The sequence below is a fragment of the Ruegeria sp. Alg231-54 genome, from assembly GCF_900143525.1.
Lineage (GTDB): Bacteria > Pseudomonadota > Alphaproteobacteria > Rhodobacterales > Rhodobacteraceae > Ruegeria.
This window is the reverse complement of the sequence record NZ_FREZ01000003.1, coordinates 115,343-173,013: the sequence shown is the minus strand read 5'-3', so window position 1 is coordinate 173,013 and position 57,671 is coordinate 115,343. Positions and strand designations below refer to the sequence as shown.

Here is a 57,671-nt window from a genome sequence, read left to right as displayed (position 1 = left end):
AAGACAGACAATGCCGAACAGTCTTTCCCGGTTGGTTGGCTGGTCATCACTGGTGGTCCGGGCCGGGGTGCGAGCGTAACGCTGACCGAGGGCTTGATGCAGATTGGCCGCAACGACGATCAGGCCATTCAGCTCGACTTTGGAGACACTGGTATTTCCCGCAGCAACCATGCGGTGATTGCTTATGACCCCGAGGACCGCAAATGTTATCTGGGACACGGCGGCAAGGCCAACCTGGTGCGTCTGAACGGCAAGCCGGTTCTCAGCACCGTCCCACTGTCCAGCGGGGATCTGATCCGCATCAGCGAAACATCAGTCCGCTTTGCCGCCTTCTGTGACGACGGCTTTGACTGGCGGGATTCCTAATAGATGCTGGCGACACCGGCATATGATATTGCGCTGATCCTGGACAAGGGCCAGCGTGACACGCAGGAGGACGCGGTTGCTTCGCGCATGTTCGATGCGACGAATGCAAGCTATGTCGTCGTCGCTGACGGCATGGGCGGGCATGCGGCAGGTGAAGTCGCCTCGGACCTTGTGATCCAGGCCTGGCGTGACGCGTTAGATGCCGAGCTTGAAGGTTCAACGACACCCGAGTCCGCTTTGATCGACGCGTTGCCCCTTGCGGCAATGCAAGCCAATGCATCCATTGCCGGTTATTCCGAGGAACAAGGTACTGGATTCAACATGGGCTCAACCATGTTGGGCACTTTGTTGTTGGGCCAGCGGCTGTTCTGGATTTCGATCGGCGACAGCCCGCTTTACCTGTTCCGGGACGGAGAGCTGTCGCAGATCAACGAAGATCACTCGATGGCACCTATGATTGATGCGCAATTGGCCGAAGGGACTTTGACCGAGGCCGAAGCCCTGGCGCATCCTGACCGCAATCAACTGACTTCGGTCATCATGGGTGCGGCAATTCCAAAGGTCGATTGCCCGGAAACCCCGCTGGGCCTGACACCTTCGGATGTTTTGGTTCTGGGAAGCGACGGCCTCCAATATCTCAGCAACGCTGAAATTCAGTCCATTCTTCAATCCAATGCCCGCGGGCTTGCACAAGACATAGCCGGGGCGCTGCAGGCCGCGCTGAACGCTAAGGGCGACCCAGATCAGGACAACATCTCAATCGGTGTTGTCAAACTTACAAAAAACTAAACAAGGCAAAGCAACAGGACCCATGAGAAACCATCTGATCATATCAAGCCTGGCACTTGCTGCCGCTGCGGGTACCGCCTCGGCACAACAGGCATGCTCAACCTACGAAATTCAACGAGGCGACAGCCTGCGCGAGTTATCCATCGAAGTTTATTCGACCGAAGACTTTCGTATCATTTACGATGCAAACCGGGACGTGATCGGAAACAATCCGAACATCATTCGGGTAGGCGACGTTCTGACCATGCCTTGTTTGGAAGAGATCGGGCGCGCACCGACCGCGCCGCAGACTGAAGCCGAAGCCATGGCCGCCGAAATGGCAGCCGAGCTGGTCAAGGCCGCCGAGAATCGCGCGGCGAAAGCCATCGCAGAGGCGGAAGCCCGTGTTGCCGAAGCCGAAGCCGAAGCCAAAAAGGCAAGCGAAGATGCGGTGATCGCTGCAAAATCGGCTGCCAAGGATGAGATCGAATCCGCGCGGGCAGAAGCCGCAGCGCTGATCCGTAACGCAGACGCCGGCGAACGCCCCGAAATCCGCGACCGTCAGTTGTTGCTTATCACTGGCGGTAATTATGCGCCTTTCACCGACGAGGCCCTGCCCAATCGCGGGCTCTACACCTACCTTGTCGAAACAGCGATGCTGCGCGCCGCGCCCGAACAGTCCTATAAGATCCAGTTCGTCAACGACTGGCCGTCGCATCTGGATCTTCTGATGCCGACACTCGCTTTCGATGCCACCTTCCCCTGGTCGCGTCCAAACTGTGAAGAGGCCGAGACGCTTTCTGAAAAAGACCGCGCGCGGTGCGATACATACAACTTTTCTAACCCGTTCTATGAAGTTGTCGACACGTTCTTTGCCCGCGAGGGCTCGGGCTATGAGCAAACATTGACCTACGCGGACTTCGCCGGTACAACAATCTGTCGTCCCGAAGGTTGGTCGCTGTCGCACATGGACGCGGTCGGACTGTACCCACCGGCGATCTCGCTAATGCGCCCGGTTTCACCCGATGATTGCTTTCACGCGCTTATGAACGGGACAGCCGATATCGTCGCGATCGAAGCTCATCTGGCCTTCGAAGCAATCGGACGGCTGGGGTACGAACACCGTATTGTAGAAAACCCCAATCTGGCGGCGATCAAGTCGCTTAACGTCATGACCCATAAAGATAATCCGGATGGGGAAGCGATCCTTGAGACGCTCAATCAGGGTTTGAACATCATGCAGCAATCCGGAGAGTGGCGAGACATCGTTTCAACCGCTCTGCGTCATCAAATGGAAAATGGCTAAGGCCCCATGTGGCCTAACTAAAAGAAAAGTCTGGAGGAAGTGGACATGTTTGAATTGAACCTAAAGAAAGTTGTACTGTCGGCCACCGCCGTCACCGCTCTGAGCGCCGGTGCCGCCGCTGCGCAAGAAGCTTGTACCAATTATACAGTTGCGGACGGCGACACGATGGCGACGATTGCGATCGCGGCATACGGCACGTCGAACTATCAGCCGATCTTTAACGCGAACCGTAACATCATCACCAACCCAAACGCACTTGAGCCAGGCCTGGTTCTGGCCTTGCCCTGTGAGGATGGTAGCCTGCCGAACGGTCAGTCCGCGCAGGAACTGATCGCAGCGGAAGAGCAACGCGCGGCAAGCGTCAAGCGTTCGAATGTCTATGCCCCGCCGATCAAAATGGTTGCGGGTAACGGCTGGGAACCCTTTACCAGTGAAGCACTGGGCGGCGGCGGCATCATGACCCGTCTGGCTACGACCAGTCTTCAACGTGCCGGCAACAGCCGCGACTACTCGGTCAGTTTTGTCGATGACTGGAGCTCGCATCTGGACACATTGTTGCCGCTTGGCGCGTTCGATATTTCGATCGCATGGACCGTTCCGGATTGTACGAACCGCACATACGAATGGTCGTCAGAAACCGAAGCGCGTTGTACGCAATTTGTGGCTTCTGTCCCTGTATACGACATCGTAGGCGGCTTCTTCACATTGCCGGAAAGCGACTACGCCAGCGCGACCAAATTCGAGGACTTCGTAGGTTCTACCATTTGCCGCATGTCAGGCTGGAGCATGGTTGTTCTGGAAGAAGTCGGATTGAACCGCGAAAACACAACTGTGGTCCAACCCAACTCGGCCCGCGAATGTCTTGATGCTGTTTTGACCGGCACGGCGGATGTCGCCGCGTTTGAGGTCGATCTGTTCGCTTCGACCATGAACGACATGGGACTGACTTCGTCTGATCTGGTTGAAAACCCATATGTTTCGACCTTGTCCTCGATGAGCTTCCTTGCGCACCGAACCAACCCGTTTGCTCGCGAATATATCGCGATGATGAACAAGGGCCTGAACGAAATGCGTGAGTCGGGCGAATGGTACGCGATTATCTCGGACACCCTTCGCGAACAAAATGAAAAGCTGAACGCAGCATCTAACTGATCATTCGACTTTTAGCACGAATTGGGCCGGTCATTTGACCGGCCCTTTTTCGTTTAAAACAGGCGGTTTAGCTACAGGTTGCACCCAAATTCCCAAAAGTACGGGAATCCCCTAATTTCCAAAACTCGTGGATTAGTTAACGTGAATTCAACTACACCGGTGAGGCTTCGGCCTGACCACTCACTCAAAAAAGGGCCGACTTTGGGGGTCGGCCCTTTTTTCTATTGATCTCATCAATCCGAAAATACCCACGCCGCAAAACGTGGGTACTGTTTATCAGCCGATGATCGCGTTCAGTGTCGCGCTGGGGCGCATTACTGCTGCGGTCTTGGCAGGATCGGTGTGGTAATATCCACCGAGATCCGCGGCAGCACCCTGAGCGGTCGCCAGCTCAGACAGTATCTGATCTTCTTTATCCGCCAGCTCTTTTGCAATCGGCGCAAATTCTGCTGACAATTCAGCATCACCCGATTGCGCGGCCAGAGCCTCAGCCCAATAGCGTGCGAACCAATAGTGGCTGTCACGGTTATCTGGCTGCCCAACTTTACGGCTGGGCGATTTATTGTTGTCCAGGATGCCTTGCGTGGCCGCTTCGGCCGCGGCACCCAGAACACCCGCTTTGGCGTTGCCATTATTGTCGGCTAGGAAGTTCAGCGATTCACCCAAGGCACAGAACTCACCCATCGAGTCCCAGCGCAGGTGGTTTTCCTCAACCAATTGCTGCACGTGTTTTGGAGCGGACCCACCCGCACCAGTTTCGAACAGACCGCCGCCATTCATCAGCTTAACAATCGACAGCATTTTTGCCGATGTGCCCAGTTCAAGGATCGGGAACAGGTCAGTCAGGTAGTCGCGCAACACGTTGCCCGTGATAGCGATGCTGTCCTTGCCTGCCGTGATGGTTTCCAACGACTGGCGGGTCGCCTCGCGCGGAGCCATGATCAGGAACTTGTCGACCACACCAGCCGCCTCAAGCGCTGGTTTGACGTATTTGATCAGTTCCGCATCGTGGGCGCGGTTTGCGTCCAACCAGAAGATCGCTTCGGACCCGGTCAAACGCTGACGGTCCATGGCCAACTGGATCCAGTTTTCGATCGGAGCCTTCTTCACAGTGCAGGCACGCCAAATGTCGCCCTTTTCAACGTCATGCGAATGCAGCGTCTCGCCATTGGCCAAAACGATACGGATGGTGCCGTCGGCCGGCGCTTGGAACGTCGTCGGGTGCGAACCGTATTCTTCCGCTTTTTGCGCCATCAGGCCGACGTTGGCGACAGCACCGACAGTTGCAGGGTTCAGCGCGCCATTGGCTTTGAAAAAGTTGATGCTCTCATCATAAACCGATGCATAGCAGCGGTCGGGGATCACACAATTGGTGTCGCCCTTGGCACCAGCCTCGTTCCAGCCTTTTCCGCCTGCCCGGATTATGGCGGGCATCGAGGCATCGATGATCACGTCTGACGGCACGTGCAGGTTGGTAATACCTTTGTCACTGTCGACCATATACATGGACGGGCGATCACCTTTGATCGCTTCGATGGCAGCCACTATATCGGCATTGCCCTGAACACGTTCCAGTAAATCGCCCAAGCCGGAATTCGGGTTCACACCTAAAGCGTCGAGTTCAGCACCAAATTTTTCGAATACCGGGGCCAGCCAGGCTTTGACCGCAAAGCCAAAGATGATTGGGTCCGAGACCTTCATCATCGTGGCTTTCATGTGCAGCGAGAACATCGTGCCGTCTTTCTTGGTGTCCTCAATCGCATCTGTCAGGAAGGATGACAGTGCCTTGACGGACATGAAAGTGGCGTCTGCAACTGTGCCCTCAGCCAGAGGCCAGGCGTCTTTCAGGACAGTGACGCTGCCGTCTTTGCCAACAAATTCGATCTTGGCATCACCGGCCTGAGCGGCGGTAATGGTGGCGGACTTCTCGTTGGCATAGAAATCATTGCCAGACATCGACGACACTTTGGTTTTGCTGTCCGACGCCCATTCCCCCATCGAATGCGGGTTCTTCTGAGCATAATTCTTCACCGCACGCGCCGCGCGACGATCCGAGTTACCTTCGCGCAGAACCGGGTTCACGGCCGAGCCTTTGATCGTGTCATAACGCGCGCGGATTGCTTTTTCCTCATCGGTCGATGGCTCTTCGGGGTAGCTCGGGATGTCGTAGCCTTGTGACTGTAGCTCTTCAACGGCTGCCACAAGTTGCGGAACCGATGCCGAGATGTTTGGCAGTTTGATAACGTTGGCGTCCGGCGTTTTCACCAGTTCGCCCAATGCGGCCAAATCGTCGGTGATGCGCTGTGCATCAGTTAGTTTTTCTGGGAAGGTCGAGAGAATACGACCTGCCAATGAAATATCCTTGGTGCCAACACTGACACCCGCTGCCGAGGCAAACTTGCGAATGATGGGCAGGAACGAGGCGCTGGCCAGTTCGGGCGCTTCGTCTACAATGGTATACAATATGTCGAAGTTTGAGTTATCTGCCATATTCTTTTACCTTTTTAAGCCTTTCGGGGCGTGCGATCCAAGAGTGTGCCACAAACGGGTGACTAAGGATGGGCGTGTTTAACCTACCGCCCAACAGTGACTCTGCGTTGACTGGGCCTCCCATAAATCACGATTGGCTTGGGATCAATCGTCTTGTGGCCGCGCATATTGACACGGGGCACACAAAAGCCCTCGTTTCTTGAAGTAGTGCTGAAAAACTAAGCGCCCCAAGTGTCTCGGACACGGTAGCCATCCGGCCACGGGTCGTCATGATCAAGCATGTGCTGATGGGTTCCGGTGATCCAGCCGCGCCCGCTGATTTCTGGTATGATAGCGGGTTGGGCGCCAACCTGCGTTTCCTGAACAATTCGCCCGGTAAAGCGCGAGTCGATGATCGAGACGGCCTCGAAGGTTTGCCCTACGGCCATCTGCCCTTTGGCCGCCATTAGCGCCATGCGCGCAGATACCGCTGTGCCAGTGGGCGAGCGATCCACCTTTCCGGGCTGGATCGCAACGGCAGATTTACCGCGCCAACCAGTCGGGGTCTTTTCAAGCGGGCCACAAAAAGCGCAAAAGGAAATGTGGGTCCAATCCGGGTTCTCGGGATGCGAGAACCCCAATTGGGCATTGGCGGCATTCGTAATTGTAACGCCGGTACGGGCGATTTCACGCGCTTCGTCTTGGGTTATGTCAAACCCCAGCTTAGCGGCATCTACAACCACGAAACTGTCGCCTCCAAAAGCCGTATCAACAGTCAGCGTGCCAAAACCCGGAACCTCTAACGGGACAGAGAGCTTACCTGCAAAACTGGGGAGGTTCTGCACGTGGATCCGTTCTGCCTTACCGCCCCGGCATTCAGCGCGCACGCGAACCAGGCCTCCGGGCGCTTCAAGCGTCAGAATTGTCTCGGGTTCTTGCATCGAGATGATCCCGCTATCCAACAATACCGTGGCAACACAGATCGAGTTTGAACCGGACATGGGCGGAGTGTCCTCGGGTTCCATAATGATAAAGGCGGCGTCAGCATCGGGATGTTTGGGCGGAACCAGAAGATTGACATGACGAAACACGCCGCCTCGCGGTTCATTCAGCACAAAATTCCTAAGCGTCTGATCGTTGGCAATATGCGTCCGTTGCTCCCAGATCGTGTCACCGGGCGGCGGCGAGACGCCGCCAACGATGACGTCGCCGACCTCGCCTTCGGCATGGGCCGACACGACATGAATGGTCTTAATGCTGCGCATATCCCCTCCTTAAAATCGGGTGGCGGCGTAAGGCGATAATGATATTGGTGGGTCTTGCCCATCGACCAGCGCCCCGACGAGTTCCGCAGTTCCCGCAGATTGGGTCAGGCCCAAATGCCCGTGCCCGAATGCGTAAACGACATCCGCCGATTTACGAGACGGGCCGATCACCGGAATGCTGTCCGGCAACGATGGACGATACCCCATCCATTGCGTGCCACCTTCGGTTTTTAGTCCAGGCAGGAACGCCGCCGCCTTTTCCAACAAAATATCGGCGCGCTTGTAGTTTGGCGGTAAGGTTAACCCGCCCAGTTCGACCGCCCCTCCGACGCGCACGCCGCCATTTATTTTGCTGGCAACAAAGCCGTGGCGCGAGAATGTTAGGTGCATACGCAAATCAAATGCGCCTTCCGGCAAAGTCGTATTGTATCCACGCTCGGTTTCCAGTGGAATGCGATCGCCCAATGTTTGCACGATGTGATGAGACCAAGCACCTGCGGCAACCACCACCTTGCTCGATTCGATTGTTCCGTCCGCGCATGCGACCCGCACACCATTTTCCTGCGGTGACAGGGTTCGGATATCTTTCCGTTCAATCCGACCGCCGCGACCCTGAAAGACCTCAGCAAGGTGTTCGACCCATCGTTTTGGATCAACAGTGTTCAGCCAGTTCGGCGTAAATCCGGCATGGGTGAACCGAGGGCTGAGTCCCGGCTGCATCTCGGCAATTGCGGCCGGGCTTTCAAGCAGTTCAAATTCGATCCCGTGTTCGCGCCGCAATTTCCATGTCGGCAAACTGGCGCGATATTCAGCCTCGCTTTCATACAACTGCATCTGCCCATCGCGTTGCAGCAAGTGCTCGCCATCGACGGTAGATATCAGTTGATCAAGCGCAGTTTTGGAAAACGCCATCAAACTGGCTTGTGCACCAAGCAAGTTTTCATAGCGGTCCGGTCGGCTGGCGCGCCAAAACCGGTACATCCACGGCGCAATTTTCAAGGCGTAGGCCGGCGGGATAGATAGTGGGCCCAACGGATCCAACAACCACTTCGGTGCTTTGCGCATGATGCCGGGCGTGGCCAGTGGTTCGACCTCAGAAAAGGCAAACGCCCCGGCGTTACCGGCTGATGTTTCAGCCGCGATGCCCTTGCGATCCAAGACAAGCACGGAATGGCCCCGTCGTTGCAGTTCGAGCGCGGTCGTAATCCCAATTACTCCGGCGCCGATGACAACGACTTGTAAGGTCATGTTTCGATCCCGGCTCTGAAAGGATCGTTATCGTTGAACAACAACGTCGCTTCGGCCATGACGAATGCTTGTCCGGTGATCGAGGGGATAACACCCCCGTTTAGCCCGGGCTGGTAGGACAGCCGATAGGAACTGCCAATCACGCTTTGCTGGATGATCTCCTGACTCGGCGCTAAGCGCCCGTCCGCCGCCAGACAGGCCAGTCGGGCCGAGCTGCCCGTTCCGCACGGTGAGCGGTCATAATTGTCATCGGGGCACAGAACGAAATTGCGACTGTGAACTGACGGATCTGGTGAATCATCTTGAAAGATAACGTGGTCAATTGGTTCGCCTTTTTCGCCGCCAACCCCGCGCGTGATCGAAGCCTCTCGGATGGCGACCGTCATATCCGTCAGTTGGCGAATATTGGCAGGCTCGACCGGGATCGGGCTGGGGTCAACGATGAAGAACCAGTTGCCGCCATATGCAACGTCGCCTGTGACATGGCCATAGCCCGCGACATCCAGGGTAATGTCCTGATGAACCCTGCGGCTTTCAATGTTGGTCACGGTAACGGTGTTTGCATCGTGCAACTTGACCGTCACCACACCAGCGGGCGTTTCGATCCGGTGTTGGCCCACGTCGATTCGTCCCAAATGAGCCAATGTGACCGCCAGACCGATGGTTCCGTGCCCGCACATGCCCAAAACGGCATCTACATCGAAATAGATCACACCAGTCACGCATGTCGGATCAATCGGCTCGACCAGTAACGCAGCGACCATGGCTGGCTGGCCGCGCGGCTCTAACATGACAGAGCGATAGAACGCCTCATGCTCAATAGCCAGCCGCTGTGCTCGTTCCGACAACGGCCCAGAGCCCAAATCGGGCGCGCCATCCAGAATGACACGCGTCGGCTCGCCGCCTGTGTGACTGTCGATCACGTGCATTCAGCGATCACCCCACCCTGTTTCGACCAATCGGCATACCAAGTCTGGAAAAGACCATATTGCTGTTCGCAATAGTTACGTTGTGCATCCGTCAACTCATCCGTCTCATTAAAGTGCAATCGGTATTCCTGTTCCCCGTTCAGAACCAACAAGTGCTTGTAATACAGCACCAGATCCGGGCCTTCGTCAAAGCTGGAAAGCACCTGAATCGCTTCGGTCAGTTCCAGCGCGCGCCGGCGGGCCTCAGCATGGCCTTGCGCCGCTTTTTTGGACAAAGCAGCCAGCAACAGCGCTTCGCGCGGCAAGGCTGTGCCAATCCCGGTGATCGACCCGGTTGCGCCGCAGTTTACGAAACCGTGGTAAACCTCAGTATCAACACCCACCATCAGGGTTACCTGATCATCCTGACTGGTAATGTTCTCGGCCGCATATCGCAGGTCGTCTTTGCCACCAAATTCCTTGAAGCCTATCAGGTTTGAATGTTCTGCGCGCAGAGCAAAGAACAGGTCGGCGCGTGTAGCAAAGCCATAATACGGACTGTTGTAGATGATCGCCGGAACATCGGGGGCGGCTGACAAGATCGCTTTGAAGTGGTTCCTCTGCGCGGCAGGTGAACTGCCGCGGGACAGAACGCGTGGAATGACCATCAGCCCAACGGCGCCTACCTTTTGTGCATGGGCCGCATGGGCCACCGCGGATTTGGTATTGATGGCTCCGGTCCCGACCACAACGGGCAAACCCGCGTCGACCAAACGCTCGACACCTTCCATCCGCTGTGCATCGGTCAACAAGGGCCAATCCCCCATCGAACCGCAGTAGACCACCGCGGACATACCCGCCTCGATCATCTGCTTTCCTTTGTACACCAACGCATCAAAGTCAGGCGTCCGGTCGGGTTTGCATGGTGTCATCAGAGCGGGCATCGTGCCGGTGAACACATTGGTCGACATTGGTAAATTCCTCGATGGCTGGGCGGTTACACACGCTTTTGGAATCGCCATAACGGATATTGGATACAAAATCCAGAAAAATTGAAGACGCGCCGGATCAATGGTCGGGCGCGCTCAAATTACAAAATGGATTTTTCAGCGAAGCCTGTGTCCTGTTTCGGGATCAAACAGCATCGCGCGTTCCGGCCGCACTGACAGCCCGATTCGTTCACCTTGTTTGCTGCGCTGATCTTCTCGTTCCTCGACGATCAGCTTATCGCCATTGGGCGTCAGCAGATACGTATAGCTAACACCGCCAAGTGCTTCGGTCAGATCAACCGTGCAGGTATCGCCTGCGCGATCCACTGCGATGTGTTCCGGACGTATGCCAAGGGTCACTTTGTTCATCCCAGCCGGTACGTTTACAGGCACATCCAACGGTTCGCTAAGGGCTGGGTGCGAGACCTTCCCATCGACAATATCGCAGTCAAGGAAGTTCATAGCAGGCGATCCGATGAACCCCGCTACAAACCGATTGTCCGGGTTCCGATACAAGTCCATCGGCGCGCCGACCTGCTCGATCCGGCCATCGCGAAGCACCACGATCTTGTCGGCCATTGTCATCGCTTCGACCTGATCGTGGGTAACATAGATCATGGTCGCGCCAATTTCATTGTGCAGCCGCGCGATCTCGACCCGCATTTCTACGCGCAGTTCCGCATCGAGGTTGGACAGTGGTTCGTCGAACAAAAACACCTCCGGACCCCGCACAATGGCACGCCCGATGGCGACCCGCTGGCGTTGACCACCAGACAGGGCTTTGGGCTTACGCTTGAGGTATTGATCCAACTTGAGGATGTTCGAAGCGTCTTGCACTTTCTTGTTGATCTCGGACTTTTCCACGCCATTCATGCGCAAACCAAAACCCATATTCTCGGCCACGGTCATATGCGGATAAAGGGCATAGGTCTGGAATACCATGGCCACGCCGCGCTTAGCCGGGTCCATATGGGTTACGTCGCGTGCGCCGATATGGACTTGCCCTTCAGTTGTTTCCTCAAGACCCGCGATCATCCGCAGCAAAGTGGATTTGCCACAGCCCGACGGGCCAACGAAGACACAGAACTCTCCATCTTCGATTTCCAGATCAATGCCGTGAATAACCTGCGTCTCGCCATACCGCTTGATCGCCTGGTTCAGAGTCACACCTGTCATGTTGCTTGCATCCTGTCTGTGTCGGCGCTTGGGCGGGTCTCGGGGAACCGCCAGGCCTGTGCTTCGGCTCCAATTTGTTCGGCCACACGGCGAACACGGGGAACCCAGGTTTCCAATTGGTCGAAATTCATCCGCTCGGTCGATCCAGTCACGGAAATCGCCCCCAACATTCGCCCGCCTGAGGTGAGGATTGGACAGGCAATGCAGATAATGCCGGGCTCATGCTCTTCGTCATCGACGGCATAGCCACGGCTGCGGATCAGGTGGAGATCGGCGCGCAACGCCGCCTCGGATGTCAGTGTTTTGTCGGTAAAGCGGTGGTAGCTTTGCTGAGACGCGGCGCGGTCCAGCGCGGCCTCATCCAGAAACGCCATCATGGCTTTACCGACGCCGGTGCAATAGGCCGGGCCGACCTTGCCAGCCTGCGAATACATCTCAATCGGCTGGGCCGCATTGCGTTTATCCACGTACAGCACCTGATTTGAATCAAGCTGTGCCAAATGCACCGTTTCCCCGGTTTCCCGGCTCAATGCATCCAGAAACGGTCGCGCAATCGGCGCGAGCGAGCTTTGTGTCCACGCTGCATGAGCCAGCCGAACCAATCGCAAACCAGGCGTATATGTCTGTCGGTCCGGATCATACGACAGCATTCCCTGATTGGTCAGCGTTTGCAGGAACCGATACAGGGTCGCCTTGGGGAAATTGCTGCTTTCCAACAGCTCTGCGAATCGAACCGGGCGCGCGAACGCAGCCACCTGATCCAGCACATCACATGCTTTTCCTATTGTTCCGTCACCAGCCACGGATGCCTGTTCTCCTCCAATTAACCCATCGCAATCGGCACGAGGGACTTGACAAGACTAACCGAGTTGATGTGTAGTTTTCAATATATAAAACACAGTTTCATTATTTGGAACTGAAAAGTATAAAATGGAAGCTAAGGGAGGAAACCATGCATTCCATGTACAAGCGCACTGCCGCCGCTTTGGCAGCCAGTGTCGCACTTGCCGCACCTGTCGCCGCCGAACTGACCGGCGAGCTGCGAATCTTTCTCGATACCTCCAACCCGGCGCCACGCGCGACGATGGAGGCAATGATCGACCGTTTTGCGGAACAGCATCCGGGACTGGAGATCGAAACCACGGTAATCGACCGCGAGGCGTACAAGACCCAGATCCGCAACTTCCTGACTGCGGATACACCGGACGTGGCAACGTGGTATGCGGCGAACCGCATGAAGCCCTACGTCGAGGCGGGCCTGTTCGAAGATGTATCGGATTTGTGGGCCGAACCTGAGATCGCCGAAAATCTGGCATCGACCAAAGGTGCGATGACCATCGACGGCAAGCAGTGGGGTGTACCCTACACCTACTATCAGTGGGGTGTTTACTATCGCAAAGACATCTTTGACGAACTGGGCCTGACCGAGCCAACGACTTGGGAAGAAGAGCTGGCGAACTGCCAGAAGATCGTCGATTCCGGTCGCGCCTGCTATACGATCGGCACCAAGTTCCTATGGACCGCTGGCGGCTGGTTCGACTACCTGAACATGCGCACCAACGGGTTCGACTTCCACAACCAGCTTGCCAATGGCGAAATCAGTTGGGAAGACGACCGGGTCAAGCAGACCTTCGCCAACTGGAAACAGCTGATCGACATGGGCGCGTTCGTCGACAACCATCAGACGTACAGCTGGCAAGAGGCCCTGCCCTTCATGGTGAACGGCGAAGCCGCCGCGTACCTGATGGGTAACTTTGCTGTTGCTCCGCTGCGCGAAGCGGGACTGACCGACGACCAATTGGACTTCTATCAGTTCGTTTCTATCAACCCGGATGTAGAATTGGCGGAAGATGCGCCAACTGATACCTTCCACATCCCGGCCAACGCATCGAATAAAGAAGCCGCGCGTGAGTTCCTGCGCTTTGCCGTTTCCGCGGATGAGCAAACTCAGATCAACAACGGCGCAAACCTGGGCCAGCTGCCTGTGAACGCTCAGTCGTCCGTCGATGCCGACAAGTTCCTGCAGCAAGGCTTTGAGATGCTGTCCGCCAACAGCCCCGGTGGCGTCGCCCAGTTCTGGGATCGTGACGCACCTGCGGAAATGGCGAAGGTGTCGATGGAAGGGTTCCAGGAATTCATGGTCAAGCCGGACAATGCTGACCGTATCCTTTCCAAACTGGAACGCGCACGTCAGCGTATCTACGAAAACTAAACCGGTCGGGCCGGGCTTTTGACCGGCCTGTACCACTTCGTGCGTAAGGCGGGTGCATACCCGGCTTACTCCTTTGATCCAAAACCGAGTGAGCGCATGTCAGCCGTCGATGTCCCTGAACAAGAAAGCTGGTTCCACAGAAATCAACAGCGCATAGCGCCCTGGCTATTTTTGGCCCCGGGTCTGCTGTTCTTCATGGTCTATGTGATCATTCCAGTGTTCCAATCGTTCAACTTGTCCTTGTACGAATGGGATGGGCTTGGCGCTGCGGAATATGTAGGTTTTCGCAACTACGAAGACCTGTATTGGGAATTGGCCGATCGCGACGCGTTTTACATATCGCTGAAGAACAACCTGATCTGGTTGATCATGTATCTGTTGGCAATCCCCGCGGGCCTGTTCATCGCTCTGTTCCTGAATCAAACCGTCTGGGGCATTCGGCTCTATAAGTCGCTGTTCTTCTTCCCCTTTGTAATCTCTCAGGTCGTGGTTGGACTCGTTTTCACGTGGTTCTATGACCCTACTTTCGGCCTGTTGAACGAATTCCTGGGCTTTTTCGGCTTCGGCCCGCTGAATGTTCTGGGGGATGAGCGTTTCGTCACCTACGGCATCATCTTTGCCGGTCTCTGGCCGCAAACGGCCTATTGCATGATCTTGTATCTCACAGGCCTGAACGCTGTGGATCCTGAACAGATCGAGGCCGGACGTCTGGACGGTGCAAAAGGAGGGCGGATGCTGTGGCACATCATCCTGCCCCAACTACGCCCCGCCACCTTCATTGCTTTCGTTGTCACCATCATTGGCGCGCTTCGGTCTTTCGATCTGATCTCGATCATGACCCAGGGTGGCCCGTTCGGTTCGTCCCGTGTGCTTGCCTATTACATGTTCGAAGTCGCGCTGTCAGAATACGGCTTCCGCATGGGATATGGCGCCGCCATCGCGGTGATCCTGTTCCTGATCATGCTGTGCTTCATCGCCTATTTCCTGTGGTCGATGTACCGCGAAGAAAGGGGGCATTAAGATGTTTCCCAAACCCATCGAAAAACAACCCCGCGGGGCTCAGATCACCTACCAGGCGATGCTGCCCCTGGCACTGCTGCTGTGGCTCGGCCCCCTGCTGGCGGTAGCGCTGTTCTCGGTCAAGCCGGCAGCCGACTTTACCAACGCGAACTACTGGGGGATGCCGTCCAGCTTTGAGGGTGCCTACAACTATGGGCAGGTATTCTTCAACTCGGACATGCCACGCTATTTGCTGAACTCGTTCATGATCACCATTCCAACAGTGATCGGTGCCGTTGCGCTTAGTTGCATGACCGGGTTTGCACTGGGGATCTATAAATTCCGCTCAAACATCTGGATCTTTTTCATGTTTGTTGCCGGCAATTTCGTACCATTTCAGATCCTAATGGTTCCGGTGCGAGATCTGACTCTAGAACTGGGTCTCTACAACACCAAAACCGGCCTCGTCTTGTTCCACATTGCTTTCCAAACGGGCTTTTGCACGTTGTTCATGCGCAACTTTATCCGCGCCCTGCCCTTCGAACTGATCGAGGCGGCTCGCGTTGAAGGCATCAGTGAATGGCGCATTTTTTGGTACGTGGTCCTGCCGCTGATGAAACCGGCGATCGCGGCCCTCAGTGTATTGATTTTTACCTTCATCTGGAACGACTACTTCTGGGCTGTTGTCCTGACCCAGGGTGCGGAAAGCCAACCCGTGACAGCAGGAATAACCAGTTTTAACGCCCAATTTCGGGCGGCCTATCAATTAATGAGTGCCGGCTCTATCGTCGCGGCTCTGCCGCCGGTGGCCATGTTCTTCCTCATGCAGAAACACTTCATCGCGGGCCTGACCCTCGGTGCCGTAAAATAACGTCAAACCAAAGGTTTGCCTCATGACCAAGATCACCTTTATCGGGGCGGGTTCCACGATCTTCATGCAGAATACCGTGGGCGACGCCCTGCTGACCCCTGCACTGGCCGACAGCCATTTTGCGCTGATGGACATCGATCCCGTGCGCCTTGCCGAAAGCGAGGCCGTCGCCCAGGCAATGATCCGCTCTGTCGGAACGGGGGCATCCGTCTCTACCCACACTGACCGGCGCGCAGCGCTTGAGGGCGCCGATTTCGTCATCACCGCCTTCCAGGTCGGCGGCTACAAACCCTGCACGGTGACGGATTTTGAAATCCCCAAACAATACGGCCTGCGCCAGACTATCGCCGACACCCTAGGCGTCGGCGGTATTATGCGCGGCCTGCGCACGGTTCCTGTGTTGTGGGATGTTGTACAAGACATGATGCAGCTCTGCCCAAACGCAACGCTGCTGCAATACGTGAACCCAATGGCGATCAACACATGGGCGCTGGCAGAACGTTTCCCGGCCTTGAAACATGTTGGACTGTGCCATTCGGTACAAAACACCGTCGAAGAATTGGCTCACGATCTGGACCTGCCCAAAGACGAGTTTCGCTACAAGGTGGCAGGCGTGAACCACGTGGCCTTTTTCCTGAGGCTGGAACACGAAGGGCGCGACCTCTATCCGGCCTTGCGGCAGGGATACACCAGTGGGAAAATCCCCAAACCACCGCTTTTGATGCCACGTTGCGCCAACAAGGTGCGGTATGAGGTGATGGAACATCTGGGCTATTTCTGCACGGAAAGTTCAGAACACTTGGCGGAATACGTTCCATGGTTCATCAAAGAAGGCCGCCAGGACCTGATTAAGCAGTTCGGCATCCCGCTGGATGAATACCCAACCCGCTGCAAAGAACAGATCGCCAGTTGGAAAGAACAGGCCAAGACCCTGACCGACGGGCGTGATATTGAAGTGATCCGAAGCCATGAGTTCGCCGCCGACCTAATGAATGCGATCGTGACTGATACGCCCTACGTGGCGTATGGGAACCTGCCCAATACTGGACAGATCCCTCAACTCCCCCTTGGCGCGGCTGTCGAAACACCTTGCCTTGTAGACACTAACGGTGTCCAACCTTCGGTCGTAACAGATATTTCGCCCCAGCTGATCGCGCTGATGCGCAGCCAGATCAACGTGCAGGAACTGACTGTGCGGGCATTGGTTGAGCAGAACCCCGAACACATATATCACGCAGCCATGATGGACCCGCATACCGCCGCCGAACTGGACTTGCGTCAGATCCGCAGCCTTGTGACCGACCTGCTGACCGCTCATGCCGACTGGCTGCCGGACTGGTGCCGCCCGGCCCGCGCTGCCTGATCTTCATCTTTTCACAAATACTCAATTGCAACCGCAGCCAAAAAAGAAACGCCAGAAATGACAAAACGCCGCTCGCAGCATTGGTACGGAAAGCTCGACAAAGACGGCTTCATCCACCGGTCGTGGATGAAAAACCAGGGTTTTCCCGATCACGCGTTCGATGGTCGCCCGATCATCGGTATCTGCAACACCTGGTCGGAACTCACGCCGTGCAACTCGGGCCTGCGTGATCTGGCAGAAGGTGTCAAACGCGGCGTGTGGGAGGCCGGAGGGTTTCCGGTCGAGTTCCCGGTGATGTCACTGGGCGAAACCCAAATGAAGCCAACTGCCATGCTGTTCCGCAACCTGCTGGCGATGGATGTCGAGGAATCCATCCGCGCCTATGGCATCGACGGCGTGGTGCTGCTCGGCGGTTGTGACAAGACTACGCCGGGGCAGCTGATGGGTGCCGCGTCGGTCGATCTGCCCTCGATCGTAGTCAGCTCTGGCCCGATGCTGAATGGGAAGTACCAAGGCAAGGACATTGGATCCGGAACAGATGTCTGGAAGTTTTCCGAGGCCGTTCGTGCCGGCGAAATGACCCTCAAGGATTTCATGAACGCCGAATCCGGCATGTCACGCAGCGCAGGTGTTTGCATGACCATGGGTACGGCGTCCACCATGGCGTCTTTGGTCGAAGCGATGGGTATGTCCCTGCCCACCAACGCCGCCCTGCCCGCCGTTGATGCCCGCCGTATGGCGCTGGCACACCTGACGGGTAAACGGATTGTCGAGATGGTGGACGAAGATCTTAAACCGTCGGACATCCTGACCAAGGAAGCGTTCGAAAATGCCATTCTGGCCAATGCAGCCGTTGGCGGCTCGACCAATGCAGTGGTGCATTTACTCGCGCTGGCAGGCCGCGTGGGCATAGACCTGACGCTGAAAGACTTTGAAATCGGGTCGGAAATCCCGCTGCTGGTGAACTGCATGCCCTCAGGGAAATACCTGATGGAGGATTTCTGCTACGCGGGCGGTGTGCCCGTGGTTCTGAACGAGTTGAAACCCTTCCTGCGCCCCGCAAAAACCGTTCTGAACAAAGATATCTCGGCCCATTTCGAAGGGGCTGAGTGCTTTAACCCCGACGTCATCCGCCCCTTCGACGATCCGGTGAAACCCGCCGCGGGATTGCGCGTGCTGCGCGGGAACCTCGCGCCCAACGGGGCCATTGTGAAACCCTCGGCCGCGACGGATGCACTGCTGGAAACAGAAGCCGAAGCCTACGTTTTTGAAAGCATCGAGGACTTGAAAGCCAATATTGACCGGGATGATCTGCCAGTAACGTCTGAAACCATTCTGGTCCTGAAGGGCTGCGGCCCAAAGGGCTATCCCGGCATGCCCGAGGTCGGCAACATGCCGATCCCGGCCAAACTGGTGAAGGAAGGCGTCCGCGACATGATCCGCATATCCGACGCCCGCATGTCCGGCACCGCCTATGGCACCGTCATCCTGCATGTCAGCCCCGAGGCACAGGCAGGCGGCACGCTGGCACTCGTCAAAACCGGGGACCGTATCCGGGTTTCTGCCAGCAAAGGGGAATTGGAGCTGCTTGTCGCCGATGAGGAGCTGGAAACCCGCCGCGCCGCGTGGCAACCGGATGATCCGCACTACACGCGCGGTTATGCGAAACTTTATGTCGACCACGTGCTGCAAGCCGATCAGGGCGCGGACCTAGACTTCCTCGTCGGCAAAGACACCCGCCTTGTGACCAGAGAGAGCCATTGATGGACCATCCAGCCACTTTTCACGATTTAAACGGCGCCTCGGTCTATATTACCGGCGGCGGCTCTGGCGTAGGGGCCGCCCTGACGGACGGTTTTTTGGCCCAAGGCGCAAACGTTGCCTTTATCGGCCGCTCGGACGCCAGCGCATTCGTTGAGGAGATGCGCGACAAACATGGTCGCGCGCCACTGTTCATGCAGGGCGACATGACGGATACCGAACTGCTGCACGCCACTATGCAAAAGGCTGCCGAGGCACATGGTCCTTTGGATGTGTTGGTCAACAACGCCGCTAACGACAAGCGTCACTCGCTTGAGGAAACCACCGCCGAGTTCTGGGACTGGATGATTGAGGTGAACCTCAAAGCCTATTACTTCGCCTGTCAGGAAGCCGCACGCCAAATGGCTGGCAAAGGCGGTTCAATCGTCAACTTCAGCTCGATCAGCTACATGATGGGGAATGCAGGGTACCCTATTTATACGACGTCAAATGCCGGGATTACCGGGATGACGCGATCTTTGGCACGCGAATTGGGGCCGCAAAAAATTCGTATCAATGCGCTGGCTCCCGGATGGGTTTTGACGCAAAAGCAACTTGATATGTGGGCTACGCCGGATGACCTGGCAGCGCATTTGGAGCGCCAGTGCCTGAAAGAACACCTGACGCCCGAAGACATGATCGCACCGACATTGTTCCTGGCCTCGGATGCCAGCCGCGCGATGACCGGACAGTGCATGGCCGTCGATGGCGGCGTTGTAGTAACGGGGTAATGCCATGAATGCAGAGTGGATAGCCGTCGACTGGGGAACATCCCAACTACGGGCCTGGGCCATGCAGGGCGACACCGTACTGGCGCAAAGGCAGTCTGACCGCGGCATGGCTCGTCTGAACAGAGATGCGTTTGAATCTGCCTTGCTTGACCTGATCGCAGATTGGTTGGGCGCTGAACCAGTCGATGTTGTGGCTTGCGGCATGGTCGGTGCGCGGCAAGGTTGGGTCGAAGCACCCTACTCGGCCGTCCCGTCAGCGCCGCTGCCGGATGCGCCTATACGGGTACCCGGTACCGTTGCCCGGATACGCGCATTCGTGGTGCCTGGTCTCAAACAGAACGCACCGCCGGACGTTATGCGCGGTGAGGAAACTCAAATATCTGGCTTTCTGGCAACCCGCCCGAACTGGGACGGGGTTATCTGCCTGCCCGGGACGCATTCAAAATGGGTTCAGATCAGCGCGGGAGAAGTCGTGAGCTTTCGAACGTTCATGACGGGTGAGATGTTTGAACTGCTCTCCGAGCAATCAGTACTCAAGCATTCGGTCGGTGACGGCTGGGACGCCGACGCCTTCGCAGAAGCTACGGCAGACGCGTTGTCCAAACCCGAACAATTGGCTGCGCGCCTGTTCGGACTGCGAGCGGCGGATTTGTTGCACGATCAGGACAAGGGAACAGCACGAGCCAAGTTATCCGGGCTTTTGATCGGGGCTGAACTGGGCGCAACACGCCCCTACTGGTTGGGGCAGCAGCTGGCAATCATCGGTGCTGAAGGGATGTCCCAAATCTACGCACATGCGCTGCAACTACAGGGCGCTTTCGTGGACACAGCAAACGCAACTCAATGCACATTGGCTGGTCTGGCACAGGCCCGCAAACTAACGAGGCAAACCGCATGAGCCGCCCCATCATCGCCATTTTGCGTGGCTTGCAACCGGCAGAAGCCGTCAATGTGGGCAATGCCCTGATCGAAGCCGGTATCGACAAGATCGAGGTGCCGTTGAATTCGCCTGACCCGCTAAACAGCATTGAATCGTTGGCCAGCTCATTCGGCGATCAAGCATTGATCGGCGCTGGCACGGTTCTGACCCCCGAGCAGGTAAAGGCCGTTTCGGAAGTTGGCGGAAAGCTGATCGTTTCCCCGAATTATGACGCCGAGGTCATTGTGCGTTCTGTCGCGCTTAACATGCAAAGCTGGCCGGGCGTCTATACCCCGACCGAAGCGTTTGCTGCGCTTAAGGCTGGCGCGACGGGATTGAAATTGTTCCCGGGTGTCACCGCCGGACCAAGTGGTTTGGCCGCACTGCGACCTGTATTGCCATCGGGTACTTTGGTCTATGCCGTTGGTGGCGCTGGACCTGAGAACTTCGCCGAATGGATCAAGGCTGGGGCAGACGGGTTCGGCATCGGATCGGCCCTGTTCAAACCGGGGATGTCGGTAGCGGAAATTGCCGGTCAGGCCAAGCGGATCGTCGCTGCCTATGACGAGGCTGCTGGATGAGCTTTGTTTTTGATGATCGCCCTTGTGAGCTTGGCGAAGGACCCCTGTGGCATCCTGAACGCAAGCAACTGTTCTGGTTCGACATCATCAACAAACGATTGATGACGCAGACAGGGGGCGAGCAACACAGCTGGCAGTTTTCGGAACATGTCTCAGCGGCAGGTTGGGTGGACCGGGATACGATAATGATGGCCTCGGAAACCGGTCTGTGGCGGTTTAGTTTGGACAGTGGTCAAAAAGACCTGATCGTCTCGCTTGACGCGGACAACCCGGTCACCCGCTCCAATGACGGACGCGCAGACCCTTGGGGCGGGTTCTGGATCGGGACGATGGGAAAAAACGCCGAACAAGAGGCGGGCGCGATCTATCGGTACTGGCAGGGCGAACTACGCCTGCTTGTGCCCGAGGTCACAATCTCGAACGCGATCTGTTTTGCCCCAGACAAGTCCCGCGTCTATTACACCGATACAGTCACACAACAGGTTAGGCGCTGCTCGCTGGAGCCTGAGACCGGGTGGCCCGAAGGCAATAGCACGGTGTTTCTCGACTTGCGCGCTGATGACCTTTTTCCCGATGGCGCTGTGGTCGACGCAGAAGGCAATATCTGGATCGCCCAATGGGGGGCAAACCGTGTCGCTTGCTATGATCCAAATGGGCAGTTTCGGCATGCCGTCTCGTTTCAAGCTGCACATACATCTTGTCCCGCCTTTGGCGGCGACGATCTGACAACGTTGTTTTGCACCACTGCCCGTCAGGGGTTGGACGCAGACACTGTTGAAACACAAGCAACCAATGGTATGACCTTTGGTGCATTGGACGCTGGCACAGGCCAAGCAGAACACAGAGTCCTTCTATGAAACCAGAACTTGGTGTTTGCTATTACCCGGAACATTGGCCCGAGGCCATTTGGGCCGAAGACGTGGCCCGTATGGTTGAAACTGGCATAAGCTGGGTCCGGATCGGTGAGTTTGCCTGGAGCCGAATGGAGCCGGCTCCAGGCGATCTGCAGTTGGATTGGCTGGACCGTGCAATCGAAACGCTTGGGGCGGCTGGGCTCAAGGTTGTACTGGGGACGCCCACTGCGACACCTCCGCGTTGGATGCTTGAGAAACACCCAGACATGCTGGCAGTGGATGTTCTGGGGAATACACGAAAATTCGGCTCACGTAGGCATTATTGTTTTAGCCATCCGGGTTATGTCCAAGAATCCGTCCGCATTGCCCGGATCATGGGTGAACGCTATGGACGAAACCCGCATATTGCGGCCTGGCAAATCGACAATGAATATGGCTGTCACGATACGACCGTCAGTTACGGCCCCGCCGCTCTGCATGCCTTTCAGCTTTGGCTAAAGGATCAATACGGCAGCATTGAAGCGCTAAACGAGGCATGGGGCAACATATTCTGGGCGATGGAGTATCGCGATTTCGACCAGATTGATCTGCCCAATTTGACAGTGACCGAACCCAACCCGGCACATGTTCTGGCGTTCCGCCGCTTTAGCTCGGATCAGGTCGTTGCGTATAACAAGGCCCAGGTGGATGTGCTGCGCGCTTTGACCGATGCGCCTTTGTTGCACAACTATATGGGCCGAGTGCTGGATTTCGACCATTTCAAGGTTGGCGAAGATTTGGATATCGCCACATGGGACAGCTATCCAATTGGCTTCCTCTCTGACCGGCTTGAGGCGGATGAAGCCCACAAAACTGCCTTTCTTCAGCAGGGCGATCCGGACATGCAGGCTTTTCATCATGACCTGTATCGCGCGGTCGGGCGTGGGCGTTGGTGGGTGATGGAGCAGCAACCCGGTCCGGTGAATTGGGCACCATACAATCCGGCGCCACTACCCGGAATGGTTAAGCTGTGGTCGCTTGAGGCAGTGGCGCACGGGGCAGAGGTCGTCAGCTATTTCCGCTGGCGGCAGGTCCCGTTTGCGCAAGAGCAAATGCATGCGGGGCTGCTGACACCCAACAACCGACCTGCCCCAACTCTGACCGAGGCAAAGCAGACTTCGGACGCATTGTCAGAGATCGGCAACGTTGTGCAGACACAGGCCCAGGTTGCCATCCTGTTCGACTACGCCTCGGATTGGGCTTGGTCGACACAGCCTCAGGGCGCGGGATTTGACTATTTCCGTCTGGTCTTCTCGGCGTATCGCGCCTTGCGGCGGGCGGGCTTGTCTGTGGACTTCGTGTCCTCAACCAACCTTCCGCGTGTTTGCTACAAGTTCATCCTTGCTCCGGGGATTGCCACCGTGAGCGATAATTTGGAGCGTCAATTGGCGGAGACCTGTGATCTGCTCATCATGGGTCCACGCAGCGGGGCGATCACACATGACTTCCAGATTCCGCGGGCGCGACCCGGCCTGAACGGTCTGAAATGCGACGTCGATCTGGTCGAGACCCTGCCGCCCAACATCCGCCGTGGCGTCGATGGCGGCGGCGCAGCGCAACATTGGATCGACAGGGTTTCGGGGGCTGCCCCCAATTTGCTGACATTTGCAGATGGCACCCCTGCGCTTTTGGGTGAAAATCGCCTTTGGTATCTTTCAGGTTTCCCGGATGACATATTGTGGGACCGGGTCGTTGAAATGGCCGCGCGCAAAACCGAGGTTACCCTATATCCGATGCCCAAAGGGCTGCGCCGTCGCGAGACGGCCACGCATGTTTTCCTAATAAATTACAATGCGCAACCGGTCGCATGGAACGGTGACGTCGTCGACGCCTGTGACGTTGCTGTCACGCAGAAAGATGCGCCCGAAGAGGGATAACGTCTCCGGGCGCACGTTTAGGATTTAACTTCGGAACCTACTGGTCAGTCTGCAGGCTGTTGGGATCGAACACGCCCCCGAAGCCACCGTTGTTTGAAGGCGGAGTTTCAGTATCTGAACTCTCCTCCTCGGCGTCCCCACCCAGAGTATTCGGAGCGAAGACATTGCCAAAACCACTGTTGTTGGATGGTTTCGGTGTGGATTGCTGCGCACCACCTTGTTCGGCTTCTTCTGCCTCGCGCTTCTTACGCTGTTCTTCGCGCTGCTTGCGCAGCTCTTGAATGCGTTGTTCCGCTTCCAGGCGTTTCTGCTCTTTCACATTGGCGATGCATTGGCCGGGATTGTAGGCCGTTGCGGTGCCAACGACAGTGATCGTCGCAACCGCAAACACAACCAGTAGGACAGCCGCCATGTTGCCAGCAAATAAGCTGGGCAGCTTAACCTTGCCGGCCAACTCCTCAACTGTGGCGCTCTTGCGGGCTGCGGCCACCAGCTCCTGACGCTTCAGCTTGGCTTCGTTCAACAAGGCAAAGAACACTGTCAGCGCCACGATGATGAAGGCCAGAGCCGAAATGGCGGGCGTGATACCATACCGGACCTTTTGCGCCAGTTCGATCGTCAGCGTCGGGTATTCACCAAAGGTGAAAGTGGTGGTGTTGTAGTTCTCGAACGAAGCGAGGAACGCCAGAACCGCCGCCGACGCAATCGCAGGACGCATGAAGGGCAACAGGATCTTGCGGAAAGCCTGAGCATGCGTTGCACCAAGGTCCAGCGCCGCTTCGGTCAATGCCACATCGTAACGCTGCAGGCGCGCCACCAGAACCAGCATGCAATAGCTTGCAATAAAGGTGGATTGGCCGATTACCGTCAGAAAGATACCGTTGGACAGGAAGCTATCTGCACCCAGTCCCAGCATCCGGTTGATCCGATCCCAGAACACCAAAGTCGAGATGCCCAGAACAACACCTGGGATCAGGATCGGAGCGATGATGATCGTATAGTAGGTCGCCCGCAACTTAGGCCAGATCTGCGTCAGCATCAGCGCCCCGGCCAGACCCATCGCCACCGACAGAACTACCGTTCCGGCGCCAATGATCAGCGAGTTCTTGATGCCGTTCAGAATGCGTTGATCCTGAAACAGCTCGCCGAACCACTGGAAGGTCAGACACTCCCACGGTGTCATCCGTGGGAAAGCCGACGAATTGAAGGCCGTGACCGACATGATCACCAACGGACCCAGCAGGTATAGGAAGAAAATGACCAGATAGACCCAGATGCTTACACGAAGGAAGGAATTATTCATTTCCCGATATCCCCCATGTTCACCTTGAACAGGCGCATCATCGCCAGCACGAACAGAATACAGGTCACCAAAAGAACGATGGCGTAGGCGGCACCCTGCGGCCAGTCATTGTTGTCATTGAACTGCTGGTAAATCAGCTGCGTAAACCACAGGCTGGACGGTCCGCCCAGGATTTGCGGCGCGGCCAGCGCACCAGCGCTTAGCATGAACACCATGGTACAGCCCGAGCTGATGCCCGGTTTGGCGTAAGGAATGACCACACGCCAGTGAATCCGCCACCATGGCGCACCAAGATCGCGCGCGGCCTCGATCTGGTTTTTGTCCAGACTTTCGATCACGTTGTACATCGGGAAGATCATCAGCAGGATGTAGGCATAGCCCAGACCGGCATAGAGCGCGATGTCATTGCGAATAAAGTCAAACGGTGTATCCCAGATGCCCAGCCCCACGAACAGGGTATTCAAAACACCGGTCTCACCAAAGATAATCCGCAAGGCAAATGCACGCAAAATCTCGTTGATCCAGTAAGGGATGATCAGCATGATCGCGAAGATGCGAATGTGGTTGCCCTTGGACTGGCCCAGATAATAGGCAATCGGATAGCAGAGGATCAGGTTGAAGACCGTCACACAGACTGCGGCCAGCAGTGTGCGGAAAAAGACCCTCAGGTCGACTGCATTATAGGACTGACTACCACCTTCAGGGCCATAGATCAGGTACTTGTAGTTCTCCAGCGTATAGACGTCCTTGGGCCCGCCAATCTCGGGCGGTGGCAGGTTCGGACGGAAGGAAAAATCCAGCATCGACAGCTGGGGCAGAATGATCAGGCCAATAGTCCAGAATAGGACAAGACCCAATATTGCGGCGCCCATGCCGATGCCGTTTCGGTTAAAGAATTCTTTCAGGAAGCCTGGCATAGTCGGCCCCTTATTCCGCGGCCAATTCACCCGCCGGAACCAGAACCGCATTGCGGGTCTCATATTCCAACGTGATGTTTTGGCCTGTGTGGTCATCGAAGGATTGGCCGAGGTTTGGCAAGGACACCTTGATCTCTTTTCCGCCGTCACCTTCGGTAAAGATGTTGAAGACGTTACCTTCGAATTCTTCGTGGTTCACCCGCGCGGTGACAAAGTGATCGCCTGACGCACCATCGGAGGCGATCGCAAAAGCCTCGGGGCGAATGAACATCATGGCGTCATCACCCACTGCCAGCTTTCCTTGGTTGGCGGTCGAGATGCGTGCAACCAATTCACCAGACCGGTTCGTTGAAATCAGCGCTTCGTTCCCCATAATCTGTTTAATTTTGCCGCGGAATACGTTGTTTTCACCTACGAAAGAGGCCGCGAATGCAGTGTTGGGATCATTATAGATAGTCTTGCCATCAGCGATTTGATCGATCACACCAGCCCGCATGACCGCAATATTGTCTGACATGGTCAGGGCTTCACCCTGGTCGTGGGTGATATAGATGAAGGTGATGCCGACGCGCTTTTGAATCTCTCGCAGCTCGGTGCGCATATGCTGGCGCAGTTTGAGGTCCAGCGCGGACAACGGTTCATCCAGCAGCAGCACGTCCGGTTCCGCACATAGCGCGCGGGCGATGGCAACCCGTTGGCGCTGACCACCGGACAACTCGCTTGGCAGCTTGTCACCCTGGTCGGGCAGTGCGATCATGTCCAGCAGCTCATCGGCACGCTTTCGGCGCTCTTTTGCGCTTGCGCCGCTGATCTCCAATGAGAAGGTGATATTTTCCCACACTTTCATCAGCGGGAACAACGCGAGGTTCTGAAAAATAAGGGCGGTCGGGCGTTTGTTCGGGCCAATGCCCCGCATATCCTTGCCGCCGATCAGAACTTTGCCTTCGCTTGGTTCCAGAAAGCCCGAAACGGCCCGCAGGATCGTTGTTTTGCCACACCCCGAGGGACCGAGAAACGAAAAGAAATCGCCCCCGTTGATGTTCACGTTTGCATCCCTCACAGCAACAAAATCACCGAAACGGATCCACAGGTTCTCAAGATCTACACCGACCCCTGCACTCATTTTTGGTATCTCCGTCAGGTACGGTCCGTGACCGCACCGAAATAGCGTCCGTCACGCCGTTGTGGCATGCGGGTTGATAGCCCTCCGCACAGTGGCGGAGGGCACCTTGTCAAAGCAATCAGGCGCTTTTGAACTTGTTGACGAACTCGGTCCGAGTTTCGGCATACCACGGAGCCTCAGCAGGCCATGGGTTCAGGTTTGCCAGTGAGTCGCCCGGATAGGCCTCGGCGAAGTTCTTCTTGTAGGTGTCGCCCGCATATTGGTCGGCACCCAGAACTGGCGAGTTGTAGCCATGGCTATCGATGGCGACACCAGCAGGCTTGGCCTGATAGGCAAAATCGATGAAGGCATAAACCTGATCGATGTTCTGCGCACCGGTCGGCATCGACATACCGTCGACCCATGCCATCGCACCTTCGACCGGAGCCTGATAGTGCACCGGCTCACCAGCTGATTTCAGCGCCAGCGGCGGACCATCCCAGGTCTGGCCGACAATAACGCCTTCGTTCAACAGACCGTTTTTCTGGGTGTCAGCGTCGTTCCAGATCAGCTTGATCCGGTTCTTCCGCTCGACGCACCAGTCGGTGATCTGACCCCAGACCTTGCGCATGGTGTCTTCGTCGCCGTACGCGGCCCAGACAGAGCCAGGCTCCATCTCTCCGGAGGCTTCCATATACAGACCCGCGCCCAGCATCATCGAGTGTGCGCGACCCATGGTCTTACCTGCGTTTGCTTCGGACCAGACGTCCCCATAGGACGGGGCGTCGCCCTCGGGCAGCCACAGGTCGGTGCGGTAGGCAATGCCCTCGGTACCCCAGATATGCGGCAGCCAGTGCACGCCGCTGTCAGCAAAGTTCCAGGCGTCGGTGCCGATCTGCGCCATCGCAGGGTTCACCAGATCAATCGGAACCTTGTTCATGTCGAAGGGCTGCAACAGTTCCAGCGGCCCCCACTGCAGCGAGCGGTTGTTCGTCGGCGATACGATGTCAAAGCCTTGGCCTTTGGTGGCCTTCATCTTGTTGATGATTTCTTCGTTCGACCCGATACCGGTATAGTTCACCTTGATTCCGGTCAGAGTTTCAAACTCTTGCAGGAATGCGGGCGGCAGATAGTCCGACCACATCAAAATGTTGATTTCACCCGAAGATGCCAGCGCGCTTTTGCTGTAAAGCGGTGCTGCCAGTGCTGCTGCGCCCGCGCCTTTCAGGACCGAGCGTCTGGAAACGGTTTTCCGTTCAGCCATATTTTAGTTCTCCCGTTATTGGACTGTGTTGTTTTGTTATTATGGTTGCCACGCTAGAACTTTGCGGGGGCATTGTCAGGCCAAAAGTGACGGATTGGCAATTTCGTATGTCCAGATTGCGATTTAATCTAGCAAATATGGCTAGTTAACCCCTGGGTCCGCAGTCACATATTGAGACCGAAGCAGCCTATTTCTGCAACGTTTCTTAAGAAATTAACACAGTTGCCCGTCCGGTCCGGGACCAGATTTTGGGCCGCAATCCAATTGGGGAAAAGCGGGTTCTGTCATGCCAGACCGAAAGAAATCACGCCAAAAACAGTCGTAAACTGCATGCTTTTGGCAACGCACACAGATCCCGGGACTTGCTGCCGCGGGGCCCAGACAACTTTCCAAGCTGTATGAAAAGGGGCATTCGCGTACTGCATAGCACCCTTCGATCCATCAGGTATGGGTTACAGTTATTTTCTCATAGACAGACCTTGGTGAAAAAGGTGAACCTTGCCCGGATCTGCCGAAACGGCAACCGTTTGACCCCGCATGTTTTTTTGGACGCCCGGCAGTTTTGCGATTGTGGCGTCCTCCCCGTCTTTTGCCGCAAAATACAACAGCGTGACCTCGCCAAGGGCTTCGGTAAAGTCCACAATCCCTTCCATAATCGGATTGCTTTCAACGGGATGAAAGTCTTCGGGACGCACTCCGATATTCACCTGTTTACGCTCGTCAGCTGCATCGGTTGGGATGCTGGTCACCGCGGTCCCACCACCATCCAGTTTTACGACGGTGCGCTCACCAGTCTGCGTGATGACCCCCGGCAAAAGGTTCATTGCAGGTGAGCCAATAAATTGCGCGACAAACTCATTGTCAGGCGTTTCATACAGTTCGAGAGGGGTGCCAACCTGTGCGATCCCCTTGTTGGCCAAGACGACAATCCGGGTGGCCAATGTCATCGCCTCGACCTGATCGTGGGTGACATAGACCATCGTGCTGTCGGGCATCGCCTCTTTCAGGCGTGCGATTTCGATGCGAGTCGCGACGCGAAGCGCCGCATCAAGATTGGAAAGAGGCTCATCAAACAGATAGACTTTGGGGTCGCGCACGATCGCCCGGCCGATTGCAACCCGTTGCCGCTGACCACCGGAAAGGGCCTTAGGAAGTCGGTCCAGAAACGGTTCCAACTGTAGGATACGAGCTGCGCGGTCAACTGCTGCGTCGACCTCGTCCGATGGCATTTTGGCAATTTTCAATGCAAAGGCCATATTCTCGCGCACTGTCATGTGCGGATACAGGGCATAGCTTTGGAAAACCATCGCAATGCCCCGTTGCGCGGGTGGTACGTCGTTCATCACCTGACCTTCGATCTCAAGCGTTCCACCAGTGATCTTTTCAAGCCCTGCAATCATGCGCAGCAATGTGGATTTACCGCAACCCGAAGGCCCGACAAATACAATCAATTCACCGCGTTCTATGTCGAGGTTAATGTTCTTTAGGACATCGACATTGCCATACGTTTTAGCGACATCCGTGAGATTGAGTTCAGACATGACTTACCCCTGTACCCGAGCCATCAAACAGAATTGGGCCGCACCGAGGGTTATTGTCCCCGCCCCTGCGACGCCGCCCAACTCCTCCCCGATAACCTGCCAGTTACCGTCGGGCAGTGTGATTTCCGCGCTGTCAGATCCCAGATTGAATGCGCAGAATATCTGTTGGGCATTGTCCTCACGCAGGAAGGTAAGGATCGATCCAGACTGCGCCATCTCGCGCTGATGGCCAGACATCAATGCGGAATGCGCGTGGCGCAGCGCGATGGCACGGCGATAATGGTGCAACGTCGAATTTGGCTCTTGCTCTAGCCGGTCTACCGCTTGCTCGGCCTGAGCTTGGCTGACGGGCAACCAGGGGGCACCAGTACTGAACCCGGACTGTTCGTCCTGCGCAGCCCAAACCATCGGAGTGCGGCAGCCATCGCGGCCCTTGAATTCCGGCCAGAATTCTATGCCGTAGGGGTCCTGCAGATGATCAAAGGGCACATCCGCCTCGGGCAGGCCAAGTTCTTCGCCTTGGTACAAGCATGCTGATCCGCGCAGGCACATCATCAGCACTGCATGTTGACGGATGGCTGCGTCGTCCAGACCCCACCGCGACGCGTGGCGCTGAACATCATGGTTTGAGAACGCCCAGCAAGGCCATGCATCGCCAGCCTTTTCTTCCAACTGATAAAACACCTGCTTGGCATATGCGGCGGTCAAAGCGCGTTTTTCGAGAAACTCAAAGGCATAGCACATATGCATGCGTCTATCACCGCTGGTGTATTCTCCCATGATCTCAAGACCGCGCTGAGCGTCGCCAACCTCTCCCAAACAAGCACGACCTTCGTATTCGTCCGTCAGCGCACGCAACCGTTCGAGGAAGGCGATGTTTTCAGGCTGGCTTTTGGAATAGAGGTGATCCTGATGGTTATAAGGGTTCACCATCGGCGCGATCGAGGCATTGCGCTGATTCATCGGCAGGCTAGGATTGTCGCGCAGTTGTTTGTCGTGGAAGTAGAAGTTGATCGTGTCCAGACGGAAACCATCCACGCCCAAGTCCAGCCAGAACCGCGCCACATCCAGCAATGCATCCTGCACGTCCGGGCAATGGAAGTTGAGATCCGGCTGCGACGTCAAGAAGTTGTGCAGATAGTACTGTAGGCGTCGGGAATCCCACTGCCATGCAGACCCGCCAAAAATCGACAGCCAGTTGTTTGGCGGCGTGCCGTCGGGCTTGGGATCAGCCCAAACATACCAGTCGGATTTGGCATTTTCTCGACTGGACCGGCTTTCCTTGAACCATGGGTGCTGATCCGACGTGTGTGATAACACAAGGTCGATCATCACCTTCAGCCCAACTGAATGCGCCTGATCCAAGAGATCTTTAAAGTCCTCCATGCTGCCAAACATCGGATCGACATCACGATAGTCGCTGACATCGTATCCAAAATCCTTCATCGGCGATTTGAAAAATGGCGAGATCCAGATCGCGTCGACGCCAAGCGAAGCGATGTAACCAAGCCTTTGGGTGATACCCCTAAGGTCTCCGATTCCATCGCCGTTGCTGTCCTGAAAACTGCGTGGATAGATCTGGTAGATCACCCCGCCCCGCCACCAGTCGGCGGATGCTTTGGTTGCTGTTTCGAGTTTCACGGTGTTCTGCACGTTCATCAGACGCCTCTACTTAACGGACCCGGCCAACAGACCGCGGACCAGGTATTTTTGCATTGCGAAGAAAACAATCAGCGGGACGATGATCGAAACAAAGGCCGCTGTGGCAAGGATTTCCCAATTCCCGCCGCGCGTGCCCAAAAGCTCGACGATACGGTTGGTCATGACGGTGGTCTGTCCGGATGCGTCGATCAGGAACACCTTGGCGACCAGCAAGTCATTCCACGTCCAGAGAAACTGGAAAATCGCGAAAGACGCCAATGCAGGAAAGCTGAGCGGCAAGATCAATTTGGTAAAAATCTGAAACTCGGTCGCGCCATCGACCCGCGCGTTTTCGATCAGATCGCGGGGCAGACCGGCCATGTAATTGCGCAGAAGATAGATCGCCAGCGGCAACCCGAAGCCGGTATGCGCCATCCAAACCCCCAGATATCCTTTACCAATCCCGATATTCAGGTGGAATTTCAGCAACGGGATCAGGGCCAGTTGCAGCGGGACAACCAACAGACCAACGACAGCCGCAATAATCAAAGCGCGCCCGGGGAAATCCATCCAAGCCAAGGCATAGGCTGCAAAAGCCGCCACGAGGATTGGAATAATCGTCGCCGGGATTGTTACGGTCAGCGTGTTAAAAAACGCCCGCCCCATGCTGTCGGTACTGTCTTCCGCCAGAAGAACCTTGTGATAGTTGTCCAAGGTAAACTCAGGCGGCAATTCCGCAGTTGCGAAAACCCGCGACCCACGGCTGCCGGTGAACTCTTCCGGGTTCTCCATCCGGTAATTACCAGTGGCGTCTACTGTGATCGTGCCGCCCTTGCGCAATTCCGCTGTATCTCCTGGGGAAAAGGCATCAACTGCACGAGAGCTGACGCCCCATTTTGAGATTGTCGCCTTCGTCCCTTCGTCAAACAGATTGCCTTCGATCACATACAGCCCGTTTTCTAGAACCTGGGTATCCGGGGCAGCGCTGCGCAGGGTCAGATTTTGTTCGGATGGGAAAAGCGACCGCCACCAGCCGCTGGTTGCGATCTGGTCCGCTGTGCGAAAAGACGAAATCAGCAAGCCAAGCGTGGGTACGACCCAAAGGACCACCAGAAAGAGAACCGAGGCATGGACGACCCAGCGAAGGGCGGGTTTGGTTCCTGCAATATCGCTCATGACCCTACTCCATCTCTTTCCGCGCGTTGCGCACATTCCAGACAAGGATCGGAGCCACCAGGAGCATGATCACCATGGCCGAAGCGGACCCGACGCCCCAGTCGTTGGCGCGGAACAGCTTGTCATACATGTAGTTGGCCAAGACCTGCGTTTCCCACTGGCCATTGGTCATTGCAAAAACGATGTCAAAGACCTTGAGGACGGTGATCGTAATCGTGGTCCAGACGACGAGGATGGTGGTTTTGATCTGCGGCACTTTGATCCGGAAAAATATCTGAAACGGGTTGGCGCCATCCAGAATAGCGGCCTCAATCGTTTCCTCGGGGATTCCGCGCAGGGCGGCCGAAAGGATAACCATGGCAAAACCAGTCTGGATCCAGATGAGGACAACCATCAACAAGAAGCTGTTCCAGAACGGTATCGTCAGCCAAGTCTGCGGCTCAGTCCCGCCAAAGAAAACATAGAGCGCATTGAGCATGCCAATCTGGTCTTGCTCAGCCGGACGAGTGTCATAGACCAGCTTCCAGATAACCGATGCCCCCACGAACGAGATCGCCATTGGCATAAAAATCAGCGACTTGGCGAGATTGCCCCAACGAATGCGGTCAGTCAGCTGTGCCACCAACAGGCCAAAGGCCGTCGACATTGCAGGCACAATGATCAGCCAGAACATGTTGTTGCGCATCGCTTCCCAAAACTTGGGCTCCTTGGCCATCTGGATATAGTTGTCCAGCCCGACCCATTTGTAGCCGCCGCCCGGGACACGATCAGTCAGTGACAGGCGCAGGGTTTCGACAACCGGATAGGCCAGATACAAGCCCAAAGCAGCCAGCGCTGGAAACAGAAACAACCAAGGTCGGATCATGTTCGCGCGGTTGATATTGCGGCCAGCATTCGGCCCCCGAGGCGGGAAAAGAACTCTGTCCAGAAACTGATTGGATAGATAGAAGTAGCCCACGCAACCTGACACGCCGATGGCGATGGTCAGCAGGCCTTGAAATGCCGGGTGCATGCCGCTCTCCCTTGCGACGATGGGTTCGGGCAACCCGGCAGAGCGGGTTGCCCAATCTCAGACGCTTTAGTCCAGCGCGTCCCACGAGGACTGGATTTCGTCGGCGACGTCTTGGGCAGGTGTTCCGCCCGTATAGTCGACCATACCAGTCCAGAAGGTGCCTGCACCCACGCCGCCCGGCATCAGGTCGGAACCGTCAAACCGGAAGGTGGTGGCCCCCAGAAGAATGTCGTTCATCTTCTTCAGCGTTGGGTCTGAGAAGACCGAGGTATCGACGCCTTTGTGCGGCGTCAGGAACCCGGTCAGAGCCATCCAGGCTTCATGCGCCTCGGGCGTTTCCAGGTATTTCATCAGCGCATGCGCGCCCGGGCTGTCATTGGTAATGGCCCAAACTGTGCCCGCGCCCAGAACCGGGCTGCCGAGGTCTTTGCCTTCATAGGCCGGGAAGTAGAAGAAGTCAGCATCCTCGCCCACAACCGTACCTTCGGGGAAGAAGGCGGGAATGAACGAGGCCTGACGGTGCATGTAACACTGCGGAGGCGAGCTGAACATACCCTTCGGGCTGTCGCGGAAGTCAGTTGTTGCAACCGCACCGGCCCCGCCGGCCACGTAATCGTCGTTGCGCGCAAACGCTCCGAATTCTTCAATCGCGGCGACAACCTTAGGATCGTTAAATTTCAATTCGTTGGCGACCCAGGCGTCATAATCTTCGGGCGGCAACGTGCGCAGCATCATGTCTTCAACCCAGTCAGTCGCTGGCCAACCGGTCGCTCCGCCGGACCCCAGCCCGATGCACCATGGCGTTTCGCCATCTGCAACGATCTGATCGGTCAGCGCCTTCAGTTCTTCCATCGTGGTCGGGATTTCATAGCCGGCGTCTTCGAAGTTCTCCGGCACAAACCAAACCAGCGATTTCACGTCGACCTTGTAGAAAAACCCATACAGATGGTCCTGCCCGTCCGGGCCCTGATAGGTTCCCAGATCCACCCACGACTGACCGGCCGCATAGTTGTCGCGAATCCAATCCGCAGTTCCTTCACTCAGGGGCGTCAGGAATCCCGCCTTGGCCATATCTGATGCCAGACCGGGTTGGGGAAACACTGCTACGTTGGGCGCCGATCCGGCTTCGGCATCAATTCTGATCTGTTGCTCAAAGCTGTCCGAGCCGACATAGCTGTACTCATGCCCGGTCGCTGCGGCAAAGCCGTCCAAAACCTTTTCGACATTTTCCTGATCAGGCCCCAGCCACGGGCCGAACACGGTGACCTTGTCGGCATACGCCGCGCCCGCCATCAGGGCGAACGTGGCCGCGCCTGCATAAAGCGAGTGTTTCATGAAGTTTCCTCCCAACTTTGCTCGCGCCTTTGAGACTCATTTTCAAAGCGCTTTGGATAACGCACTTTATCCGCTAACATTCAATTTTTGTCAATAATCTGTTTACTGTTGCCTATATTATTAATATTCAGGGCAGTGCCAGCAAGATGTGGCAGTCGGGCGGGAGGCGCCCGCAAATCTGAAAATGATCAAATTTGAAGGCGCTTTGAGGCAAAGATGAATCTAAAGCAGCTCTCAGAAATCCTTGGTTTATCTCAAACCACTGTCAGCCGCGCGCTGAATGGTTACCCCGAGGTGAACGAGGATACGCGCCTGCGCGTCCAAGCCGCCGCTGCCAAGCATGGCTATCGACCGAACAGTCGGGCCAAGGGATTGGCAACAGGGCGCTCGATGGTGATTGGGCACGTGATTCCCTCCTCATCCCAGCATGAAATGGTGAACCCGATTTTTGGTGATTTTGTCGCCGGTGCTGCACGCAAGTATTCGGATCATGGATATGACATGATGTTCACTAATGCAGATGACACCTCGATCGAGGAAGCCTATCGCAGTCTTTTCCAGCGTGGCGCGGTCGATGGTATTGTATTGCAAGGCCCCAAGGTCAACGAACACCGGATCGAGGTCCTAACCAGAATGGGCGTGCCCTTTATCGTTCATGGCAGATCAACCGGGGTGGACGTGCCCTATGACTGGATCGACGTGAACAACAAAAGTTCCTTCCTGCGCGCCACCCGTTTTCTGATCGACCTTGGGCATCGCCGCATTGCCCTGATCAACGGGCTTGAGGATATGGATTTCGCTCAACGTCGGCGTGACGGATATCTTGAAGCCCTGCATGAGGCAGGTCTGTCCCCCGACCCGGAATTGATGCGCAGCGCCGAGATGACCGAGGTTTATGGCCACCATGAAACCCGCGACATGCTTCGCCTCGATGACCCACCTACGGCCATCCTGACAGCCTCTATGATTTCCGCTATCGGAGTGCGTCGCGCGCTTAACGAAGCGGGTTTGAAGATGGGCAAAGATGTCTCGGTCATCGCCCATGACGACGACTTATCTTACCTCAAGAACGGTCAGGACGTACCGATTTTCACCGCTACACGGTCGTCTGTACGTAGGGCCGGAGAAATGGCGGCTGAAATGCTGATCGAACGCATCAAATCTCCGGAAGACCCGGTGAAAACTAGATTGCTGGAGGCCGAACTGGTAGTTGGCGGCTCAACCGGCCCCGCTCCAGACAGGTTCTGAAAAATGAAATACACTCGTTCGGACTTCCCCAATGACTTTCTCTTTGGTGTCGCAACCTCGGCTTATCAAATCGAAGGGCACGCACAGGGTGGCGCGGGAAAAACCCATTGGGATAGTTTCGCGGCCTCGCCCGGAAACGTGGTGCGAAACGAAAATGGAGATCTGGCCTGTGACCACTTGAACCGCTTCCCCCAAGACTTCGATCTTGTGCGTGATGCTGGTTTTGATAGCTACAGATTCTCGACCAGCTGGGCGCGCGTTTTACCCGAAGGGCGTGGCCCGGTAAATCAGGCAGGTCTGGATTATTACGACCGACTTGCCGACGCCTTGTTGGAACGCGGCATTCGCCCCTGTGCGACCCTCTATCATTGGGAATTGCCCTCTCCACTTGCTGATCTGGGCGGCTGGCGCAACCGGGACATCGCAAACTGGTTTGCCGACTTTGCCGAGGTCATCATGAGCCGCATCGGCGACCGCATGTACAGTGTAGCGCCGATCAATGAGCCGTGGTGTGTCAGCTGGCTGAGCCATTTTGAAGGCCACCATGCACCGGGAATGCGCGACATTCGCGCGACGGCACGGTCCATGCATCATGTTCTGCTGGCCCATGGCCGCGCCATTGAGGCGATGCGTGGTCTGGGCATGTCAAACCTGGGCGCCGTGTTCAATCTGGAATGGGCCGAACCTGCCGATGACAGCCCCGCTGCGCGCAAGGCGGCTGATCTTTATGACGGGATCTACAACCGGTTTTTCCTAGGTGGTGTGTTCAAAAAAGCCTATCCGCAAAATGTTCTGGACGGGTTGGAACGTCATCTTCCATCCGGCTGGCAAGACGACTTTGACACCATTGGTGCACCCGTCGATTGGTGTGGTCTGAACTACTATACCCGCAAACTGATCGCGCCTGCCGATACCGCATGGCCAAGCCTGGAAGAAGTACCCGGCACGCTTCCCAAAACACAGATGGGGTGGGAAATTGAACCCGATGCCCTGGCCCGCTTTCTGACCCGTACGATGCGCAATTATACCGGCGACTTGCCGATATATGTCACCGAAAACGGCATGGCGAGCCCGGAACGCAAGCAAGATGACGACCGCATTGATTACCTCAACCAGCACCTTGGTGCAGTTCAGACGGCGCTGGACGAAGCTGTTCCGGTCAAGGGCTACTTCATCTGGTCGCTGCTGGACAATTACGAATGGTCCTTTGGTTATGAAAAGCGGTTCGGGTTGGTTGATGTAGATTTCGATACGCTCGAACGGACGCCCAAAGCCTCGTACAACGCGCTGAAATCGGCATTGTCCGGTGGGTCTGTTTCTCTGCCGATGGCTCAGCCTGCCGGAACCATGCACGAGCATTGGAACCTTGTCGCGGACATCGGTGGCACAAACACACGACTGGGTGTCATCTCGAACGGACAACTGACGGACCTTCGCAAATACCCAACCGGGTCGTTGCAAGAGCTTCTGGATGCGTTTCACAGCCTGCGCGACGAGATTGGCACCGATCCACGCGCCGTCGTTGCGGCCGGAGCTGGACCCGTCAAGGACGGGACAATCCGGTTGACGAATGCGCATCTTGACCTGTCTGAACGCGATATCGGCAAAGCTACGGGCGCCAAGCATACGTTTGTTATCAATGACTTCACCGCCGCCGCCTGGTCGGTCGCCGAAATCACCGGTGATCATGTCGAGGTGCTGCAAGGGGCTGAGACACCGCCAGTCGGAACGCGGCTGGTTGTGGGCCCCGGCACAGGCCTTGGCGTCGGCGCATTGCTGTATTCCCAAGGGCGATACCATACCGCGTCGGGTGAAGGTGGCCATGTCGGCCTGTCCCCACGCCACGAGGATGAGGTCGAAGTCTTCAAAGCGGCACGCAATATCGCGCCCGAGTGCTTCTTTGATGACAGCCTAGTGATCGAAGCGGAAATGTTCCTCAGCGGCACTGGCCTTCCCATTCTGTACCAAGCCGCCTGCATGGCCGCTGGACAGACCGATGCTACAAGGCGCAGCGCTAAGGATATACTGCAGGACGCGCTGGCGGAATCCGACCCGATTGCGGTCAAAACTGCGCATATGTTCAAAACCCACCTTGGGGCTGTTATGGGCGACTTGGCCGTCGCCTACATGCCGACAGGAGGTGTTTTCCTTGTGGGTGGCGTGGCCGAGAAAAACCGCTGGCTCTTCAAAGAAGCGTTCCGGGATGCCTTTAACGCCGGTGGGCGGTTCAGTGACTTGCGGCGCTCAATGAACTTGTATGTGTCAGAGCAGGATGAATTTGGCATTGTTGGCGCTAACAATTTCTGTAAAAGTGCGCTCGCGCGGTAAACTGACCGCCTGACCCTGTTACAGAAAGGACCACGGCATGATTTTGTGCTGCGGTGAAGCCCTGATCGACATGATCGCCGAGCCAACCGTTTCTGGGTCGCGCGGTTTCGTACCCCATTCCGGTGGTGCCGTCTTCAACACAGCCATTGCTTTGGGTCGGCTGGGCGCGCCGGCGGGTCTGTTGACAGGCTTGTCGACAGATATGTTCGGACATCAACTGGCAGACGCGCTGCAAGCCAGCCATGTGGAAGCAAGCCATGTGATCCGATCGGATCGCCCCACGACACTGGCCTTTGTACAGCTAGTGGACGGCCATGCCACCTACAGCTTTGTCGACGAAAACTCGGCTGGGCGCATGTTGATGCCTGAGGACATGCCAAAACAGCTGCCTACTGTATCCGCCTTGTATTTTGGTGGGATCAGTCTTGCATGTGAACCCTGTGCGGACGCCTACGCGGCCCTGCTGGAGCGCCACGGATCAGACCGGGCAGTCATGCTGGACCCAAACATCCGACCCGGATTTATCAAGGATCAATCACGGTATCGTACACGATTGAACCGTATGATCGCTCAATCTGATATCGTGAAAGTCTCGGACGAAGATCTGGACTGGATCGTTCCAGGGCCTGAAACACTGGCCGAGAAAGTCCCGCTACTCCTGCAAGCAGGACCTTCCGTAGTTATCGTAACACGCGGCAGTGATGGGGCGTCGGGATATCTGGTGGACGGGTCCGAAACTTCGGTGCCTGTCAAAGCGGTCGAGGTGGTCGATACGGTGGGTGCCGGTGACACTTTCAACGCTGGCGTTCTGGCTGAGTTGGACCGTGCAGGTCGATTGACCAAGGCCAATCTTCGGACGTTAGACCCAGACGTCTTGCGCGCGGCGTTGGCCAAAGGTGCAGACGTCGCCGCCATCACCGTTTCCCGCGCCGGCGCAAACCCGCCTTGGGCGCATGAACTTTGACCCCCTAAGGGACCGAGATGAAAAGATCAGATATCAACGACATCAAAACCGAAGCCGAGGCCTTCATTCGCTCGTTCGGGGCCGTCCTGCCCCCCTTTGCAAACTGGTCGCCAGAACAAATGCGCAGCGCACAGGCACAAGGCATCCGTGACCGCGGGCTTGGGTGGGACATTACCGATTACGGCCAAGACCGATTTGATGAGCTTGGCCTGTTCCTATTTACCCTGCGCAATGGCGATGTGCAGGATCTGAAAAAAGGTCGCGGCATGCTTTATGCAGAGAAGCTTTTGGTTTCTCGGGACAAGCAACTCTCCCCGATGCATCGCCACATCATCAAGGCCGAAGACATCATCAACCGGGGCGGCGGCGATCTGGTTATGGAGATTTATGCCTCGGACTCGGACGGCGGTATAGACCGGGATAACCCGGTGGTTGTTCCCAGCGACAACTGCCCTGTCACCATCAAACCTGGAGAGCTGCTAAGGCTGAAACCCGGTCAGAGCGTAACCCTGATGCCGGGTATCTGGCACGCATTCTGGGCGGAACAGGGCGACTGCCTGATTGGCGAGGTGTCAACTGTCAACGATGACCGGACCGATAATGTGTTCGAGGATCCCATTCCGCGCTTTGCAACGATTGAAGAAAACACAAAACCCAATTTCTTGCTGGTATCAGACTATTGATAAACGGATAGCGCGTGCGCAGGCTTGATCACATCCGGGCCGGGTGCTGATCGCTGCATCGGGATAACACCCTTTCCCGAATTCAAAAAATCGAATTAACATGGCCCTCGACAAAGGAAAAAGTCGCGAGCCTGATTTTTGCGCGACCATCGAAGGACCCAAGTGATGGTAACCAAAGCACAGCTAGAAGCCGAAGTCGCAGAGTTGCGGCGCCAGTTGGCCGAACAATCCAGCGCACGAGAAGGCATCTCAGCTTCGAACAGCGGCAAACAAGCTGATTCACACAAATCGATGACGGACGGAATTGTCGAAAGCCTGGATGAGTGGTCAACGCAATTAGAAGAAGTCATGACAGAGCTTGAGGAGTTTCCACATAAAAGGCCGATCCTATTCGCCCTTGGGATTTTCACACTTGGCTATCTTCTAGGCCGTTCCCGGTAGGAGCCCGAACATGAACCGCATTTCACGCAACATTTCGATCATCCTGCGAGCCGAGCGTCTTATTGCTCAAAGGCAACTGTCCGTCGCGGCGAAACGCACAGGCTTTTACGCTGCTGCCGGGTTAGCCGTTGGGCTTGCAGTAATCATGCTGAACGTCGCCGGGTTCTTTTGGCTGTCCGAGGCCATGTCAAAGTCTCTGGCCGCGATCATAGTGGCCGGTGTGAACCTTGTTCTGGCCGTGATCCTCGCGCTGGTTGCAAATTCCATGACCGCCGAAAGTGACACTTCGGCTGCCGTCGAATTGCGGGATATGGCGCTGCACGACATCGAGGACGAAGTCCGGGACAACTTGGCCGAGGCGCGCAACACAATCGTCGGCCTAAAGCGCGATCCGATCGGGATGCTGTCACCCGATATTATCAGCACGGTTCTAGGCGTTCTGCTCAGATACGCGCGGCGTGGAAAAAACAAACCGGATTAGAAGCGATCATGCCATTCTCGCCGCTGCACGCGCGATCACCATCTCTTCGTTTGTGGGAATAGCCAGAATACGCACCCGGCTGAAATCAGTGGACAGAACCGTAGCGTTGTCGGCATTTCGGTTCGGATCCATATCAATGCCGATCCAGCGCATCCCTTCGCAGACCATCTGACGGATGCGGGCGGCATTTTCGCCGATGCCTCCGGTAAAGACCAAAGCGTCAATGCCTTCCAGCGCGGCAGACAAGGCGCCCAGTTCACGGCGGATGCGGAAGACATAATACTCAATCGCTTTGCGCGCATCCGGAGTATCTGCAGCCAACAGGGTGCGCATGTCCGAGGACATGCCGGACAGGCCAAGCAAGCCGGACTTTCGATAGAGAAGCTCGGCGATTTCGTCTGCCTCCATCCCTTCTTGCTGCATCATGTAAAGCACGACCCCCGGGTCCAATTGCCCGCTGCGGGTGCCCATGGGCAGACCATCGAGCGCCGAAAACCCCATGGTCGAGGCCACGGCCCGACCGCCCGACACCGCACACATCGACGCGCCATTTCCCAAATGCGCAATGACGACGCGGCCGTCGTACAAACCCGGCGCAATTTCTTTCAGCTTTTGCGAGACGTAATCATAGCTGAGCCCGTGAAACCCGTATCTGCGCACGCCCTTTTCGTAGAATCTTTGAGGCAATGCGAAGGTATCATTCACCCAAGGGTGTGTCCTGTGAAACGCGGTATCGAAGCACGCAATCTGGGTGGTACCCGGAAAGGCTGCCGCGGCCGCCTTGATACCCGCAAGGCTGTAGGGTTGGTGCAAAGGCGCGAAGGGAATGAAACCGCTTAGCGTATCAAAGACTCGCTCGTCCACCACGACAGGTTCCGAATAGACTGGCCCTCCGTGAACGACGCGGTGGCCCACGGCCCGGACGTGAATGTCCGGCAGGTATTCGCGGGTAAGTTCAAGAAACGCATTGATGGCCTCGTCATGAGTTTTAGCGCCAGACAGCTGGCGATCGACAGATCGCCCCCCCGCCGATTGGGCCAACAGGCGTGGGGCATCCCCCAGCCGCTCGATCTGACCGCGCCAGCGCATACTGGGGCGTCGATCCCCGACCAGTTCGTACAGCGCAAATTTTAACGAGGACGACCCGGCATTCAGCGCCAAAACATGTTCAGCCATGGATTTTGCCTTCATTCGCAATTGCATGCAGCGCCGCGACAGCACAAGACGCCAGCCGCGAAGCATCATCATCTGCCCGAGATGTCAGGATAATCGGTGCAGCAGCACCTATCACGACGCCGGCAGCCTCGGCATGAGAGATATATGTCAGCTGTTTGGCTACCATGTTGCCGGCTTCGATATTCGGAACAACCAGAATGTCTGCGACCCCCGCGACTGGTGAGGTGATGCCTTTTGTCCGCGCCGCGTTCAGATCAACCGCGTTGTCCATAGCCAATGGGCCATCGACCAGCCCGCCGGTGATTTGTCCACGCTCGGCCATTTTCGACAACAGCGCGGCATCGACAGACGACGGTAAATGCGGGTTGATCGTCTCAACCGCTGACAAGACGCCAACCTTAGGCATCTCGATGCCAATAGAATGCGCAAGATGGATGGCGTTCTGAACGATATCGGCCTTGGTTTCGAGATCCGGTGCGATATTCACCGCCGCATCTGTAACCATGATGGGCCGAGACATGCCTGGCACGTCCATCACGAACACATGCGACAGCCGCCGCCCGGTTCTCAGACCTTTTTCCCTGCGCAGAACGGCGCGTAACAAGACATCCGTGTGCAAATGACCCTTCATCAGCATCCGGGCCTTACCTTCGACGACAAGCCGGACCGCGCGTTGGGCAGCCACTTCGTGGCCTCGCGCTTCAATGATTTCAACTCCGGACAAATCGGCCCCAAGCTGGTCGGCAGCGGCGGTGATTTTGTCCGGGTCGCCCACCAAAATCGGAGTAATGATACCGTTTTCCAAAGCGAGTAATGCCCCGCCTAGCGAATTCGCCTCTTCCGGCGCGACGATCGCTGTAGGCATCGGGTCCAAAGGACGTACCCTTTCCAACAAAGCGTCGAAATGCCGGTGACGCTGAACGATCAGTCCCGGCACCTCGACCGAGTCGAAGGTCAAATGCCGCGACGGTGGCGTGACCTGTACGGTGCCGCTTAGGATCAATGCGTTATCCCCGACCCGGCGCACTTCGGCGGAACAGGTCAGGTCGCCGTCTTCACGCTTTTCGGTAACAGCCACAAAGGCGGTCAGTTCTTCGCCCGCCATAACCGGAGCATGAAAACTCAGGTCCGCCCGACGTGTTTGCGTACCGGCCCCCGGTAAGATGTTTCCGATAACCGCAGCCACCAGACCCGCGGGCCACAAGGCGGGCGCGACAGCCTCGGGGTGTCCATCTCCATCTCCGTCATAGGCCGCCAGATTCAGCGGGTTGTGATCACCCGAAGCCGAGGCAAACGCGTACAAGTCGTCCACGGTGCACAATCGGGTGACCTGCGCCTTGTCGCCTACCTTCAGTTGAGAATAGGTTCTGTTTTCTTGAATTTTCATCTCGACCGGCTTTGTTTACGAATGCGTGTTCGTCGTTTTAAACATTGGATGTGCGGTCCCCCCAGAACCAGAACATATCCACCTTTGTCCCTACATTTCTGCGACGCAGCGTAGTCAGATCGTTGGCAAATGACAAATGACCTCTGTGCGTGGGGCGCTAAGTATTATCGCTTGACCCAAAATCGGAACTCGGGCAAGCATCACCGCGATGGTTCCCTGTGGTTCGCCAAGGGATGAAAAGGGAATACGGTGAGGTTGCCAACAAGCGCCAAGTCCGTGACTGCCCCCGCAACTGTAAGCGGTGAGCGACGCCAAATACCCACTGACCGGAACGGGTCGGGAAGGATGGCCAAGCCACGACCCGCAAGTCAGGAGACCTACCATCCGATGTTCAACCAACCCGGGGCGGGGCGTCCTGGAAGGAGGCTTTATGACACGTCTAAGACATGATGACATGATTGGCACCTTCTGTCCGCGCTTGGCAACAGGCGGAGTGGGCCATGTCGATCAGTCCTGATCATTTCCTTCTGATTTGCGAGACCTGCGAGGGCTCTGACCGGGCGGATTCATTGCGCGCTGCGCTTGCAAGCAAGCTTCCATCCAGTTTTGACATCCAAAGCGTTTCCTGCATGGCCGGTTGCGGTCGGCCCACAACTGTCGGGTTTCAGGCATTAGACAAAGCGCAGTACCTTTTCGGTGACATCAAATCGGCTGAGGACGTGGATGCTTTGGCCGAATTTGCACATCAATACCATCGCAGCGGTGACGGTTGGACCAACGCATCGCAGCGCCCGCCTACCCTTCTTGAAAAAACCCTGGCGCGCCTACCACGGCTAAAGCTGGAGACAAGCGCATGACCTGCGGAGCTTTCCTTGAGGCGCGCGGGCTGGAGTTTTACGCCCTGAACGGCGACGTACTGCTGCAAAACATCAATTTCGAACTGAATGAAGGGGCAACCCTGGCAATTGCCGGCCCAAACGGTGCGGGCAAAACAACGCTGCTGAATCTTTTGTGCGGCGGCGAAGAGATTGTGCTGGGGGACGTTTTGGTAAAGGGGCGCAGCCTTCGGCAGCTATCGGCGATGGACCGCGCCCGAATGATCGCCGTGGTCAGCCAGCAAGAGTCGCCGGACGGGCGTTTGTTTCTGCGCGACTACGTGGCCCTTGGGCAAATCCCGATCCGCGCTAATCGGTCTGCCGCTGAGCACGCCTTGGAATTGGACCGAATCCTGAAACTGACCGGACTCGTCGCCCTTGCCGACAAGCGGATGGCCGTGTTATCCGGCGGGGAACGCCAGCGCGCTCATATCGCAAGGGCGCTGGCGCAGAACCCCTCGCTGCTGTTTTTGGATGAGCCGACGAACCATCTGGACCCGGACGCCAAGGGACGCATGTTGTCGCTGGTCGCCGAGCTGGGCATTACGGTAGTCATGATCGTTCATGATCTGGTCATGATCCCGGAATTCGCGACCCATGTCGCGTTGATGAAATCCACGCGTCTGACCGGTTTCGGCCCGGTGCACGAAGTGCTGACACCCGAAAGGGTCCGGGAAACGTTTGGTGTCGATTTTCTTAGCTTTCAGCACGAAGGTCGCATGATCCCGGCACTGGATATCCGAAGAACCATTACCTCAAACTAGGAAAAATAACATGAACAAAACTCTCTGGTGCGCTGCACTGATCAGCGGCATTGCAAGTGCCGCAACAGCGCGCGAGATCACTGTCGACAATTGTGGCGAGCCCATGGTGTTTGAAACTCAGCCCCAGCGGCTGGTCGTACACGACATGAACATGACCGACATGGCCTTTGCGCTGGGTTTGCAGGACAAGATCGTGGGCCTAACGGGCATCACTGGCTGGTACAAAACCAGCCCCGAGTTTGACACCCTGCGCGGCGACATCCCGGAACTTGCGCCTAAGTACCCGACAGTTGAAAATCTGGTCGCTGTCGAACCCGACATTTTCTTTGCGGGCTGGTACTATGGCATGAAGCCGGGCGGTGACGTGACCCCGGACACTCTTGCGCCGTTTGGCATCAAAACGATGATCCTGACGGAAAGCTGCGTACATCTGGATAAGGATCGCCCCGAAGCCAGCATGGACTTGCTGTTCACCGACGTCCTTCGCTTGGGCAAAGTCATGCACGTTGAAGACAAAGCAGAAGAGCTGGTTTCCGACTGGAAAGAGGAACTGTCCGCGATTGAAACACAGACAGCCGACCTGCCAAAACCCCGCGTTTTCCTGCTGGACGGTCCCGCCGATGCCCCGTTTACGGCTGGTAAGTTTGCCATTCCCGACGCGATGATTGCTGCCGCTGGCGGCGAGAACGTCACCCATGATATGGACACCAGCTGGGGACGTTCCTCGTGGGAGGCTGTTGCCGCTTCGAACCCGGAATTCCTGGTTTTACTTGATTATCAAACTGGAAATGGCGCCGCAGATACCTTCAAGTTCCTGCAGGACCATCCCGTGATGTCTCAGACGGATGCGGTCAAGAACGAACGCTGGATTGGTCTGCGCTACGAGGAACTGACACCCGGACCGGCAAATATCGAAGCAATTTCGAAAATGGCCAAAGCCATGCACCCGGGCCTGAACTGATATGGGCCGACTTGGCCTTACACTCTTGCTGGGGGCGGCTGTATTGGCTGCCCTTTTGCTAACCTCGACGGTCTACGGAACCACATCCATTCCGGCCTCTGACGCACTGGCCGGTGTCTTGTTGGGCACGGGAATGGTGGAAGGGGAAATGTCTCCGCTCCACCGCATCGTGTTTGACCTGCGCTTACCACGCGCGCTGTTTGCCGCCGTGATCGGTGCCGGGCTGGGCATCGTCGGCGTTGTCCTGCAAACCACCACACGCAACGATCTGGCGGACCCGTTTCTGTTCGGCCTGTCCTCTGGCGCTGCGGCGGGAGCTGTCTTTGTCATTACAGTAACCGGAGATGTGCTGGGCTTTTGGACCCTGCCACTGGCCGCGTTCTTCGGAGGGCTTATCGCATCAGGCATTGTGCTGGCTTTGGTTCATGGGCTGCGCACAAGCGCGCCCGAAAAACTGATCCTCGCGGGGCTTGCGGTTTCGTTCTTGTTTTCAGCTATTACCAATTATCTGATTTTCGCGGGCGACAGCCGTGCGGCGCATTCTGTTATCTTTTGGATGCTTGGGGGTTTGGGTCTTGCCCGGTGGGAGACATTCCCTCTGGTCTGCGCAGGTTTAGCATTGATCCTCGCCTATGCATTGTACCGTAGCCGCTGGCTTGATGCGCTGCTGACTGGTGATTTGACGGCCGCCACCCTGGGTGTGCCCGTTCAAGGCTTACGGTTCCGGATGTTCTTCGTGGCCGCTCTTGCGACTGCTGTGTTTGTGTCCGTTGCGGGTGTGATCGGTTTTGTCGGCTTGATGGTTCCCCACATCGCGCGCGGTATCGCAGGACCATTGCACAGCCAGCTTGTGCCTACCGCTGCAATTGTTGGGGCAGCTTTGCTTACAGGCTCGGATATCCTGAGCCGTCTGTTGCTTGCCCCGCAAGAGCTGCCTGTTGGGATTGTCACGACATCGCTGGGATCGGTTTTTGTTTTTCTTCTGCTGATCCGAACCGCGCGCCCTCGCAGATGATCTCAATGGGTCGCTTCGGCCAAAAAATTAAAGTTTCCTAAATGACTAATATTTAACAGGCAAAATGACCTACATCAAAAAAGGCCCCCACAGATCACGGTATGCGATACACTCGATTACAGGAATCGAGTGTAGCCAGGTCGCATGCAATGCAACAACTGACCAGCCGACGCGCGTTTCTAAGCGCAAAGATCAGACCAGAGGACGGCAATATCGCCAGACCTCCGGGCTCTGTTGAGCTGTGCTTTGCTGAAACATGCAGTAAATGTGGTGATTGCGCAGATACTTGCCCCGAAGATGCAATCGTCATCGGAACAGATGGATACCCCCGATTCCAGCCCACTGACAATCCCTGCACCTTCTGCGGTGACTGCGCCCGGATTTGTCCAACCGAAGCGTTATCGATTGACCGTCTGCCAGATTGGCCATGGCGCGCCGCGCTTACAGCGGACACCTGCCTATCTATGAACGGCATCAGTTGCCGTATCTGTCAGGACAATTGCGAACAAAGCGCGATCCGTTTCAAACTGATGGCCGGTGGCCGCGCAGAGCCGGTGCTTGACCTTGATACATGCAACGGCTGCGGGATTTGCACAAGTTTATGTCCCGCCGATGCCATTGCGCCGGAACGCCAACCTCAACCACAAATGGAAGCTACTCAATGAACATCTGCGGTTGTCTCGCCCATGTCGCACCTGATCACACGAGCGCAGCAGCGCGCGTGATGAAGGACACGCCGGGTGTCGAAATTCACGCCGAAACAGAAGATGGGCGTTTTGTTGTCGTCGTCGAAGACACGCCATCGCGCCTTGCGTCCGAGATCATCATGGATCTGCACCAGATCCCGGGCGTCATCTCACTGACACTGACTTATCACCATTTCGAGGATCCCGCGGACGCCCATCCGCAGCCCGATGCCCCAAGCCCAACCCCCAGCCGGAGGCCCACGCAATGACACATTCTGAATCCCGTCGGACTTTTCTCAAGGCCTCAGCGGCCGCAGCAACGGCGTCAGCCGCTGGTATTCCGCTGGCGGCCGGTCAAGCCAATGCCCAGGCCGGAGCGCCGGACATCCGCTGGGACAAGGCGGCCTGTCGGTTCTGTGGTACAGGCTGCTCTGTTCTGGTTGGCACCAAAGAAGGTCGCGTCGTTGCGACGCAAGGTGACCCAGACGCGCCTGTGAACCGGGGGTTGAACTGTATCAAGGGTTATTTCCTGTCCAAGATTATGTACGGCAAGGATCGACTGACTACGCCTTTGCTGCGCAAGACCAATGGCGAATACGACAAAAACGGTGAATTCGAACCGGTAAGCTGGGACGAAGCGTTCGATGTCATGGCCGCAAAATGGAAAGAGGCGCTGGCCAAGAAAGGCCCGACCAGTGTCGGCATGTTTGGTTCCGGCCAATGGACTGTTTGGGAAGGCTATGCGGCCTCCAAACTGATGAAAGCCGGGTTCCGGTCTAACAATATCGACCCCAACGCACGGCACTGCATGGCATCAGCCGTTGTAGGCTTCATGCGGACGTTCGGCATTGATGAGCCGATGGGCTGCTATGACGATTTTGAGCACGCGGACACGTTCGTTCTGTGGGGTTCGAACATGGCCGAGATGCACCCGATCCTGTGGTCGCGCCTCACCGATACACGTCTGACCAAACCGGATTGCGAAGTGCATGTACTGTCGACGTTTGAGCATCGCTCGTTTGAACTGGCGGACAACGGCATCGTTTTTGAACCGCAGACCGATCTGGCGATCCTGAACTACATCGCCAACTACATCATTCAAAATGGCGCGGTAAACGAAGACTTCGTCAAGAAGCACGTCAACATCACCAAAACCGCCACCGATATCGGCTATGGCCTGCGCGACACCAACGCGCTGCAGCAAGAAGCCGAAAATCCGAACTCGGGCAAGATGGATCCGATCAGCTTTGAAGAATACGCCGAAGCCGTCGCGCCCTACACGCTGGAATATACTTCTGAACTGTCTGGCGTCCCTGCAGACAAGCTGGAGAAACTGGCCCAGCAATATGCCGACCCGAACCGTAAAGTGATGAGCTTGTGGACCATGGGCTTCAACCAGCACACCCGTGGGTCCTGGGTGAATTCGCTGATGTATAACGTGCACTTGCTGGTGGGAAAGATTTCCGAACCCGGAAACTCACCCTTTTCGCTGACGGGTCAGCCTTCGGCCTGTGGTACGGCGCGTGAGGTGGGGACCTTTGCCCACCGTCTGCCGGCGGACATGGTTGTTACGAATGATAAGCACCGCGAAATCTGCGAAACCGCATGGAACATCCCCGAGGGCACTATCCCACCCAAGCCCGGCTTCCACGCCGTGTTGCAGCACCGCAAACTGAAGGACGGCGAACTGAATGCCTATTGGGTCCAGTGCAACAACAACATGCAAGCCGCGCCCAACATCAACGAAGAAGGCTATCCTGGTTACCGTAACCCGGAAAACTTCATCACAGTCTCGGATCCTTACCCTACTGTCACCGCAGTTTCGGCCGACTTGATCCTTCCCACGGCCATGTGGGTTGAGAAAGAAGGCGCCTATGGCAACGCCGAACGCCGTACGCAATTCTGGCGTCAACAGGTGCAGGCACCGGGTGAGGCCAAGTCGGACCTGTGGCAACTGATGGAATTCGCGAAACGCTTTACCATCGAAGAGGTCTGGGGCGAAGAACTACTGGCCAAGATGCCCGAGCATCGCGGCAAGACCATGTATGACGTTCTTTATGCCAACAGTAAGGTCGACCAGTTCCCGCTGTCGGAAACGGCGGAAGGGTTCCACAACGACGACGCGGAGCATTTCGGCTTCTACGTTCAGAAAGGTCTGTTTGAAGAATATGCCGATTTCGGACGCGGCCACGCGCACGACCTTGCTCCCTTCGAGATGTATCACGAGGCCCGTGGCATGCGCTGGCCTGTCGTCGACGGCAAGGAAACACTCTATCGCTTCCGCGAAGGGTATGATCCGTATGTGCCGGAAGGCGCAGACGTTAAGTTTTACGGCTACGAGGACGGCAAGGCCAAGATCATCTTTGCCCCCTATGAGCCCGCCGCCGAGGAACCGGATGAGGAATTCGATCTGTGGCTGTCCACCGGTCGTGTGCTGGAACACTGGCATTCGGGTTCGATGACCCGCCGCGTGCCCGAACTGCATCGCGCGTTTCCGTCAGCCGTTGTCTACATGCACCCGGAGGACGCCAAGGATCGCGGTCTGCGCCGGGGGCAAGAGATCGTTCTGTCCACCCGCCGGGGCGAGGTCACCAGCCGGGTTGAGACCCGTGGCCGCAATAAGGTGCCGCGTGGATTGGTGTTCATGCCGTGGTTCGACGAACACCAGTTGACCAACAAGCTGACACTGGACGCAACCTGCCCGCTGTCGAAAGAGACCGACTACAAGAAATGCGCCTGCAAGGTCGAGCGCGCGTAACGGACAAGCGAGGCAAAGGTCGTCCCCATGCCCTTTGAAGGTAAACCTCTTTCGCCGCAAAGGCGTCGCTTCCTGCAGGATGCGGCGCGTGCGTCGGGCGGCTGTGTGGTCGCCGGGTCATTGTTGGCCTGGCTTGCCCGCGATGCCCGCGCGTTGCCGGCCGAAGCGTTGCGCCCCCCCGGCGCACTACCGGAAGAGGCGTTTCTGTCTGCATGCATTCGATGCGGGCTTTGCGTGCGAGATTGTCCTTACGACACATTGAAACTGGCAGAATTGGGCGTGGATGCGGTTGCTACTGGAACGCCTTATTTCACAGCGCGGGATGTGCCTTGTGAAATGTGTGACGACATCCCTTGCGCAGCCGCTTGCCCCACCGGTGCATTGGATCCGGCCCTCGACAATATTGATGATGCCAAGATGGGTGTTGCCGTCCTTGTCGATCAGGAGAATTGCCTGAACTTCCTCGGCCTGCGCTGCGATGTCTGCTATCGCGTCTGCCCCGTGATTGATGAGGCAATCACGCTGGAAACGGCCCATAACGAACGTTCAGGCCACCACGCACTGTTCATCCCGACAGTTCATGCGGACCACTGCACAGGCTGCGGCATGTGCGAGAAAAGCTGTGTTCTGCCCGAGGCCGCGATCAAGGTCCTGCCTGCGCGTCTGGCGCGCGGCAGCAGTGCCGATCACTACCGCAAAGGCTGGGAAGAGAAAGAGGCCAAAGGCGGTCCCCTAGTCGAAGGCATCATCGATCTGCCGGACCGTCTGCCCGGTCCGGGCACTGACAACCTTGCCGCGCCGGGCGGGTTCGCCCCCACATATGATTTGCCGGGGGTCGGGCAATGAGTACACGCACACATATGCCGGTCGGAATGGAGGCTATCCAGGAAAAAGGTTGGGTGCGCGCGCACAAGTACCTGCTGCTGCGCCGCGCAAGCCAGTTGCTCTTTCTGGCGGTCTTCCTATTGGGGCCTTGGTTCGGCATCTGGATCGTGCAAGGCACGCTCGCGGGTTCTTTGACGCTGGGCGTGCTACCGCTGACCGACCCATTTATCTTACTGCAAAGCGCGATCGCCGGACACTGGCCGGAATGGACGGCCCTGATCGGGGGTGTAATCGTTCTGGTCGCGTACGCTCTGATTGGTGGGCGCGTCTATTCTTCGTGGGTTTGTCCGATCAACCCAGTCACCGATGCAGCCAACTGGTTACACAGACGTTTGGACCTGCCCAAAGGCTGGCAACCCAAGCGCAGCACCCGCCTTTGGTTACTGGCCACTGTTTTAATCGTCTCGGGCATGACAGGCGTGATCGCCTGGGAGCTGGTCAACCCGATCACCATGCTGCATCGCGGGCTGATTTTTGGCGCGGGGTTCGTGTGGGCCATGATCATTGCCATCTTCGTGCTCGACCTGTTCGTTTCGCGCCACGGCTGGTGCGGTCACATCTGTCCGGTTGGCGCATTTTACGGCCTGATTGGTGCCAAAGGTTTGCTGCGGGTCAGCGCCTCAAATCGCGCAGCCTGCGATGATTGCATGGATTGCTATGCCGTTTGCCCAGAAAATCAGGTCATATCTCCTGCGCTGAAGGGTAAGTCGGGTTCCACACCACTGATCCTTTCCCCTGACTGCACCACCTGCGGTCGCTGCATCGACGTGTGCGCCGTCGACGTCTTCAAATTTACTCACCGGTTCGACGACAAGGTCGCCGCACCTACTGATCCAGTTCCCGCGCCCGATCCGCGCGCAGCCAGACCTATCTGAGGGAGTGCCAAGATGAACAAGCCAACCCGAACAGGCCTTATAGCCCTTATCCCCGTTTTACTCTTGGGTGGATTCGCCCTTGCCCAGTCAGCTCAGGTAGAATCCCTGCGGGGTGCCGATGTGGATGAACTGATCCCTCTGGAACAGATCCACAAGAACGTCGAAGGGCGCATGCAGCGCAACTATCGCCAACAACCGCCGCTGATCCCGCACTCGGTCGAGCAATATCAGATCGACACGCGCACAAATCAGTGCCTGTCCTGCCACGACTGGACTAAAGCCGGCGAACGCAACGCCCCGACATTGTCGATGACTCACTATCTGGATCGCGACGGCAACGAGTTGGATCACATCGCAGGCACCCGCTATTTCTGCAACCAATGCCACGTACCACAAGCAGACGCACCGCCATTGGTTGAAAACGTCTTTCAACCGTCCTCGGGCAATTAATCCAACGCAAGAATGAAAGGAGCACCAAGATGGCAGACTCTCCTGAAAAACGCGGGTGGATTGGCCGCATCTGGAACTGGATCTGGACACCGGCGGTTGCCTTTAGCTCGGGTTTTCTGATCCTTGCGGGTTTTCTGGCTGGAATCCTGTTCTGGGGCGGCTTCCACTGGACGCTTGAGCTGACGAATACCGAGGAGTTCTGTACTTCGTGCCATACGATGGAGACTAATCTGGGCGAGTATCGTGAGACGATCCACTACAACAACCACTCCGGTGTGCGGGCTATCTGTTCCGATTGCCATGTGCCACATGAGTGGAATCACAAGATCAAAGCCAAGATCATGGCAGTCAAGGACGTCTATCACGAGCTGGCAGGCACGATCAGTACACCCGAGAAATACGAAGAGCATCGTCTGAGTATGGCGACCGCCGTCTGGAAGAAGATGAAGGCCTCCGACAGTCGCGAATGCCGGAATTGCCACAACTTCGACTATATGGATTTCACGTTGCAAGAAACGCGCGCTGCCTCTGAGCACCAACGCGCCATTGATGAAAACATGACCTGTATCGATTGCCACCAGGGCATCGCCCATAGCCTGCCGCCCGGCTATCAGGAGCGGTATCAGGAAGTGACCGAAACTCTGGCCAGCAAAGCGCAGGGTTCGTTGCAACAACAGGCCGCAGCTGACGGCGATGACATCAAGTCATTCCTGAGTACTCGGGCAGACTGAAAAGGGACACGAAATGCTGGAAATTCTGGGAACAATCGGGGCCAACGTCATCAGTCTGCCGGGTATCCTTGGGCTGGCCCTGGGAATGATGACTCGCCGCGTTTGGCTGGGCGCATTGATGGGGGGCATTGTCGGGGTGTTGGCAACCTTCGTATTCGCTCATGGTTCATTTGCCGCGGTCGATACATTTGAGCTGTTGATCGCAATTGGCATTGGCCTTTGCGCTGGTAGCGTGGGATCGGCCATACGCATCAAGGGGGCAACGGTCTGACACTATTGCCAATCTAAGATCCAATTACATTTACTTTGCCGCATGTGAAACTGCGGCAAACAAACCCAGCGGTGCCTCAACGTAACAGTTCAGGAAACACGACAAACGAAATCAATTCAGTAGTATAACCCTGTTAAGGCCTTTGGGCTTGGCGTGATGGTCAATCAAAGCAAACCATTCAGACGGGGGAACCTATGCTGCGAACGTTACAAAACTACCGTTTTTTGACCTGTGTTTTTGCGGCTTTTATTGCGTTTTTGTTTGCTGACCAAAGTTTGGCCCAGTCAGATGCAGCAGCGCCCGGCGCGACCATTGACGACAAGCTGGAAAATGCAGACTGGGCCAACGTGCAGGATATCCTGAACCACCGCTGCGTGGTGTGCCACAGCTGCTACGACGCGCCCTGCCAACTCAAGCTGACATCCCCTGCCGGCCTTTTGCGCGGTGCCAGTAAAGAGGCGGTTTACCACTCCGAACGGCTAAAAGATGCGCAACCAACACGGCTTGGCATCGACGCGCACACAATTCCCGGGTGGCGGGCTCTTGGGTTTTTTTCCATTCTTACGTCATCCGAGGTGACCGGCGCGGGTGGATCGGTGTTAGAGCGCTCTCTTAAGCTCGGCAGGCAGGCCCGTTTGACGGCTAACACGCCTGTCTCAACTCAGCTTGGATTGTCGATTGATCGCCCCTTGACCTGCCCTACAACGCAGGAATTCGACGCCTTCAGCACAGCAAACCCAAGGGCGGGAATGCCCTACGCCACGGCCCCTCTAAGTGAACAAGAATACCAGACCCTCATGTCATGGCTTAAAAAAGGTGCGCCCTTGCCATCGACTTCACAAGAAATCCCTCAGGACATTCAGGATCAGATCACAAAATGGGAGGCCTTTCTGAACGCGCCCGACCTGCGCCATCAATTGATGAGCAGATATATATACGAACATCTGTTTCTGGCACGCCTCCACTTTCCAACCGACAATCCAAGACAGTTTTTTCAACTGGTGCGGTCCGCCAGCCCGCCAGGATCAAAGATCGAGATCATCGCGACACGCCGTCCCTTCGATAGTCCCGGCCCAAGGCCGTTTTATTATCGCCTGCAGGCATTCGACGAAACGATCGTGCACAAAGATCATCTGGTCTATAGCTTTGGGCCGGATCGTTTGGCGCGATACAAGCAGCTATTCCTTGATTCGGCCTGGTCCGTCACTGACTTGCCTGCGTACGGAGAAGACGAAGGCGGCAACCCCTTCAGCACCTTTGCCAACATACCGGCCCGCAGCCGTTATCAGTTTCTTTTGGACGACGCATTGTTTTATGTGCGCAGCTTCATCCGCGGACCGGTCTGTCACGGCGAAACCGCTGTTGACGTGATTGAAGATCGGTTCTGGGTCAGTTTCCTTGATCCGGATGCCGATCTGTCCGTCACAGACCCCAGCTTTTTGGCGGACGGGGCGGCCTTTCTGGAATTGCCAGTGAGTACTGCAGATATAGGGTTCTTGGGGGACCTTCACGGAATGTCCCACGAAAACCAGATCAAATACCTTGAGTTTAGGGATGCCCGATATCGCAACAGCGCGGCGCACAAAAACGGGTTTGGATATGACGTAATCTGGGATGGTGAGGGCACCAATCTCCAGGCGCTGATTACCGTGTTTCGGCATTTCGATAATGCCTCTGCTATGACCGGGTTCCACGGCGGCATCCCCGAAACCGCATGGGTTATCGATTATCCGGTGTTCGAACGTATTTATTACGACTTGGTCGCAGGCTTTGATGTTTTCGGTCGGCTCGAACACCAGCTTTCAACCCGGTTATTCATGGACGAACTGCGGATGGAGAGTGAGGACACTTTCCTGAACTTCATGCCGCGCGGCGACAGGCAAAGGATGCACAAGACCTGGTACCAAGGAGCTCTGGCCGAGCTGCACACGTATTGGCACCGGCGCCGTGTCGATGACAGTTTTCCGACTGGCATAGATTTTAAAACGGAAACGCCAAAGCAAGAGTTTCTCCTAGAACTTCTAAATCGTGGCAACGGACTTTGGGCTATCGAGGACACGATCAACAGATGCAAAGGGGCCGACTGTTCGAATGGGAGTTCAGAAGTTGTGGACAACTTGCGGGCGCTCGCGGATCAAACCGGCGATTGGGTCAGGTATCTGTCAGATGTTTCCCTGCTTTTGGTGGAAAACGAAGATGGTTCCACATCTCTCTATTCGCTGCTCCACGACAAGGCCCATTACAATGTGGCGTTCCTGTTTGAAGAAAAAGATCGCAGGAATCCGCACGCCGACGTGCTGACCATTCTGCCGGGGGTGATCGGAAGCTATACGAATTTTTACTTTCGACTTAAGGAAGCCCAGCTGGCGTCCTTTGTAACCGAACTCAAATCGGTGCGGTCGCAGGCCGGATGGATCGATATCGTAACCACTTATGGGCTGCGCAGGACAAGCCCGGGGTTTTGGGAAACCAGCGATCAGGTGATGACCATGTTTTTGGCAAGCGACCCCATTCAGGCAGGCGTGCTGGACCTGAACCGATATAAGGACCCTCGATCCGATAGCGATCCTGAAAACAACTAAGTCAGCCCATTGCAATAGGGGTGCCTGATCATTCCCACTCTATCAACGTGACGCAGAAAGAAAACCTAACACCTAGGCCACGTCATCGGGCCAAACTGAAGTAGCAGTAAGCACAGAAAACGCGGTTGGTGCAGCATTTGCAAAGCCATTGCGTCATCGTTTTATTTATTTTTTGTTATGACAATATACTGCATGCAAGAGCTCCATCAGCCAAAGATAATCGGCGGAAAACCGTGCCTACAACCCGAGCGGAAACAGAACGAACATACGCCCCGGCAAGCGAATAGCGAGACGGCCGAGTATTGGTCCGTAACTTACTTTTCACCAGTCAGGTAACCTATAATGCGTTTTAGGTGCTGCGCGATGTCCTCGGCCGTGATTGGCATCCCGGCTATGCTTTGCTGGATGTAATACCGAAAGGCGCCGTCCAGCATCACATAGATTTCCACAGCACGCACATCATCGACAGCAAATTTCTTACCGAGCTCGTCACAAATTGCGACAAACCGGGCCTCGACGTCAGCAACTCGCGGCCTGAGCTGGCTATCGAACATAGCCTGATTGCGGATGTCATACCAAAGCCTGTGCAGATGCGCATAGTTGATGATCGACTGGGCAAACAGCTCGATATAGGCACCGCGCGCCTCGCGTGGGCTGAGTTCTGCATCAAGAATTTCGTTCAGCTGTGACGTGAACCGGTCGACCGACAGATCTACGCAATACAACAACAATCCCTCTTTTTCGGGAAAATAATACTGTATTTTGCCCAGCGATACGCCGGTAGAGGCCGCGATATCCCGCAAGGTGGTATTGGCATATCCAGCACGCGCAATTGTCGCAATCGCGTTCTCGGCAAGTTCCCGTCGCTTCTGTTCTCGGTTCCTGTCGCGCTGTTTGGCCCGATTCTCTGTCAAATTTCGCGTCAT

Annotated in this window: 52 protein-coding genes, 1 pseudogene and 1 riboswitch (1 of these 54 cut by a window edge); of the genes and pseudogenes, 34 read left to right on the top strand and 19 right to left on the bottom strand. The window is 56.4% G+C overall.

The annotated features are described in order from the left end of the window. The 4 genes in view from DHN12_RS07655 to DHN12_RS07640 are tightly spaced (at most 45 nt apart) and all read left to right on the top strand, a layout consistent with a single transcriptional unit that may run on beyond the window. Positions 1-366, top strand: partial view of an FHA domain-containing protein gene (locus DHN12_RS07655; protein WP_108859662.1) — the 3' portion only. 624 nt of this gene lie to the left of the window's left edge; the window shows 366 of its 990 coding nt (coding positions 625-990); its start codon lies off the left edge, out of view; the stop codon is at positions 364-366. A 3-nt stretch (positions 367-369) separates the two neighbouring features. Further along, the gene (locus DHN12_RS07650; RefSeq protein WP_108859661.1) at positions 370-1,155 is read left to right on the top strand and encodes a PP2C family serine/threonine-protein phosphatase; all 786 of its coding nucleotides are present in this window, start codon (positions 370-372) and stop codon (positions 1,153-1,155) included. A gap of 22 nt (positions 1,156-1,177) precedes the next feature. Further along, on the top strand, positions 1,178-2,440 hold the full coding sequence (locus DHN12_RS07645) for a transporter substrate-binding domain-containing protein (RefSeq protein WP_108859660.1): 1,263 nt from the start codon (positions 1,178-1,180) through the stop codon (positions 2,438-2,440). A 45-nt stretch (positions 2,441-2,485) separates the two neighbouring features. After that, positions 2,486-3,592: a transporter substrate-binding domain-containing protein gene (locus tag DHN12_RS07640; protein WP_108859659.1), complete on the top strand. Its 1,107-nt coding sequence runs from the start codon at positions 2,486-2,488 to the stop codon at positions 3,590-3,592. 276 nt (positions 3,593-3,868) lie between these two features. On the opposite strand, the gene DHN12_RS07635 is transcribed toward DHN12_RS07640, so the two are convergent. From DHN12_RS07635 to DHN12_RS07605, 7 genes are all read right to left on the bottom strand, one after another. Next, positions 3,869-6,082, bottom strand: coding sequence for an NADP-dependent isocitrate dehydrogenase (locus tag DHN12_RS07635; protein WP_108859658.1), 2,214 nt, complete (start codon positions 6,080-6,082; stop codon positions 3,869-3,871). A 218-nt stretch (positions 6,083-6,300) separates the two neighbouring features. Beyond that, positions 6,301-7,326, bottom strand: a complete 1,026-nt coding sequence (locus DHN12_RS07630; protein WP_108859657.1) for a proline racemase family protein — start codon at positions 7,324-7,326, stop codon at positions 6,301-6,303. Between the two features lie 9 nt (positions 7,327-7,335). Then, entirely contained in the window at positions 7,336-8,574 is a 1,239-nt protein-coding gene (locus DHN12_RS07625) for an FAD-binding oxidoreductase (protein WP_108859656.1), read from the bottom strand. Next, positions 8,571-9,503, bottom strand: a complete 933-nt coding sequence (locus DHN12_RS07620) for a proline racemase family protein (protein ID WP_108859655.1) — start codon at positions 9,501-9,503, stop codon at positions 8,571-8,573. The genes DHN12_RS07625 and DHN12_RS07620 overlap by 4 nt, the downstream gene beginning before the upstream one ends. Further along, positions 9,494-10,453: a dihydrodipicolinate synthase family protein gene (locus DHN12_RS07615; RefSeq protein ID WP_108859654.1), complete on the bottom strand. Its 960-nt coding sequence runs from the start codon at positions 10,451-10,453 to the stop codon at positions 9,494-9,496. The genes DHN12_RS07620 and DHN12_RS07615 overlap by 10 nt, the downstream gene beginning before the upstream one ends. Before the next feature lie 135 nt (positions 10,454-10,588). Next, positions 10,589-11,647, bottom strand: a complete 1,059-nt coding sequence (locus DHN12_RS07610; RefSeq protein ID WP_108859653.1) for an ABC transporter ATP-binding protein — start codon at positions 11,645-11,647, stop codon at positions 10,589-10,591. Next, the gene (locus DHN12_RS07605; RefSeq protein WP_108859652.1) at positions 11,644-12,450 is read right to left on the bottom strand and encodes an IclR family transcriptional regulator; all 807 of its coding nucleotides are present in this window, start codon (positions 12,448-12,450) and stop codon (positions 11,644-11,646) included. Before DHN12_RS07605 ends, DHN12_RS07610 begins: the two co-directional genes overlap by 4 nt. Positions 12,451-12,599: 149 nt before the next feature. Here DHN12_RS07605 and DHN12_RS07600 point away from each other — a divergent pair, with 149 nt between their 5' ends. From DHN12_RS07600 to DHN12_RS07555, 10 genes are all read left to right on the top strand, one after another. Then, positions 12,600-13,859, top strand: coding sequence for an ABC transporter substrate-binding protein (locus tag DHN12_RS07600; protein ID WP_108859651.1), 1,260 nt, complete (start codon positions 12,600-12,602; stop codon positions 13,857-13,859). A gap of 96 nt (positions 13,860-13,955) precedes the next feature. Then, positions 13,956-14,879, top strand: coding sequence for a carbohydrate ABC transporter permease (locus DHN12_RS07595; protein WP_058271993.1), 924 nt, complete (start codon positions 13,956-13,958; stop codon positions 14,877-14,879). 1 nt (position 14,880) lies between these two features. Next, positions 14,881-15,729, top strand: a complete 849-nt coding sequence (locus DHN12_RS07590) for a carbohydrate ABC transporter permease (protein WP_058271994.1) — start codon at positions 14,881-14,883, stop codon at positions 15,727-15,729. A gap of 22 nt (positions 15,730-15,751) precedes the next feature. Further along, positions 15,752-17,092, top strand: coding sequence for an alpha-glucosidase/alpha-galactosidase (locus tag DHN12_RS07585; protein ID WP_108859650.1), 1,341 nt, complete (start codon positions 15,752-15,754; stop codon positions 17,090-17,092). A gap of 57 nt (positions 17,093-17,149) precedes the next feature. Then, the gene (locus DHN12_RS07580) at positions 17,150-18,856 is read left to right on the top strand and encodes an IlvD/Edd family dehydratase (protein WP_108859649.1); all 1,707 of its coding nucleotides are present in this window, start codon (positions 17,150-17,152) and stop codon (positions 18,854-18,856) included. Further along, a complete protein-coding gene (locus DHN12_RS07575; RefSeq protein ID WP_108859648.1) occupies positions 18,856-19,623 on the top strand; it encodes an SDR family NAD(P)-dependent oxidoreductase in 768 nt (255 codons plus the stop codon). The genes DHN12_RS07580 and DHN12_RS07575 overlap by 1 nt, the downstream gene beginning before the upstream one ends. 4 nt (positions 19,624-19,627) lie before the next feature. Next, the gene (locus DHN12_RS07570) at positions 19,628-20,521 is read left to right on the top strand and encodes a 2-dehydro-3-deoxygalactonokinase (protein WP_108859647.1); all 894 of its coding nucleotides are present in this window, start codon (positions 19,628-19,630) and stop codon (positions 20,519-20,521) included. Further along, positions 20,518-21,123 (top strand): 2-dehydro-3-deoxy-6-phosphogalactonate aldolase, encoded by a 606-nt coding sequence (locus DHN12_RS07565; protein ID WP_108859646.1) that lies wholly within the window; start codon positions 20,518-20,520, stop codon positions 21,121-21,123. The genes DHN12_RS07570 and DHN12_RS07565 overlap by 4 nt, the downstream gene beginning before the upstream one ends. After that, positions 21,120-21,980: an SMP-30/gluconolactonase/LRE family protein gene (locus DHN12_RS07560; protein ID WP_108859645.1), complete on the top strand. Its 861-nt coding sequence runs from the start codon at positions 21,120-21,122 to the stop codon at positions 21,978-21,980. The genes DHN12_RS07565 and DHN12_RS07560 overlap by 4 nt, the downstream gene beginning before the upstream one ends. Beyond that, the gene (locus DHN12_RS07555; protein WP_108859644.1) at positions 21,977-23,893 is read left to right on the top strand and encodes a beta-galactosidase; all 1,917 of its coding nucleotides are present in this window, start codon (positions 21,977-21,979) and stop codon (positions 23,891-23,893) included. The genes DHN12_RS07560 and DHN12_RS07555 overlap by 4 nt, the downstream gene beginning before the upstream one ends. A 37-nt stretch (positions 23,894-23,930) precedes the next feature. Here the strand turns inward: DHN12_RS07555 and DHN12_RS07550 are convergent, their stop codons facing one another. From DHN12_RS07550 to DHN12_RS07510, 9 genes are all read right to left on the bottom strand, one after another. Next, on the bottom strand, positions 23,931-25,196 hold the full coding sequence (locus DHN12_RS07550; RefSeq protein WP_108859643.1) for an ABC transporter permease: 1,266 nt from the start codon (positions 25,194-25,196) through the stop codon (positions 23,931-23,933). Further along, complete coding sequence (locus DHN12_RS07545; protein WP_108859642.1) at positions 25,193-26,113, bottom strand: ABC transporter permease; 921 nt, start codon at positions 26,111-26,113, stop codon at positions 25,193-25,195. Before DHN12_RS07545 ends, DHN12_RS07550 begins: the two co-directional genes overlap by 4 nt. A 10-nt stretch (positions 26,114-26,123) precedes the next feature. Continuing rightward, positions 26,124-27,236 (bottom strand): ABC transporter ATP-binding protein, encoded by a 1,113-nt coding sequence (locus tag DHN12_RS07540; RefSeq protein ID WP_058272004.1) that lies wholly within the window; start codon positions 27,234-27,236, stop codon positions 26,124-26,126. Between the two features lie 118 nt (positions 27,237-27,354). Continuing rightward, complete coding sequence (locus tag DHN12_RS07535) at positions 27,355-28,479, bottom strand: extracellular solute-binding protein (RefSeq protein ID WP_108859641.1); 1,125 nt, start codon at positions 28,477-28,479, stop codon at positions 27,355-27,357. A 458-nt stretch (positions 28,480-28,937) separates the two neighbouring features. Then, positions 28,938-30,020: an ABC transporter ATP-binding protein gene (locus DHN12_RS07530; RefSeq protein ID WP_108859640.1), complete on the bottom strand. Its 1,083-nt coding sequence runs from the start codon at positions 30,018-30,020 to the stop codon at positions 28,938-28,940. A 3-nt stretch (positions 30,021-30,023) separates the two neighbouring features. Next, the gene (locus tag DHN12_RS07525) at positions 30,024-31,679 is read right to left on the bottom strand and encodes an alpha-glucosidase (protein WP_108859639.1); all 1,656 of its coding nucleotides are present in this window, start codon (positions 31,677-31,679) and stop codon (positions 30,024-30,026) included. 9 nt (positions 31,680-31,688) lie between these two features. Then, positions 31,689-32,837, bottom strand: coding sequence for a carbohydrate ABC transporter permease (locus DHN12_RS07520; protein WP_108859638.1), 1,149 nt, complete (start codon positions 32,835-32,837; stop codon positions 31,689-31,691). Between the two features lie 4 nt (positions 32,838-32,841). Continuing rightward, complete coding sequence (locus DHN12_RS07515) at positions 32,842-33,849, bottom strand: carbohydrate ABC transporter permease (protein ID WP_108859637.1); 1,008 nt, start codon at positions 33,847-33,849, stop codon at positions 32,842-32,844. 66 nt (positions 33,850-33,915) lie between these two features. Beyond that, positions 33,916-35,184, bottom strand: coding sequence for an ABC transporter substrate-binding protein (locus DHN12_RS07510; RefSeq protein WP_058276650.1), 1,269 nt, complete (start codon positions 35,182-35,184; stop codon positions 33,916-33,918). Between the two features lie 216 nt (positions 35,185-35,400). Here DHN12_RS07510 and DHN12_RS07505 point away from each other — a divergent pair, with 216 nt between their 5' ends. From DHN12_RS07505 to DHN12_RS07480, 7 genes and pseudogenes are all read left to right on the top strand, one after another. Beyond that, complete coding sequence (locus DHN12_RS07505) at positions 35,401-36,432, top strand: LacI family DNA-binding transcriptional regulator (RefSeq protein ID WP_108859636.1); 1,032 nt, start codon at positions 35,401-35,403, stop codon at positions 36,430-36,432. 3 nt (positions 36,433-36,435) lie between these two features. After that, positions 36,436-37,737 (top strand): annotated as a pseudogene (locus tag DHN12_RS24760) (GH1 family beta-glucosidase); the annotation flags it as partial. A 21-nt stretch (positions 37,738-37,758) separates the two neighbouring features. Further along, positions 37,759-38,760, top strand: a complete 1,002-nt coding sequence (locus tag DHN12_RS24755) for an ROK family protein (RefSeq protein WP_306418398.1) — start codon at positions 37,759-37,761, stop codon at positions 38,758-38,760. 37 nt (positions 38,761-38,797) lie between these two features. Next, the gene (locus tag DHN12_RS07495) at positions 38,798-39,724 is read left to right on the top strand and encodes a carbohydrate kinase (RefSeq protein ID WP_108859634.1); all 927 of its coding nucleotides are present in this window, start codon (positions 38,798-38,800) and stop codon (positions 39,722-39,724) included. 17 nt (positions 39,725-39,741) lie between these two features. Then, complete coding sequence (locus DHN12_RS07490; protein WP_108859633.1) at positions 39,742-40,407, top strand: D-lyxose/D-mannose family sugar isomerase; 666 nt, start codon at positions 39,742-39,744, stop codon at positions 40,405-40,407. 165 nt (positions 40,408-40,572) lie between these two features. After that, the gene (locus DHN12_RS07485; protein WP_108859632.1) at positions 40,573-40,848 is read left to right on the top strand and encodes a hypothetical protein; all 276 of its coding nucleotides are present in this window, start codon (positions 40,573-40,575) and stop codon (positions 40,846-40,848) included. A 10-nt stretch (positions 40,849-40,858) separates the two neighbouring features. Further along, complete coding sequence (locus DHN12_RS07480; protein WP_108859631.1) at positions 40,859-41,329, top strand: phage holin family protein; 471 nt, start codon at positions 40,859-40,861, stop codon at positions 41,327-41,329. Between the two features lie 6 nt (positions 41,330-41,335). Here DHN12_RS07480 and DHN12_RS07475 read toward each other — a convergent pair whose 3' ends face one another. Both DHN12_RS07475 and DHN12_RS07470 read right to left on the bottom strand, forming a co-directional pair. Then, positions 41,336-42,505 (bottom strand): acetate/propionate family kinase, encoded by a 1,170-nt coding sequence (locus tag DHN12_RS07475; RefSeq protein ID WP_108859630.1) that lies wholly within the window; start codon positions 42,503-42,505, stop codon positions 41,336-41,338. Further along, positions 42,498-43,892 carry a bifunctional enoyl-CoA hydratase/phosphate acetyltransferase gene (locus tag DHN12_RS07470; protein ID WP_108859629.1) on the bottom strand — a complete coding sequence of 465 codons (1,395 nt, stop codon included), beginning with the start codon at positions 43,890-43,892 and terminating at the stop codon, positions 42,498-42,500. Before DHN12_RS07470 ends, DHN12_RS07475 begins: the two co-directional genes overlap by 8 nt. A 192-nt stretch (positions 43,893-44,084) precedes the next feature. Beyond that, positions 44,085-44,292: riboswitch (cobalamin riboswitch) on the top strand. Positions 44,293-44,392: 100 nt separating this feature from the next. On the opposite strand from DHN12_RS07470, the gene DHN12_RS07465 reads away from it, so the two are divergent. The 13 genes from DHN12_RS07465 to DHN12_RS07405 all read left to right on the top strand — a co-directional run bounded on the left by DHN12_RS07465 (position 44,393) and on the right by DHN12_RS07405 (position 56,745). Further along, on the top strand, positions 44,393-44,749 hold the full coding sequence (locus tag DHN12_RS07465) for a DUF1636 domain-containing protein (protein ID WP_108859628.1): 357 nt from the start codon (positions 44,393-44,395) through the stop codon (positions 44,747-44,749). Continuing rightward, the gene (locus DHN12_RS07460; protein WP_108859627.1) at positions 44,746-45,531 is read left to right on the top strand and encodes an ABC transporter ATP-binding protein; all 786 of its coding nucleotides are present in this window, start codon (positions 44,746-44,748) and stop codon (positions 45,529-45,531) included. Before DHN12_RS07465 ends, DHN12_RS07460 begins: the two co-directional genes overlap by 4 nt. Positions 45,532-45,541: 10 nt before the next feature. After that, complete coding sequence (locus DHN12_RS07455) at positions 45,542-46,492, top strand: ABC transporter substrate-binding protein (protein WP_108859626.1); 951 nt, start codon at positions 45,542-45,544, stop codon at positions 46,490-46,492. Between the two features lies 1 nt (position 46,493). Continuing rightward, entirely contained in the window at positions 46,494-47,507 is a 1,014-nt protein-coding gene (locus DHN12_RS07450) for an iron ABC transporter permease (protein ID WP_108859625.1), read from the top strand. Positions 47,508-47,608: 101 nt separating this feature from the next. After that, positions 47,609-48,172: a ferredoxin-type protein NapF gene (locus DHN12_RS07445; protein ID WP_306418394.1), complete on the top strand. Its 564-nt coding sequence runs from the start codon at positions 47,609-47,611 to the stop codon at positions 48,170-48,172. Then, positions 48,169-48,462, top strand: coding sequence for a chaperone NapD (locus DHN12_RS07440; RefSeq protein ID WP_108859623.1), 294 nt, complete (start codon positions 48,169-48,171; stop codon positions 48,460-48,462). The genes DHN12_RS07445 and DHN12_RS07440 overlap by 4 nt, the downstream gene beginning before the upstream one ends. Further along, on the top strand, positions 48,459-50,951 hold the full coding sequence (gene napA, locus DHN12_RS07435; RefSeq protein ID WP_108859622.1) for a nitrate reductase catalytic subunit NapA: 2,493 nt from the start codon (positions 48,459-48,461) through the stop codon (positions 50,949-50,951). The genes DHN12_RS07440 and napA overlap by 4 nt, the downstream gene beginning before the upstream one ends. Positions 50,952-50,978: 27 nt before the next feature. Then, positions 50,979-51,797 carry a ferredoxin-type protein NapG gene (napG, locus tag DHN12_RS07430; protein WP_108859621.1) on the top strand — a complete coding sequence of 273 codons (819 nt, stop codon included), beginning with the start codon at positions 50,979-50,981 and terminating at the stop codon, positions 51,795-51,797. Then, the gene (napH, locus tag DHN12_RS07425) at positions 51,794-52,711 is read left to right on the top strand and encodes a quinol dehydrogenase ferredoxin subunit NapH (protein WP_108859620.1); all 918 of its coding nucleotides are present in this window, start codon (positions 51,794-51,796) and stop codon (positions 52,709-52,711) included. Before napG ends, napH begins: the two co-directional genes overlap by 4 nt. 12 nt (positions 52,712-52,723) lie before the next feature. Further along, positions 52,724-53,161: a nitrate reductase cytochrome c-type subunit gene (locus DHN12_RS07420; protein ID WP_058276667.1), complete on the top strand. Its 438-nt coding sequence runs from the start codon at positions 52,724-52,726 to the stop codon at positions 53,159-53,161. Positions 53,162-53,190: 29 nt separating this feature from the next. Further along, the gene (locus tag DHN12_RS07415; protein WP_058272027.1) at positions 53,191-53,892 is read left to right on the top strand and encodes a NapC/NirT family cytochrome c; all 702 of its coding nucleotides are present in this window, start codon (positions 53,191-53,193) and stop codon (positions 53,890-53,892) included. A gap of 13 nt (positions 53,893-53,905) precedes the next feature. Continuing rightward, a complete protein-coding gene (locus DHN12_RS07410) occupies positions 53,906-54,163 on the top strand; it encodes a hypothetical protein (RefSeq protein WP_108859619.1) in 258 nt (85 codons plus the stop codon). 275 nt (positions 54,164-54,438) lie between these two features. Continuing rightward, complete coding sequence (locus tag DHN12_RS07405) at positions 54,439-56,745, top strand: fatty acid cis/trans isomerase (protein WP_234416574.1); 2,307 nt, start codon at positions 54,439-54,441, stop codon at positions 56,743-56,745. 314 nt (positions 56,746-57,059) lie between these two features. On the opposite strand, the gene DHN12_RS07400 is transcribed toward DHN12_RS07405, so the two are convergent. Next, a complete protein-coding gene (locus tag DHN12_RS07400) occupies positions 57,060-57,671 on the bottom strand; it encodes a TetR/AcrR family transcriptional regulator (protein WP_108859617.1) in 612 nt (203 codons plus the stop codon).

What these genes read in the sequence shown, in the direction of transcription:
- DHN12_RS07650 (WP_108859661.1), top strand. Translation starts at nt 370, where the DNA reads ATGCTGGCGACACCGGCATATGATATTGCGCTGATCCTGGACAAGGGC.
- DHN12_RS07645 (WP_108859660.1), top strand. Translation starts at nt 1,178, where the DNA reads ATGAGAAACCATCTGATCATATCAAGCCTGGCACTTGCTGCCGCTGCG.
- DHN12_RS07640 (WP_108859659.1), top strand. Translation starts at nt 2,486, where the DNA reads ATGTTTGAATTGAACCTAAAGAAAGTTGTACTGTCGGCCACCGCCGTC.
- DHN12_RS07635 (WP_108859658.1), bottom strand. Translation starts at nt 6,082, where the DNA reads ATGGCAGATAACTCAAACTTCGACATATTGTATACCATTGTAGACGAA.
- DHN12_RS07630 (WP_108859657.1), bottom strand. Translation starts at nt 7,326, where the DNA reads ATGCGCAGCATTAAGACCATTCATGTCGTGTCGGCCCATGCCGAAGGC.
- DHN12_RS07625 (WP_108859656.1), bottom strand. Translation starts at nt 8,574, where the DNA reads ATGACCTTACAAGTCGTTGTCATCGGCGCCGGAGTAATTGGGATTACG.
- DHN12_RS07620 (WP_108859655.1), bottom strand. Translation starts at nt 9,503, where the DNA reads ATGCACGTGATCGACAGTCACACAGGCGGCGAGCCGACGCGTGTCATT.
- DHN12_RS07615 (WP_108859654.1), bottom strand. Translation starts at nt 10,453, where the DNA reads ATGTCGACCAATGTGTTCACCGGCACGATGCCCGCTCTGATGACACCA.
- DHN12_RS07610 (WP_108859653.1), bottom strand. Translation starts at nt 11,647, where the DNA reads ATGACAGGTGTGACTCTGAACCAGGCGATCAAGCGGTATGGCGAGACG.
- DHN12_RS07600 (WP_108859651.1), top strand. Translation starts at nt 12,600, where the DNA reads ATGCATTCCATGTACAAGCGCACTGCCGCCGCTTTGGCAGCCAGTGTC.
- DHN12_RS07595 (WP_058271993.1), top strand. Translation starts at nt 13,956, where the DNA reads ATGTCAGCCGTCGATGTCCCTGAACAAGAAAGCTGGTTCCACAGAAAT.
- DHN12_RS07590 (WP_058271994.1), top strand. Translation starts at nt 14,881, where the DNA reads ATGTTTCCCAAACCCATCGAAAAACAACCCCGCGGGGCTCAGATCACC.
- DHN12_RS07585 (WP_108859650.1), top strand. Translation starts at nt 15,752, where the DNA reads ATGACCAAGATCACCTTTATCGGGGCGGGTTCCACGATCTTCATGCAG.
- DHN12_RS07580 (WP_108859649.1), top strand. Translation starts at nt 17,150, where the DNA reads ATGACAAAACGCCGCTCGCAGCATTGGTACGGAAAGCTCGACAAAGAC.
- DHN12_RS07575 (WP_108859648.1), top strand. Translation starts at nt 18,856, where the DNA reads ATGGACCATCCAGCCACTTTTCACGATTTAAACGGCGCCTCGGTCTAT.
- DHN12_RS07570 (WP_108859647.1), top strand. Translation starts at nt 19,628, where the DNA reads ATGAATGCAGAGTGGATAGCCGTCGACTGGGGAACATCCCAACTACGG.
- DHN12_RS07565 (WP_108859646.1), top strand. Translation starts at nt 20,518, where the DNA reads ATGAGCCGCCCCATCATCGCCATTTTGCGTGGCTTGCAACCGGCAGAA.
- DHN12_RS07560 (WP_108859645.1), top strand. Translation starts at nt 21,120, where the DNA reads ATGAGCTTTGTTTTTGATGATCGCCCTTGTGAGCTTGGCGAAGGACCC.
- DHN12_RS07555 (WP_108859644.1), top strand. Translation starts at nt 21,977, where the DNA reads ATGAAACCAGAACTTGGTGTTTGCTATTACCCGGAACATTGGCCCGAG.
- DHN12_RS07550 (WP_108859643.1), bottom strand. Translation starts at nt 25,196, where the DNA reads ATGAATAATTCCTTCCTTCGTGTAAGCATCTGGGTCTATCTGGTCATT.
- DHN12_RS07545 (WP_108859642.1), bottom strand. Translation starts at nt 26,113, where the DNA reads ATGCCAGGCTTCCTGAAAGAATTCTTTAACCGAAACGGCATCGGCATG.
- DHN12_RS07540 (WP_058272004.1), bottom strand. Translation starts at nt 27,236, where the DNA reads ATGAGTGCAGGGGTCGGTGTAGATCTTGAGAACCTGTGGATCCGTTTC.
- DHN12_RS07535 (WP_108859641.1), bottom strand. Translation starts at nt 28,479, where the DNA reads ATGGCTGAACGGAAAACCGTTTCCAGACGCTCGGTCCTGAAAGGCGCG.
- DHN12_RS07530 (WP_108859640.1), bottom strand. Translation starts at nt 30,020, where the DNA reads ATGTCTGAACTCAATCTCACGGATGTCGCTAAAACGTATGGCAATGTC.
- DHN12_RS07525 (WP_108859639.1), bottom strand. Translation starts at nt 31,679, where the DNA reads ATGAACGTGCAGAACACCGTGAAACTCGAAACAGCAACCAAAGCATCC.
- DHN12_RS07520 (WP_108859638.1), bottom strand. Translation starts at nt 32,837, where the DNA reads ATGAGCGATATTGCAGGAACCAAACCCGCCCTTCGCTGGGTCGTCCAT.
- DHN12_RS07515 (WP_108859637.1), bottom strand. Translation starts at nt 33,849, where the DNA reads ATGCACCCGGCATTTCAAGGCCTGCTGACCATCGCCATCGGCGTGTCA.
- DHN12_RS07510 (WP_058276650.1), bottom strand. Translation starts at nt 35,184, where the DNA reads ATGAAACACTCGCTTTATGCAGGCGCGGCCACGTTCGCCCTGATGGCG.
- DHN12_RS07505 (WP_108859636.1), top strand. Translation starts at nt 35,401, where the DNA reads ATGAATCTAAAGCAGCTCTCAGAAATCCTTGGTTTATCTCAAACCACT.
- DHN12_RS24755 (WP_306418398.1), top strand. Translation starts at nt 37,759, where the DNA reads ATGGCTCAGCCTGCCGGAACCATGCACGAGCATTGGAACCTTGTCGCG.
- DHN12_RS07495 (WP_108859634.1), top strand. Translation starts at nt 38,798, where the DNA reads ATGATTTTGTGCTGCGGTGAAGCCCTGATCGACATGATCGCCGAGCCA.
- DHN12_RS07490 (WP_108859633.1), top strand. Translation starts at nt 39,742, where the DNA reads ATGAAAAGATCAGATATCAACGACATCAAAACCGAAGCCGAGGCCTTC.
- DHN12_RS07485 (WP_108859632.1), top strand. Translation starts at nt 40,573, where the DNA reads ATGGTAACCAAAGCACAGCTAGAAGCCGAAGTCGCAGAGTTGCGGCGC.
- DHN12_RS07480 (WP_108859631.1), top strand. Translation starts at nt 40,859, where the DNA reads ATGAACCGCATTTCACGCAACATTTCGATCATCCTGCGAGCCGAGCGT.
- DHN12_RS07475 (WP_108859630.1), bottom strand. Translation starts at nt 42,505, where the DNA reads ATGGCTGAACATGTTTTGGCGCTGAATGCCGGGTCGTCCTCGTTAAAA.
- DHN12_RS07470 (WP_108859629.1), bottom strand. Translation starts at nt 43,892, where the DNA reads ATGAAAATTCAAGAAAACAGAACCTATTCTCAACTGAAGGTAGGCGAC.
- DHN12_RS07465 (WP_108859628.1), top strand. Translation starts at nt 44,393, where the DNA reads ATGTCGATCAGTCCTGATCATTTCCTTCTGATTTGCGAGACCTGCGAG.
- DHN12_RS07460 (WP_108859627.1), top strand. Translation starts at nt 44,746, where the DNA reads ATGACCTGCGGAGCTTTCCTTGAGGCGCGCGGGCTGGAGTTTTACGCC.
- DHN12_RS07455 (WP_108859626.1), top strand. Translation starts at nt 45,542, where the DNA reads ATGAACAAAACTCTCTGGTGCGCTGCACTGATCAGCGGCATTGCAAGT.
- DHN12_RS07450 (WP_108859625.1), top strand. Translation starts at nt 46,494, where the DNA reads ATGGGCCGACTTGGCCTTACACTCTTGCTGGGGGCGGCTGTATTGGCT.
- DHN12_RS07445 (WP_306418394.1), top strand. Translation starts at nt 47,609, where the DNA reads ATGCGATACACTCGATTACAGGAATCGAGTGTAGCCAGGTCGCATGCA.
- DHN12_RS07440 (WP_108859623.1), top strand. Translation starts at nt 48,169, where the DNA reads ATGAACATCTGCGGTTGTCTCGCCCATGTCGCACCTGATCACACGAGC.
- napA (WP_108859622.1), top strand. Translation starts at nt 48,459, where the DNA reads ATGACACATTCTGAATCCCGTCGGACTTTTCTCAAGGCCTCAGCGGCC.
- napG (WP_108859621.1), top strand. Translation starts at nt 50,979, where the DNA reads ATGCCCTTTGAAGGTAAACCTCTTTCGCCGCAAAGGCGTCGCTTCCTG.
- napH (WP_108859620.1), top strand. Translation starts at nt 51,794, where the DNA reads ATGAGTACACGCACACATATGCCGGTCGGAATGGAGGCTATCCAGGAA.
- DHN12_RS07420 (WP_058276667.1), top strand. Translation starts at nt 52,724, where the DNA reads ATGAACAAGCCAACCCGAACAGGCCTTATAGCCCTTATCCCCGTTTTA.
- DHN12_RS07415 (WP_058272027.1), top strand. Translation starts at nt 53,191, where the DNA reads ATGGCAGACTCTCCTGAAAAACGCGGGTGGATTGGCCGCATCTGGAAC.
- DHN12_RS07410 (WP_108859619.1), top strand. Translation starts at nt 53,906, where the DNA reads ATGCTGGAAATTCTGGGAACAATCGGGGCCAACGTCATCAGTCTGCCG.
- DHN12_RS07400 (WP_108859617.1), bottom strand. Translation starts at nt 57,671, where the DNA reads ATGACGCGAAATTTGACAGAGAATCGGGCCAAACAGCGCGACAGGAAC.